50 protein-coding genes and 1 pseudogene (1 of these 51 running past the window's edge) are annotated in these 57,671 nt (G+C 44.2%); 27 read left to right on the forward strand and 24 right to left on the reverse strand.

Annotated features, from left to right (window positions below; all coding sequences use genetic code 11):
* The first annotated feature begins 113 nt into the window (after positions 1 to 113).
* Positions 114 to 1,493 (forward strand): ATP-dependent RNA helicase DbpA, encoded by a 1,380-nt coding sequence (gene dbpA, locus AB4507_RS03960; RefSeq protein WP_017064348.1) that lies wholly within the window; start codon positions 114 to 116, stop codon positions 1,491 to 1,493.
* Positions 1,494 to 1,633: 140 nt separating this feature from the next.
* On the opposite strand, the gene AB4507_RS03965 is transcribed toward dbpA, so the two are convergent.
* The gene (locus AB4507_RS03965; protein ID WP_017064349.1) at positions 1,634 to 1,807 is read right to left on the reverse strand and encodes a hypothetical protein; all 174 of its coding nucleotides are present in this window, start codon (positions 1,805 to 1,807) and stop codon (positions 1,634 to 1,636) included.
* Between the two features lie 303 nt (positions 1,808 to 2,110).
* Here AB4507_RS03965 and AB4507_RS03970 point away from each other — a divergent pair, with 303 nt between their 5' ends.
* Positions 2,111 to 2,947 (forward strand): DUF6279 family lipoprotein, encoded by an 837-nt coding sequence (locus AB4507_RS03970; protein WP_372182255.1) that lies wholly within the window; start codon positions 2,111 to 2,113, stop codon positions 2,945 to 2,947.
* A gap of 72 nt (positions 2,948 to 3,019) precedes the next feature.
* Here the strand turns inward: AB4507_RS03970 and AB4507_RS03975 are convergent, their stop codons facing one another.
* From AB4507_RS03975 to AB4507_RS03985, 3 genes are all read right to left on the reverse strand, one after another.
* Positions 3,020 to 3,643: a PolC-type DNA polymerase III gene (locus tag AB4507_RS03975; protein WP_372182256.1), complete on the reverse strand. Its 624-nt coding sequence runs from the start codon at positions 3,641 to 3,643 to the stop codon at positions 3,020 to 3,022.
* Positions 3,644 to 3,713: 70 nt separating this feature from the next.
* A complete protein-coding gene (locus AB4507_RS03980; protein ID WP_372182257.1) occupies positions 3,714 to 4,115 on the reverse strand; it encodes a PPC domain-containing DNA-binding protein in 402 nt (133 codons plus the stop codon).
* A gap of 133 nt (positions 4,116 to 4,248) precedes the next feature.
* Positions 4,249 to 5,445 (reverse strand): DEAD/DEAH box helicase, encoded by a 1,197-nt coding sequence (locus tag AB4507_RS03985; protein WP_017064352.1) that lies wholly within the window; start codon positions 5,443 to 5,445, stop codon positions 4,249 to 4,251.
* A gap of 400 nt (positions 5,446 to 5,845) precedes the next feature.
* On the opposite strand from AB4507_RS03985, the gene AB4507_RS03990 reads away from it, so the two are divergent.
* Complete coding sequence (locus AB4507_RS03990) at positions 5,846 to 7,501, forward strand: ABC transporter substrate-binding protein (protein ID WP_372138032.1); 1,656 nt, start codon at positions 5,846 to 5,848, stop codon at positions 7,499 to 7,501.
* 197 nt (positions 7,502 to 7,698) lie between these two features.
* A complete protein-coding gene (locus tag AB4507_RS03995) occupies positions 7,699 to 9,159 on the forward strand; it encodes a hypothetical protein (protein WP_372182258.1) in 1,461 nt (486 codons plus the stop codon).
* A gap of 124 nt (positions 9,160 to 9,283) precedes the next feature.
* On the opposite strand, the gene AB4507_RS04000 is transcribed toward AB4507_RS03995, so the two are convergent.
* Positions 9,284 to 10,915 carry an NAD(P)/FAD-dependent oxidoreductase gene (locus AB4507_RS04000; RefSeq protein WP_372128159.1) on the reverse strand — a complete coding sequence of 544 codons (1,632 nt, stop codon included), beginning with the start codon at positions 10,913 to 10,915 and terminating at the stop codon, positions 9,284 to 9,286.
* A 253-nt stretch (positions 10,916 to 11,168) separates the two neighbouring features.
* On the opposite strand from AB4507_RS04000, the gene fdxA reads away from it, so the two are divergent.
* A complete protein-coding gene (gene fdxA, locus AB4507_RS04005; protein WP_017064356.1) occupies positions 11,169 to 11,492 on the forward strand; it encodes a ferredoxin FdxA in 324 nt (107 codons plus the stop codon).
* Between the two features lie 96 nt (positions 11,493 to 11,588).
* On the opposite strand, the gene AB4507_RS04010 is transcribed toward fdxA, so the two are convergent.
* From AB4507_RS04010 to AB4507_RS04020, 3 genes are all read right to left on the reverse strand, one after another.
* Entirely contained in the window at positions 11,589 to 12,323 is a 735-nt protein-coding gene (locus AB4507_RS04010; protein WP_102320729.1) for an RNA methyltransferase, read from the reverse strand.
* Positions 12,324 to 12,498: 175 nt separating this feature from the next.
* Positions 12,499 to 13,551 (reverse strand): aldo/keto reductase, encoded by a 1,053-nt coding sequence (locus tag AB4507_RS04015; RefSeq protein WP_032545660.1) that lies wholly within the window; start codon positions 13,549 to 13,551, stop codon positions 12,499 to 12,501.
* 372 nt (positions 13,552 to 13,923) lie between these two features.
* Positions 13,924 to 14,070, reverse strand: a complete 147-nt coding sequence (locus tag AB4507_RS04020; protein ID WP_017059486.1) for a hypothetical protein — start codon at positions 14,068 to 14,070, stop codon at positions 13,924 to 13,926.
* Positions 14,071 to 14,418: 348 nt separating this feature from the next.
* Here AB4507_RS04020 and pepT point away from each other — a divergent pair, with 348 nt between their 5' ends.
* The 3 genes from pepT to AB4507_RS04035 all read left to right on the forward strand — a co-directional run bounded on the left by pepT (position 14,419) and on the right by AB4507_RS04035 (position 17,174).
* Positions 14,419 to 15,651 carry a peptidase T gene (pepT, locus tag AB4507_RS04025; protein WP_017059487.1) on the forward strand — a complete coding sequence of 411 codons (1,233 nt, stop codon included), beginning with the start codon at positions 14,419 to 14,421 and terminating at the stop codon, positions 15,649 to 15,651.
* A gap of 76 nt (positions 15,652 to 15,727) precedes the next feature.
* Entirely contained in the window at positions 15,728 to 16,195 is a 468-nt protein-coding gene (locus AB4507_RS04030; RefSeq protein WP_372182259.1) for a DM13 domain-containing protein, read from the forward strand.
* A 136-nt stretch (positions 16,196 to 16,331) separates the two neighbouring features.
* Positions 16,332 to 17,174, forward strand: coding sequence for a mechanosensitive ion channel family protein (locus AB4507_RS04035; RefSeq protein WP_372133027.1), 843 nt, complete (start codon positions 16,332 to 16,334; stop codon positions 17,172 to 17,174).
* Between the two features lie 86 nt (positions 17,175 to 17,260).
* On the opposite strand, the gene AB4507_RS04040 is transcribed toward AB4507_RS04035, so the two are convergent.
* Positions 17,261 to 17,704 carry a dCMP deaminase family protein gene (locus tag AB4507_RS04040; RefSeq protein ID WP_017059490.1) on the reverse strand — a complete coding sequence of 148 codons (444 nt, stop codon included), beginning with the start codon at positions 17,702 to 17,704 and terminating at the stop codon, positions 17,261 to 17,263.
* Between the two features lie 259 nt (positions 17,705 to 17,963).
* Between AB4507_RS04040 and AB4507_RS04045 the strand changes: the two genes are divergently transcribed.
* From AB4507_RS04045 to AB4507_RS04055, 3 genes are all read left to right on the forward strand, one after another.
* Positions 17,964 to 19,100 (forward strand): efflux RND transporter periplasmic adaptor subunit, encoded by a 1,137-nt coding sequence (locus AB4507_RS04045; RefSeq protein ID WP_372182260.1) that lies wholly within the window; start codon positions 17,964 to 17,966, stop codon positions 19,098 to 19,100.
* 11 nt (positions 19,101 to 19,111) lie between these two features.
* Positions 19,112 to 22,264, forward strand: coding sequence for an efflux RND transporter permease subunit (locus tag AB4507_RS04050; protein ID WP_372146441.1), 3,153 nt, complete (start codon positions 19,112 to 19,114; stop codon positions 22,262 to 22,264).
* A gap of 334 nt (positions 22,265 to 22,598) precedes the next feature.
* Positions 22,599 to 23,285 carry a MaoC family dehydratase gene (locus AB4507_RS04055; protein WP_372182261.1) on the forward strand — a complete coding sequence of 229 codons (687 nt, stop codon included), beginning with the start codon at positions 22,599 to 22,601 and terminating at the stop codon, positions 23,283 to 23,285.
* 75 nt (positions 23,286 to 23,360) lie between these two features.
* On the opposite strand, the gene AB4507_RS04060 is transcribed toward AB4507_RS04055, so the two are convergent.
* Positions 23,361 to 24,176 carry a phosphate ABC transporter substrate-binding protein gene (locus AB4507_RS04060; RefSeq protein WP_017064361.1) on the reverse strand — a complete coding sequence of 272 codons (816 nt, stop codon included), beginning with the start codon at positions 24,174 to 24,176 and terminating at the stop codon, positions 23,361 to 23,363.
* Between the two features lie 264 nt (positions 24,177 to 24,440).
* Here AB4507_RS04060 and AB4507_RS04065 point away from each other — a divergent pair, with 264 nt between their 5' ends.
* Entirely contained in the window at positions 24,441 to 24,803 is a 363-nt protein-coding gene (locus AB4507_RS04065; RefSeq protein WP_017059495.1) for a DUF3024 domain-containing protein, read from the forward strand.
* Between the two features lie 184 nt (positions 24,804 to 24,987).
* On the opposite strand, the gene AB4507_RS04070 is transcribed toward AB4507_RS04065, so the two are convergent.
* Both AB4507_RS04070 and rnb read right to left on the reverse strand, forming a co-directional pair.
* Complete coding sequence (locus AB4507_RS04070; RefSeq protein WP_017064362.1) at positions 24,988 to 25,818, reverse strand: AraC family transcriptional regulator; 831 nt, start codon at positions 25,816 to 25,818, stop codon at positions 24,988 to 24,990.
* Between the two features lie 188 nt (positions 25,819 to 26,006).
* Positions 26,007 to 28,013 carry an exoribonuclease II gene (gene rnb, locus AB4507_RS04075; RefSeq protein WP_017059497.1) on the reverse strand — a complete coding sequence of 669 codons (2,007 nt, stop codon included), beginning with the start codon at positions 28,011 to 28,013 and terminating at the stop codon, positions 26,007 to 26,009.
* Between the two features lie 309 nt (positions 28,014 to 28,322).
* Between rnb and AB4507_RS04080 the strand changes: the two genes are divergently transcribed.
* Complete coding sequence (locus AB4507_RS04080) at positions 28,323 to 30,392, forward strand: DEAD/DEAH box helicase (RefSeq protein ID WP_080582207.1); 2,070 nt, start codon at positions 28,323 to 28,325, stop codon at positions 30,390 to 30,392.
* Positions 30,393 to 31,135: 743 nt separating this feature from the next.
* Positions 31,136 to 32,329 carry an acetate/propionate family kinase gene (locus tag AB4507_RS04085; protein WP_104216294.1) on the forward strand — a complete coding sequence of 398 codons (1,194 nt, stop codon included), beginning with the start codon at positions 31,136 to 31,138 and terminating at the stop codon, positions 32,327 to 32,329.
* A gap of 447 nt (positions 32,330 to 32,776) precedes the next feature.
* On the opposite strand, the pseudogene AB4507_RS04090 reads toward AB4507_RS04085, so the two are convergent.
* The 3 genes and pseudogenes from AB4507_RS04090 to AB4507_RS04100 form a co-directional block, all read right to left on the reverse strand.
* Positions 32,777 to 33,808, reverse strand: a pseudogene (locus AB4507_RS04090) (IS110 family transposase).
* A gap of 323 nt (positions 33,809 to 34,131) precedes the next feature.
* Complete coding sequence (locus tag AB4507_RS04095; protein ID WP_372090655.1) at positions 34,132 to 34,824, reverse strand: SDR family oxidoreductase; 693 nt, start codon at positions 34,822 to 34,824, stop codon at positions 34,132 to 34,134.
* A 131-nt stretch (positions 34,825 to 34,955) separates the two neighbouring features.
* The gene (locus AB4507_RS04100; protein WP_029235440.1) at positions 34,956 to 36,122 is read right to left on the reverse strand and encodes an MFS transporter; all 1,167 of its coding nucleotides are present in this window, start codon (positions 36,120 to 36,122) and stop codon (positions 34,956 to 34,958) included.
* A 192-nt stretch (positions 36,123 to 36,314) separates the two neighbouring features.
* Between AB4507_RS04100 and AB4507_RS04105 the strand changes: the two genes are divergently transcribed.
* The 4 genes from AB4507_RS04105 to AB4507_RS04120 all read left to right on the forward strand — a co-directional run bounded on the left by AB4507_RS04105 (position 36,315) and on the right by AB4507_RS04120 (position 40,518).
* Positions 36,315 to 37,196, forward strand: coding sequence for a LysR substrate-binding domain-containing protein (locus AB4507_RS04105; protein WP_017062691.1), 882 nt, complete (start codon positions 36,315 to 36,317; stop codon positions 37,194 to 37,196).
* A 115-nt stretch (positions 37,197 to 37,311) separates the two neighbouring features.
* The gene (locus AB4507_RS04110; RefSeq protein WP_102321231.1) at positions 37,312 to 38,409 is read left to right on the forward strand and encodes an alkene reductase; all 1,098 of its coding nucleotides are present in this window, start codon (positions 37,312 to 37,314) and stop codon (positions 38,407 to 38,409) included.
* A gap of 10 nt (positions 38,410 to 38,419) precedes the next feature.
* Positions 38,420 to 39,508, forward strand: a complete 1,089-nt coding sequence (locus AB4507_RS04115) for an alkene reductase (RefSeq protein ID WP_372130014.1) — start codon at positions 38,420 to 38,422, stop codon at positions 39,506 to 39,508.
* A 68-nt stretch (positions 39,509 to 39,576) separates the two neighbouring features.
* Entirely contained in the window at positions 39,577 to 40,518 is a 942-nt protein-coding gene (locus AB4507_RS04120) for a zinc-binding dehydrogenase (protein WP_372182262.1), read from the forward strand.
* Between the two features lie 496 nt (positions 40,519 to 41,014).
* Here the strand turns inward: AB4507_RS04120 and AB4507_RS04125 are convergent, their stop codons facing one another.
* The gene (locus tag AB4507_RS04125; RefSeq protein ID WP_372182263.1) at positions 41,015 to 41,980 is read right to left on the reverse strand and encodes a GlxA family transcriptional regulator; all 966 of its coding nucleotides are present in this window, start codon (positions 41,978 to 41,980) and stop codon (positions 41,015 to 41,017) included.
* A 114-nt stretch (positions 41,981 to 42,094) separates the two neighbouring features.
* On the opposite strand from AB4507_RS04125, the gene AB4507_RS04130 reads away from it, so the two are divergent.
* On the forward strand, positions 42,095 to 42,886 hold the full coding sequence (locus tag AB4507_RS04130) for an MBL fold metallo-hydrolase (protein ID WP_017068423.1): 792 nt from the start codon (positions 42,095 to 42,097) through the stop codon (positions 42,884 to 42,886).
* Positions 42,887 to 43,212: 326 nt separating this feature from the next.
* Here the strand turns inward: AB4507_RS04130 and AB4507_RS04135 are convergent, their stop codons facing one another.
* Positions 43,213 to 43,380, reverse strand: coding sequence for an acetyltransferase (locus tag AB4507_RS04135; RefSeq protein ID WP_372182264.1), 168 nt, complete (start codon positions 43,378 to 43,380; stop codon positions 43,213 to 43,215).
* Between the two features lie 217 nt (positions 43,381 to 43,597).
* Here AB4507_RS04135 and AB4507_RS04140 point away from each other — a divergent pair, with 217 nt between their 5' ends.
* On the forward strand, positions 43,598 to 44,647 hold the full coding sequence (locus AB4507_RS04140; protein ID WP_372182266.1) for a cysteine synthase A: 1,050 nt from the start codon (positions 43,598 to 43,600) through the stop codon (positions 44,645 to 44,647).
* Between the two features lie 96 nt (positions 44,648 to 44,743).
* Here the strand turns inward: AB4507_RS04140 and AB4507_RS04145 are convergent, their stop codons facing one another.
* The gene (locus AB4507_RS04145; RefSeq protein WP_017064371.1) at positions 44,744 to 45,310 is read right to left on the reverse strand and encodes a helix-turn-helix domain-containing protein; all 567 of its coding nucleotides are present in this window, start codon (positions 45,308 to 45,310) and stop codon (positions 44,744 to 44,746) included.
* A gap of 99 nt (positions 45,311 to 45,409) precedes the next feature.
* On the opposite strand from AB4507_RS04145, the gene AB4507_RS04150 reads away from it, so the two are divergent.
* Complete coding sequence (locus AB4507_RS04150; RefSeq protein WP_372182267.1) at positions 45,410 to 46,603, forward strand: benzoate/H(+) symporter BenE family transporter; 1,194 nt, start codon at positions 45,410 to 45,412, stop codon at positions 46,601 to 46,603.
* Positions 46,604 to 46,716: 113 nt separating this feature from the next.
* Here AB4507_RS04150 and AB4507_RS04155 read toward each other — a convergent pair whose 3' ends face one another.
* On the reverse strand, positions 46,717 to 47,700 hold the full coding sequence (locus AB4507_RS04155) for a hypothetical protein (RefSeq protein ID WP_372182268.1): 984 nt from the start codon (positions 47,698 to 47,700) through the stop codon (positions 46,717 to 46,719).
* Positions 47,701 to 48,106: 406 nt separating this feature from the next.
* Between AB4507_RS04155 and AB4507_RS04160 the strand changes: the two genes are divergently transcribed.
* Positions 48,107 to 48,493, forward strand: a complete 387-nt coding sequence (locus AB4507_RS04160) for a hypothetical protein (protein WP_050620552.1) — start codon at positions 48,107 to 48,109, stop codon at positions 48,491 to 48,493.
* Between the two features lie 142 nt (positions 48,494 to 48,635).
* On the opposite strand, the gene AB4507_RS04165 is transcribed toward AB4507_RS04160, so the two are convergent.
* The gene (locus AB4507_RS04165; protein ID WP_050646645.1) at positions 48,636 to 49,574 is read right to left on the reverse strand and encodes a LysR family transcriptional regulator; all 939 of its coding nucleotides are present in this window, start codon (positions 49,572 to 49,574) and stop codon (positions 48,636 to 48,638) included.
* Between the two features lie 268 nt (positions 49,575 to 49,842).
* Between AB4507_RS04165 and AB4507_RS04170 the strand changes: the two genes are divergently transcribed.
* A complete protein-coding gene (locus AB4507_RS04170; RefSeq protein ID WP_372074320.1) occupies positions 49,843 to 50,610 on the forward strand; it encodes a glycine betaine ABC transporter substrate-binding protein in 768 nt (255 codons plus the stop codon).
* A gap of 156 nt (positions 50,611 to 50,766) precedes the next feature.
* On the forward strand, positions 50,767 to 51,792 hold the full coding sequence (locus AB4507_RS04175; RefSeq protein WP_372182269.1) for a zinc-binding alcohol dehydrogenase family protein: 1,026 nt from the start codon (positions 50,767 to 50,769) through the stop codon (positions 51,790 to 51,792).
* A 131-nt stretch (positions 51,793 to 51,923) separates the two neighbouring features.
* Here AB4507_RS04175 and AB4507_RS04180 read toward each other — a convergent pair whose 3' ends face one another.
* Positions 51,924 to 52,535 carry a CIA30 family protein gene (locus tag AB4507_RS04180; protein WP_372182270.1) on the reverse strand — a complete coding sequence of 204 codons (612 nt, stop codon included), beginning with the start codon at positions 52,533 to 52,535 and terminating at the stop codon, positions 51,924 to 51,926.
* Positions 52,536 to 52,576: 41 nt separating this feature from the next.
* Entirely contained in the window at positions 52,577 to 52,843 is a 267-nt protein-coding gene (locus tag AB4507_RS04185) for a DUF3081 domain-containing protein (RefSeq protein ID WP_372182272.1), read from the reverse strand.
* Positions 52,844 to 53,188: 345 nt separating this feature from the next.
* On the opposite strand from AB4507_RS04185, the gene AB4507_RS04190 reads away from it, so the two are divergent.
* On the forward strand, positions 53,189 to 54,169 hold the full coding sequence (locus AB4507_RS04190; protein WP_032545880.1) for a bile acid:sodium symporter family protein: 981 nt from the start codon (positions 53,189 to 53,191) through the stop codon (positions 54,167 to 54,169).
* 71 nt (positions 54,170 to 54,240) lie between these two features.
* Here the strand turns inward: AB4507_RS04190 and AB4507_RS04195 are convergent, their stop codons facing one another.
* Complete coding sequence (locus tag AB4507_RS04195) at positions 54,241 to 54,861, reverse strand: heme-binding beta-barrel domain-containing protein (protein ID WP_017062436.1); 621 nt, start codon at positions 54,859 to 54,861, stop codon at positions 54,241 to 54,243.
* 299 nt (positions 54,862 to 55,160) lie between these two features.
* Between AB4507_RS04195 and AB4507_RS04200 the strand changes: the two genes are divergently transcribed.
* Entirely contained in the window at positions 55,161 to 56,054 is an 894-nt protein-coding gene (locus AB4507_RS04200) for a DMT family transporter (RefSeq protein WP_372182273.1), read from the forward strand.
* A 205-nt stretch (positions 56,055 to 56,259) separates the two neighbouring features.
* Positions 56,260 to 56,679, forward strand: coding sequence for a VOC family protein (locus tag AB4507_RS04205; RefSeq protein WP_017065925.1), 420 nt, complete (start codon positions 56,260 to 56,262; stop codon positions 56,677 to 56,679).
* A 158-nt stretch (positions 56,680 to 56,837) separates the two neighbouring features.
* Here AB4507_RS04205 and AB4507_RS04210 read toward each other — a convergent pair whose 3' ends face one another.
* On the reverse strand, positions 56,838 to 57,671 hold the 3' portion of the coding sequence (locus AB4507_RS04210) for a DMT family transporter (RefSeq protein WP_372090476.1). The gene runs 66 nt beyond the window's last position; only the last 834 of its 900 coding nucleotides appear in the window; its start codon lies beyond the right edge, outside the window; the stop codon is at positions 56,838 to 56,840.

A 57,671-nucleotide genomic window follows, 5' to 3' on the forward strand; every position in this document is an offset into this window, starting at 1 on the left:
GCCTCCTCCTACTCGATTTCGCCTAACATGTTTCTCCAAAACTGTGATTAAGGTGGAATAATTTTCAAAAACACTCATAATGCACTCTGTTTTTCACCAGTTGGATATTTCCATTGAGCACTTCAAAATTCTCTTCAATCGCCCTTAAACCAGAGCTTCTAAACACGTTAGATTCTCTTGGTTATACTGAAATGACGCCTATCCAAGCGTTAAGTCTTCCTACTATCCTAAATGGCAAGGACGTTATCGGTCAGGGTAAAACGGGTTCAGGTAAAACAGCTGCTTTCGGTTTAGGCGTGCTGCAGAACCTACGCGTTAAGCGTTTCCGTGTTCAGTCTTTAGTGTTATGTCCGACTCGTGAGCTTGCAGACCAAGTAGCAAAAGAGATTCGTACTCTTGCTCGTGGTATTCACAACATTAAAGTGCTGACACTATGTGGCGGTATGCCAATGGGCCCACAGATTGGTTCACTAGAGCATGGCGCACACATTCTTGTGGGCACACCTGGTCGTATTCTTGATCACCTAGAGAAAGGCCGCATTGACCTGTCTGAGCTGAACACACTTGTGTTAGATGAAGCGGATCGCATGCTAGAGATGGGTTTCCAAGACGCTTTGGATGCTGTGATTGAAGCGGCGCCAAAAGAACGCCAAACTCTGCTATTCAGTGCGACTTTCCCTAAACAGATCAAATCTGTTGCAGACCGCATTATGCGCAATCCAGAAATGGTGAAGGTTGAATCAACACACGATCACTCAAGCATCCAACAACACTTCTACAAGTTAGAAGGTTCTGAAGCTCGTGATGACGCTCTAGAGTTGCTGTTACTTCATCACCAACCGGAGTCTGCGGTTGTGTTCTGTAACACTAAGAAAGAAGTGCAGAACGTAAACGATGAGCTAAGCCACCGCGGTTTCAGTGTTATCGAACTTCATGGTGACATGGAACAGCGTGAACGTGACCAAGCTTTGGTTCAGTTCTCAAACAAAACCATCTCGATTCTAGTGGCGACAGACGTTGCGGCTCGCGGTCTTGATGTTGATAACCTAGATGCTGTGTTCAACTTTGAATTGTCTCGCGACCCTGAAGTTCACGTACACCGTATTGGTCGTACTGGCCGTGCAGGAAGCAAAGGCGTAGCGATCAGCTTTTTTAGTGAAAAAGAGATGTACCGTGTTGCTCAAATTGATGAGTACATGGACATGCCAATCGAGCCATCTGAACTGCCAGCAAAACCAATTGCTAAGCCGTACTACTCAAACATGGTTACCATCCAAATTGATGGCGGTAAGAAAGCTAAGCTTCGTGCTGGTGATATTCTTGGCGCACTGACGGGCCAAGGCGGCATTGATGGTAAATCAGTAGGTAAGATCAATCTGTTTGCAATGCGTGCTTACGTAGCGGTAGAAAGATCTGTGGCTAAAAAAGCACTGAACAAAATCGAATCAGGTAAAATGAAGGGTCGTCAATTCCGCGCCCGAATCCTGAAGTAATTCGAGACTGAATCCCTTTGCTGCGATATGTCTAATTAACGACATTGCTAATTAATGGCATTGCAGTAAAGGGTGTTCCACAAAATGCCACTTAAGTTTCTTATCTTAGGTTTATCGACCTAGTCCTCTATACCAAAGCATTATTCATCGGGTCTTATCGAATAAAGATCGTTGATATGTTTTCCTTCGCTAAGATACCAAGTCATCGCTTCCTGTCGATTGTGAACCAATATCGTGATTGTGGTTATTGAACCATCATCAAAATAACAAAGCTCATATTCTAAATCGCTTGGATGATCAGGAATAGCGGCCATAGCTTCCCTCCCAAATATCAATCATTTTAAATACGTCAACCCAACTCATTTATAGGGTTCGTATCACGTCAAATGAGTAATAAAATCAAGTCACATCACTGCCATTAATTATTTTTAGTTTAATCATTTGCCTAAATAGCTAGATTAGCAAGTTTGGGTCTCAATTTATCTCAAAGTTCTTACGACCACTGTTTATTAAGACTACTTTTATAAGAGCTAGAATTAGCGTTATAAAAACTGGGCTAACCTTAAAGGGATGAGTTAATCGGTTTGTGGCTTTGTTGAATGTCGTGAGAGGGTAGAATGAGAAAGTGCCGGTGGTTAGTTTTAGTGATCTGTTTTCTATTTACTGGGTGCGGGACCAAGTTCGCCTATAACAATATAGGTTGGTTTGTCGTTAGCTATATAGAAGATTTTGTTTCCCTCTCAAATAGCCAAGAATCAGAGCTTGAAGAGCGATTAGATATATTACAGAAATGGCATAAAGAAACTCAGCTACCTCTGTACATCTCGCAATTAGAAGCGATTCAAAACGTAGATCGGTCGGATATGAATCCCGCTTTTATTGTGGGCCAAAGTGAACAAACGAAAGAGCATATTCGCACAATCGTCAATAAGTTCGCTCCAGATATTTACGCCTTGAGTATGCAGCTTAGCCCTAAGCAAGACAGGGAGTTTTTAAAGAACTTTCGTGAAAAGCAGCAAGACTATTATGAAGAAAGGTTGTCGTTGAACGATGACGATTCGAGAGAGCGATACCGAAACAGAATAGAAGAGCGTGCAGAACGGTGGTTAGGTTCAGTATCGAAAGAACAAAAACAGATTATTTTGGCTTGGTCTAAAGAGTGGGTAAATACCAATAGCAGTTGGCGACAATATCAAAACAACATCTATGAAGAGCTAACGACGCTGATGGCAAAGAAGAGCGACCTACATATTGCTCAGCCAATTATTATGAAGTTGCTTTTAAACAATGAAGCTTATTATCCTGCTGAACTTGAGCCGCAGCTTAACCAAAATATGGAAACATCAGCCAAGTTTTTAGTAGATATCGCCGCGACCAGCAGTAACAAGCAGTGGGCGTATTTTATGAATGAATTAGAAAGCCTCAAAGGAACGTTGAAGTCATTGCAAGAGTAGAGCGTCCCTTTTAAAGGCTAGCGGTTATTGTCGAGCTAGCCTTTCATCCCACTTTAAGGTGAATTTCGGAACCTAACCCCTGTTGCTCATCAGTAGTTTTGGAATCGAACCTTTGGCTGTCTTCGATATTTTCTGCATCAATTGGAAGCTCGGCTGTTGAATACCGTGGTCACTCTGCAGCTCATCGATCATTAATAACCACAACCTTGCTGTCATTTCTGAATCGGCTAACGCTCTGTGGAAAGTACCGTCGTTGTCGATATTTTTGAAACGCACAAGGTCGCCTAGCTTACGAGTTGGTGCGTCTTGGATTAGACGACGAGCTATCAACATTGAGCAAGCGAACTGTCCATTGTAATCGCGACCAATATTATCTAATTCCGCATCAAGAAAGCGCTTATCAAATGAGGCATTGTGAGCGACAAGTTGGCTGTCTTGAATGAAGTCTGCAAACTCATCCATCACTTCACTACAACTGGCCGCTGTGCTTAACATACGGTTACTGATTCCGGTATAACCTTCAATGAATCCACTCACACGAAATCCCGGGTTCATGAGCTGCTGGAAGGTGTCGACGACTTCGCCGTTAACGAGTTTAACCGCACCGATCTCAATCGCTCGGTCGCCCATATTTGGTGATAAGCCTGTGGTCTCGAAATCGAGAACGATAACGGAATCTGCGGAGTTTGGAGCCATCGTGTTTCCTAATTGCTGTTTGGTAGTATCGCTTTGTATGGGGCGTTTGGTGTTGCTATGGGTAAATCAGTTATTTGCTATTGCTGATAGTAAGTTCAGTGTAACCCGTCGAATCGTCATGCTCTCTGTTGAAGGTCAAGGTATCGTAGCGGTGAACAATCAATTCAGCCGTGGTCGCGATAATCCTCCCTTCAAGCAAATGCCCACCAATTACATTGCCATTCTCATCAGCAACGGAGATATGAATATGCTGGTGGTTTGGGGTTAGCGTTGCCATCACCGAGACTATTTCGAACGGAGCTTGAACTAGCTTGGTGTTGTTGGCATTAGCTAAGCGAATATTGAGTTGAGAAACACATCCGACACAAGAAGCGATAGAGCCTGCCGAGATGTTGTGCGCTGTCACTAGCCTCTGGATCTCTAGCTTTAGGTCTTGGCCGCGGGTTAATCTCGTTGCGATAGGAGTGATCATCTTATTGCCTCAACGTTATATGTATTTCAAAGAACAAAACGAAGCCACATAGGGCTTCGTTTTATTTTCATTTTGGCTAACGCGACTTTTCTTTTGGTTAATGCAACTTTGCATTTTCTGTCGCTGAAATTACTTAGTCTTGTTGCTGTTCTCTTTTCTTCTTAGGAACGAAGTTCAATACTGAAATGGGTACTTCTTTGCGTGGTTCGAAACCTTCAACAACGCGACGTTCAATCAAGTGACCAAGACGCTTTTCAATAATGCACAGGTTTTTGAAGTTATCTTTTGATAGGAAAGAGATCGCTTCGCCAGATGCATCAGCACGGCCTGTACGACCAATACGGTGAACATAATCATCTGCTGGGAATGGCATGTCGTAGTTCACTACGCGGCTTAGGTTGTCGATATCGATACCACGAGCAGCAACACCCGTCGCGACTAAGTATTTTAGGCGACCTTTCTTAAAGTCAGCCAAGATTTTTTCACGAATCGCTTGGCTACGTCCACTGTGGAAAGCTTCCGCTTGAATACCACGTTTCTCAAGTTGAGCAACCAACTTAGCCGCGCCGTGCTTGGTTTCGATAAAGATAAGCGCTTGGTCCCAGTTACCTTCGGTAATCATGTGGCTCAATAGTGCTGACTTACGGTCTTTATCTACCGTTACCAACCATTGCTCAATGTTCGCTTTAGACGCATCAGTCTTGGCAATCGAAATCTCTTCCGCTTCACTGATTGCACTTTTCGCTAGTGCACGCACTGGCGTTGAAAGCGTTGCCGAGAACAGCAGGTTTTGGATGTCTTGTGGTAGACGCGCGATGATCTTGTTGATGTCTTCAATGAAACCCATGTCTAGCATGCGGTCAGCTTCATCTAGAACCAGTACTTCCACTTCATCAAAGTGAACGGCACGTTGTCCGTACATGTCGATCAAACGACCTGGTGTTGCCACAAGAATATCCACGCCTTCAATAAGACGATCTTTCTGGTGTTGGTAAGACACGCCACCGTACATCGCTAGTGATGTTAGGTTTAGGAACTTCGCGTACTTAGTGATGTTCTGTTCAACCTGAACTGCCAGCTCACGCGTTGGTGTCAGGATAACTGCGCGGATACGTTTTTTACGCTGCGTTTCACCTTTGCTTAGCATTTCTAAGATAGGGAGAACAAAGCTCGCAGTTTTACCTGTACCTGTTTGTGCTGCAGCAATAAGGTTCTTACCAGAAAGAACAATCGGAATTGCTTTTTCTTGAATAGAGGTTGGCTTTTCATAGCCTTGTTTTGCAACGGCTTTAACAATAGGTGAGCTTAATCCAAGCTTGGAAAATGGCATAAGTTTCTCGGTATGATTTGGCTAAATAGCGATGGAAAGGTTCAACAATCTTATACAAGGATAAGATTAATGGCGGCATTCTACCATGTTGCTTGTGTACCGCTAGTAACATACACACTTTAGTTGGATAATACTGGCTCAATAGCACAACGATAAGGCAGGAATGTAGAGCAAATAGCAAATCCGGTGGAGGATTAATCTCCCACTTATTTTTGTCACTGAATATGCACGATCAGTGATTATTTTGTTTGCTAAAAGAGGTGTTTATAAATTAAGTTGGATCTTGATATTATTTATATCAACAGTTTCATACAGCATATTCCAACTTGAATGAGTAAATAGACCTCCCATTTGGGTTACAGCTATTCTCGTTCCTCTAGACGCTTAATTCGGATATCCATTGAACGACGCTAACTTACGTAGACTTCAGCAGCTTATTGCAAAGTATGAACTAGGTGAAGAGTATCACCTAACGATCGATGACCTAGAACACTCGCTATCGACTTCTCGTCGAAACACTTCGATCATTCTTAAATGCTTATCAGAATATCGCTGGATTTGTTGGATTCCGTCCAAAGGAAGAGGGAAGCTTAGCCAGTTTAGAATTTTGGTCAGCTTTCCCGAAGCATTAGAACAAGTGTTAGCGCTTCAGTTAGAGCAAGGGTGTTTTAACGTTATTCCCCGCCTTCTAGAAAGCTATGGTGATGCTGCAATAAAGGCACTGACGCTAGCGACTGAAAAACATAGTCTGTTCAATCAACAACATGACCATTTGCTGATCACTCAATATCCGTGGGTCGATAACCTTGAGCCAGCAAAAACATACCGAACCGCCGAACATCACATCTTAAGAAGTCTCTACAATACGTTACTCGTCCAAGACCATGAGGGAAATCCCCAAGCGAGCCTCGCGCACCATTGGAAGGTGGAAGGGCGATTTCTGCATTTTTGGTTGAGACCGAATGTGTTATTCCATGACGGTGAAACTTTAACGGCCAAAGATGTTGCTCAATGTTTGTTGCAGCTAAAAAATATCGAAGGGCCAGTACAGTCTTTATTTGATCAGGTCAGTGATGTTCAAGTGGTGGGTGATAAACAACTGACTATTGAGCTGACACACGCAAACCCAATGTTTCTCTATGCTTTGACTAGCCCACACTCGTCTATTTACCGCTGCAAGCGTACTTATTTTTCGAGCGGGCGCAGTGCCTATATCGGAACCGGACCTTTCTCATTAGACGATTGGAGCGAAGAGTGCTTGGTTCTTAAACGTCACCGAGGTTACTTTGCTCAAAATGCCTTGTTAGAACAGATAACGCTCACCGACATAGAAGGTTTGAATGATCACACCCTGAGTTTTAATCAATCTGGCGTAGCAGAAGAAACCACAATCAATGCACTTTCGTATCTTGCGGTTAATCGTAGAGAAAACTCGGGCATAACCCCTGAAGAACTCGACAGGTTGGTATCGTTTATCAAGTCCAGCAGTAAAGAGTTTGATGCTGATATGGTGACGGATGATCTGTCTTTCTCGCCGAGTAAATTAACATCCAGCAATCCCATTCCTATTTTGACGGGCACGGTTGTATTAACACGACCTAGAATGACGATTCCTTTACTTCAAGATATGGCGGACTGGCTGCAACAAACGATTGTAAAAACGGGTGTCGCTATTGAAGTTGTTGAGCTTACCAATATCAGTGACCCTAGCTCCATGAGTGAGTCGGCAGACTTGTTATTTATTGAAGAAGTTATCGAACAGCCAAAAGAGTATGGTCTTTACGATTGGCTACTTGCTTCATCTGGTCTTAGGTTCATTTTCAACAATTCGGAGATGAAGGCGCATTGCGAGAGAGTAAGAGCTGCTGTCAGTGGCGAGGACCCGATGAGCGACTTGAAAGAGATTGAAGGTTCGCTTTATCAACAGAAGTTACTTTGTCCGTTATTTCACGGCAAAGAGAAGGTTTTTAATAGTGTTGAGGTTCATGGGGTAGAGATTAACCAAACCGGTTATAGTGATTTTTATAAGCTTTGGATAGCTTCGAACGAGAAGTAATTAGTCCATTTTTAACCCCATTTCCCTATCTTTTAGTTTCTGTTCAAAATGAAAACATGCACGAATCGGCTATCACCCTTTCGTGTTTCTTTCTAATGCCAATCGCTATTATGGCTGGCTATGACTATCACAGTCATTTCCGGTCATCCCCCCAACGACAATTCCATTTATAATGTATTTCATTAGGATCTAATCGAATGAAACTTAAGCTTATTTCTATCGCACTTATAGCTGTTGGCCTTACGGCTTGTGGCGGAGGAGGCGGTGGTAGCAACACAAGTGCTCCTGATCCTCAAACGAGAACCTTACAAGGTGTCGCCATTGACGGGTATATTTCCGGGGCGACCGCGTTTCTAGATATCAATTATAATGGCGTATTAGATGAAGGTGAGCCTAGCAGTGTCACGGACGATGAGGGCAGCTATGAGCTATCTTTGACGGGCTCTAACTCAGACTGTATGGACTACGCTCCAATCGTAGTGAACGTGCCAGTAGGCGCTATTGATGCAGACAGCCCAAACACACCGATTACTGAACCTTATCAGTTAATCTTTCCGCCAGTCATGACGGTGAGTTCTGAGCAAGAAATTAAGTCGACTACGCCACTGACAACTGTTTTATGGAATCAGATCCAAGCCGACTGGTATAAAGGTGGTTTAAACAGTTGCTCTGCTTTGAAGCAAGCCGTGAACACCCAAAATAGCATTATCCAAAATGTGAAAGAGCATGACTTCCGAATTGCGAACCGATACAACATCGCAGTAGAGGACTTGTATGGTGATTTCGTTAAAGATCAAAATACTGAGCTCTACGATTTAGCGCAGAAGATGATGCCTGCCATTAAAAAGTCGTATCAAGAGACCAAAGAGATTCAAAAAGAGAACCCGACAGCCCAGCAAGCTTATGTTGACTATTACTGGCAGCATTGGGATTACTCCAAGAAGAACGAAATTAATAAGTGGTATAAAGTTAAAACAGTGATGACTGCGGATAAGCTGATTGTCATTGAACATGAAGTTTCAGCTGACTTGCAGACAGAACTGGCGTTAAATAAGCATATTGAGCGTAATAGCCAAAAGAAAAATGGTTTGGAATATGACAAAGAAGCTTGGTTCTCATTGGATAGTGATGGAACGGAATATTCATGTTCGGTGAAAGAGACCATCAAGCAACAGATTTTACCTAACTCACTCGCGACCTTTGGTGTGTTGAACCGTGGTTGGTCTAAACAACCTGATTGGGACAGTTGTTCACGTCAAAATGTCGGTGCTGGATTCATGCAAACCTTGTCGGCAGATCTTGTCGGTGACTACAAAGATCAGTTTACCCAAGTACAAGCGAAATTTAATTTTGAGAATAACGCACCACATCCCGAGTGGGTTAATCTCGGTGATTCATTGGATAGAGTGTCGCGCAGCGACTTTGATGCACTCAACTACCTATCGGTAGATTTTAATGACAACAGTTCATATGGTTCTGACAGCTGGAACCGACATAAGTATGCGTTCATTGAAAATACACCGTTTGATTATACTCAGACGATAACGTCTAAATATTCTCAAGGGAACTGGACTAAAGGTTATTATTACCAGAATGGGACAAGTTTATTTGAGTGTTCAAATGATGGTGTGAATTGGTCAAAAGAGACTTGTAAGTAACGCTGCCGAAGTCGTGACTAAATAATTTTAGATACCTTTATGCAATAAAAAAATCCAGTGTCGACAAGGCACTGGATTTTTAGTTTTGGTTGATCGCTATCTAGCTTTAGTTTATCGAAAGAGCCTAAGCAATCTCAATCTTCTCAGCTTGGTTCTGTTCAACCATAGACAGTGCTAGCGCTTCCGCCGCTTTAATACCGTCGATACCAGCAGACAGGATACCGCCTGCGTAGCCTGCACCTTCACCTGCAGGGAAGAAGCCCTTAAGGTTGATGCTTTGGTAGTCTTTGCCACGTTTGATGCAGACAGGAGAAGACGTACGAGTCTCAACACCTGTTAGTAGACCGTCTGGCGTAGAGAAACCTTTGATCTTCTTCTCGAACGCTGGGATTGCTTCACGAATCGCTTCGATAGCAAAATCAGGCAGCGCTTTTGAAATGTCAGTTAGGTGGATACCTGGTGTGAATGATGGTTTTACTTCACCGATTTCACTTGGATCGCGACCTTTCAGGAAGTCACCGATTTTCTGTGCAGGGGCATCGTAGTTCTCGCCACCTAGAACATAAGCGGCACTTTCTAACTCACGTTGTAAGCGGATACCTGCTAGTGCGTCACCTGGGTAATCACGTTCTGGGTCGATACCCACAACGATGGCACTGTTTGCGTTACGTTCTGCACGAGAGTATTGGCTCATGCCGTTAGTTACTACGCGGCCTTCTTCAGACGTTGCAGCAACCACAGTACCACCTGGGCACATACAGAAGCTGTATACAGTGCGGCCATTCTTACAGTGGTGAACGAGTTTGTAGTCCGCAGCACCTAGGATTGGGTTGCCTGCGTTCTTACCGAAACGAGCTTCATCGATCATCGATTGCTTGTGTTCGATACGGAAACCAACAGAGAAAGGCTTCGCTTCCATGTAAACGCCACGATCGTACAGCATTTCAAACGTGTCACGAGCACTGTGGCCAACAGCCAATACCACGTGACGAGATTTGATCTCTTCACCGTTAGAAAGCGTTAGGCCAGTGATTTGACCATCTTCCATATGAACGTCGTCAACACGAGTGCTGAAACGGATTTCGCCACCAAGTTCAATGATAGAAGCGCGCATCTTTTCGATCATGGTAACCAGTTTAAAGGTACCGATGTGCGGCTTACTTACGTATAGAATTTCTTCTGGTGCACCCGCAGCAACGAACTCTTCAATTACTTTACGGCCGTAGTGCTTTGGATCTTTAACTTGGCTGTACAGCTTACCGTCAGAGAAAGTACCTGCGCCGCCTTCACCAAACTGTACGTTTGATTCTGTGTTCAGCGTACGCTTACGCCAGAAACCAAAGGTATCTTTCGTACGCTCACGAACTTCTTTACCACGCTCAACGATGATTGGGTTGAAACCCATTTGAGCAAGCACTAGGCCAGCGAATAGACCACATGGGCCAAAACCGATAACCACAGGGCGCTCAGTTTGGTTCTCAACCGCTTTAGCAACAAACTTGTACTCCATATCAGGAGTCACTTTTACGTGCGGGTCGCTAATGAATTGTTCTAACAACTCAGCTTCGTTTTCAACGAGAACGTCAAGCGTGTAGATAAGTAAGATCTTTGATTTCTTACGAGCATCGTAGCCACGTTTAAAGATATTAAAAGAGAGTACCTGATCAGAGTTAATACCAAGTTTCGCTTCAATAGCGTCTTGAATAGCAGACTCTTCATGGTCTAGTGGGAGTTTAATTTCGGTTAAACGTATCATTTCGATGTCTCGTTTTTATAGGTGTCTTAGCTAGATCGTTTCTTAATACAGAGTTTGATGGAAACGCTGATGTTCAAAGAAGCGATAAGCTCACAATGGCGCGCATTTTACGAGAAATTGATTTATCTGTCATACTAATTTGGAAACATGGAGCAAATAGACACGATATTAGAGCCGTATGATGTTGAATTTTGCTTTGGGATGAGTATTATCCCCATTCTTCAATTTTGACTAACTTATAGAGCAGAGCATCATGGCATTTGTCGTAGGCGATAATTGTATTCAATGTAAATACACAGACTGTGTGGCAGTGTGCCCCGCAGATGCGTTCCATGAAGGCCCAAATTTCATGGTAATCAACCCAGTCGAATGTATTGATTGTGGCTTGTGTGTACCTGAATGTGATGCTCAAGCAATCTTCCAAGAAGACGAACTGCCAGAAGATCAAAAGATCTTCATCGAAGTGAACGCAGAGCTCGCTGAGATTTGGCCTGTGCAAACGGAAGTAAAAGCACCAATGGATGACGCTGAAAAGTGGAATGGTGTGTGTGATAAGTTGGCAATGCTAGAAAAGTAATTGTTGAAAAGAACTCAAATAAAAAGGCGTACTGATTTAATCAATACGCCTTTTTTAATATCTGAACACTGTCGATTGGCTAGTTAGCTTAGAGGTCTAGCAGTGCTGACGACGCATGTTGTCGAGAATAATGCCTGTCGCCATTGCAACGTTCAAAGACTCTGCGCCACCGAATGCTGGAATCGTAATCTTATCAGTCACGTATTTAGCCGCGTGTTCACGGATGCCGTGAGACTCACTGCCCATCAATAAAATGCCGTTAGCAGTAAACTCAGTCTTATGAACACTTTCGCCTTCTAAGAAAGCACCGTAAACCGGTAGGTTCGCTTGCTCTAAGTAAGCTGGTAAGTCTGTTTGGCTTACGTGTACGCGGCCAAAGCTGCCCATAGTCGCGCTGATCGTTTTAGGGTTGTATGGGTCTGCGCAATCGCTGCTCGCAACGATATGCTTGATGCCGTACCAGTCTGCTACGCGAATAATCGTACCTAGGTTGCCAGGGTCTGAAACGCCATCAAGCGCAATCATCAGTCCTGTTGCTTCTGGTAGTTCAAACGTTGGGATCTCAACAACCGCAATCGCTGCGTTGTTACTGACCAAAGTGCTCGCTTTGGTTAGATCATCCAGCGAGGCTTCAACACAATCAAACTCAATCAGTGAAGCATGATTTTCAGATAAGAAATCAGCGGTAGCAAAGACATTCTTCACCACTAAGTCACTATTGAACAGCTCAAGAACGTTCTTTTCACCTTGAACTAGAAACAGGCCGTGGGCTTTACGTTGTTTCTTTTGACCCAAAGCACGAAGGAGTTTTAATTGGTTTTTTGAAATCATGTTTTTATCCTAGATATAAGCCCGCGCATTATAGAGCAAAGGTTAGCGAACCAAAAGCGTGATAGCTCAATGCGATCCATATAAAAAGCAAAAGCGATCCACTTAAAAAAGAAAAGCGCACTAAATAGCGCGCTCTTATGGGATTTACTTACTTAAGTTAAGCTGAACTGACAGCCTAATACGGAGCAGGGTAGCGCTTAAAGACTGTGTTGATATCAGTCAGGATCTCTTCTGATAACGGTTTACTGAAAGCGGCTACGTTCTCTTTTAGCTGCTCCATGGTCGTTGCACCAATGATAGTGGACGTCACCCCATCAACTTGATTACACCAAGCCAATGCCAGTTGGCTTGGAGTGAACCCGTGAGCATTCGCCACTTCAACATAGCCTTTAACCGCTTCATTGGCAGATTCAGTATCACGAAAAATGCCTTTACGTTGCATGTAAGTCCAACGGCTGCCTTCCGGTCTTGCGCCATCGATGTACTTTCCACTCAACATGCCTGCAGCTAAAGGTGACCATGGCAGGTAAGCGACATCTTCATGCACACAGTTCTCAATCAGATATGGCCAGTCTTTTGCGTGCAGCAAGCTAAATTCATTCTGAATCGAAACCATACGTGGCAAATCGTGTTTCTCGCTCAGCTTGAGGTATGTGTTAATGCCCCAAGTAGAATCATCTGAAAGCCCGACATGGCGAATTTTCCCCGCCTTAATGCAGCTTGCCAGTGCTTGTAGGATTTCCAACATCTCAGCTTCATGCTGCTTTCGGTCAATATCACTGAATCGAATGTGATTCGGGAAATGCTTACCAAAGTGAGGCGTTGTACGATTTGGCCAATGAAGTTGGTAAAGGTCGATATAGTCTGTTTGTAGGCGTTTTAATGATGCGTCAACGGCTGCGATCACCGCTTCACCCGTTATCGGGCCGCCATCTCGAACCCAAGGAAGCCCTGGCCCGGCAATTTTGCTCGCAATGATCAACTCTTGTCGACGCTGTGGGTTACGCGATAACCAGTTACCAATGATCGCTTCTGTTTTTCCGTAGGTATCTGGAGAAGGTGGAACCGCGTACATCTCTGCAGTATCGATAAAGTTAATACCTTGGCTTAATGCGTATTCGATCTGTTGGTCGGCTTGCTGCTGCGTATTTTGTAGCCCCCAAGTCATGCTGCCAAGACAGATACGGGAAACGGGAATTTGACTACTTCCTAGCTTTGAATATTCCATTGAATTCGGGGTTCCTGTGGTTAGGTTCTCTGGTACTCGCATTATAGTTTTGAAAAGAGGGCGAGTGAGGAATGAAAACGAATATGAATTATTAGCACAAAATGACACGACAAGGTATGGCATCGGGGAGTTTAGTGAGTCATTTCTCAGCGCTGCAAGCTAGTGTGTGCAATGCGTGAAAATACATTCGCGAGAAACTATGAGCCAATTGGTGATCGAGAAGTGAAGAACAACAAGCAATGAGCGAAGGTTTAATGTTCAGCTTGTTTGGGAGTGGGGGAGAGGAGAACAGATCAAAAATAAAAAAAGCTCTACCGGATAGAGCGTAGAGCTTTTTTATAGGGGTCTTAATAGTGCTAGGTATTCATTGAGTTACGAGGTCGCGTTTGTGTCTAATCCACCCTGGATCTGCGCCTGTCTTAGAGCTTCCTGCCTTTGAACTTCTTTCTCAGTTAATACTGGTCGAAGCGTTTCCTCAGAGGCTTGAGGAGAGAAAATGAAATATTTATTAATCGTCATAACTGTGTCTCCGTGTAACGTATGACAGATTCTGCATCAAGGATAAATTGTGATCATCATCCACTTTGTACTTTTGTTAGGCTGAGAGCGGAGGGCGTAGAATGCGTACAAAGCGATCTCTTATCATCCGTATGCAATGTTGAACTGACGAAACCCTCTGTTTTCAAGTATAGGAAGCGCATCTAATTTCGCACAATAATGATTTAGAGCAATTACATACATGGTCAGGGGCGTAAGATGAAAACCCTCGCTACTGACTCTGTGCTCGTATTTATTTAACGATGTATCACTTATCGACATAATAATTAAGTCAGTAAATCAATTACTTAATCCATGGTGAGATGAATTATGGAAAAGCTTGTAGAACGTTTTCTGAATTACGTTACTTTTGATACCAAATCCGATCCTTCTAATCAGCAATGCCCAAGTTCACCGGGTCAAATTACCTTTGCTGAAGCCTTAAAGTTAGAATTGGTGGCATTAGACTTAGTTGATGTGTCTTTAGATGACAATGGATACTTGATGGCGAAACTGCCGTCGAATGTCGATTACGATGTGCCTGCGATTGGCTTTGTGGCGCACATGGATACCGCTCCTGACGCATCAGGCGCCAACGTGAAACCACAAGTGATTAAAGATTACCGAGGTGGAACGATTGAATTAGGGGAAAGTGGCGAGAGTTTGAACCCAAGCCAGTATCCAGATCTTGATTCTTTACATGGTCACGACCTGATTACGACTGACGGCACAACTCTGCTTGGTGCCGACAACAAAGCGGGCATCGCTGAAATCATCAGTGCAATTGCTTACCTGAAAGCGAATCCAGACATCAAACACGGCGACATCTGCATTGGTTTCACGCCGGATGAAGAGATTGGTCGCGGTGCGAACCTGTTTGACGTTGAAAAATTTGGCGCCGAGTGGGCGTACACCATTGATGGTGGCCCAGTAGGGGAGTTGGAATTTGAGAACTTCAATGCCACGAGCGCCGATGTTATCTGTCATGGCGTGAACGTTCACCCGGGCACCGCAAAAGATAAAATGGTGAACTCGATGAACATTGCAGCGCAATTCCAATTGATGATGCCTGCGCAAGAAACACCAGAGTGCACAGAAGGTTATGAAGGCTTCTACCACCTGAAATCGGCGGAAATGGGTGTGGCTCGCTCTGAACTGGGATACATCATCCGTGATTTTGAACGTGAGGGTGTAGAAGCGCGTAAAGCATTCATGCAGCAGAAAGTCGATGAGCTGAATGAGCGCCTTGAGAAAGGCCGTGTTGAGCTGGTGCTAACCGATAGCTACTTCAACATGAAAGAGATGGTTGAACCGCATCAACATATTATTGAATTGGCCAAGCAGGCGATGATTGAGTGCAATGTCGAGCCAATGGTTAAACCAATCCGAGGTGGTACAGACGGTGCTCGCTTATCTTTCATGGGGCTACCATGTCCGAATATCTTTACTGGCGGTTACAACTTCCACGGTATTCATGAGTTCATTACCATTCAAGGCATGGAGCAAGCGGTAAAAGTAATTGTCGAATTGTCTCAACGTACGGCAACTCATTACCAAAAATAGAACATTAGAGCGTTATATCTCTTTGTATTTTTGAGAGTATTCAATAATACTCTCTTTAAGTATAAGGGAGTACGCGATGAAAAAGTTAGTTTTACTTTGCACCCACTTAGCCGTGGGTGCTGTTGGTATTGGGCTTGGTGTTTATGCGCTACCTATTTTGATTGAGCCTGATTCTCCTTCCTCAAGTTCCGTCGAAGCGATCAGTCAGCAGGCTATCTACACAGGTGAGTTTACCAAAGACCGAGAAGACAGTGATTTCTTGCATTGGGGAGAAGGCATCGTCTCTGTATCTGAAAGTGCGATTGCTTTTGAGGGCGAACTGGCGCCGGGGCCAGACTACAAGATCTACCTCTCGCCTAAGTTTATTGAAACCGAACAAGCTTTTAATGACAGTAAGAACGAGTTACTCAGAGTTGGAGATGTGAAAACATTCGACCGTTTTATGGTTGAGCTGCCTGAAGATATTGATCTTAATCGATTTAATACCGTTGTGATTTGGTGTGAAACTTTTGGCCAATTTATTACTTCTGCCCAGATAAAATGATAGCCTTAGCTAGGCTGGTACCAGAATGAACACGAGCGCTCCGGAGTTGAGCGCTTTTTCATAGCTCTGATATTAGCGGCTTTCTTGTAAAGCTAATCGTTGTAAAGCTAACTGTTGTAATGCTAAGGATTAAGTAATGGAAAAAGTGTGGCAAGTAATAGATTTCCTACTCGCTCATAAGTTTATTTTTAGTGCGTTGATTATCACTATTATTTTGATCATTCGCCGAATCACCTTGTCTCAAATAAGAGGTGATGTTGCTTTCCTTAGCGAAGACCAACGTAACTGGATGTCACGAACCAAAAACGGCACATTCGCGATTATTGTTGTGACGTTATTTGTGTTGTGGAAATCCGAAATCAGTGAGTTTGCACTGTCTGTCACGGCCATTGCTGTTGCGATAGTAGTGGCTTCAAAAGAGATCATTTTGTGTTTCACCGGTTCTATTCAGCGTGCGAGTTCTCGCTCATTTAGAATCGGCGACTGGATCGAAGTGGGTAAAATAAGCGGTGAGGTGATTGAGCACAATTTGATGGCGACTGTGATTCAAGAAATCGATTTGTATCATGGGCAATATCACTTCACTGGTAAGACAGCCACGCTGCCTAATAGTATGTTCTTCACCTATCCGGTAAAGAACCTCAACTTTATGAAGCGCTATGTTTATCATAACTTTTTTGTGACGGTGAAAGACTTTGTAAACCTATACCCTATGGTGCCGGGTCTTATTGTGAAAATTGAAGAGCATTGCGAAGAGTTTATCGATGTTGCTCGCCGTTACAACGGTGTGATCGAAAAGCACGCTGGTGTTGACCTTCCGGGTTCTGAGCCTCACATCCATATCACAAGCAGTTCGACAGGTGAGCAAGAAGTCCATTTTATGATTTTCTGTCCAACCGAGAAGGCGGTTCATCTAGAGCAAGAGATTCGTAAAGATTTCATGGAAGCATACGCTGAAGCATTTCCTGTCAGTGCTTAATCCTGCAGTCCGCTGAGCCCCAAACAAAAGAAAGCCGAGAGCGATAATATCGACTCTCGGCTTTTTTGTTCTAACTATCTGTTCGTTTAATCTAGGTCAGCCAGTGGCAACCAATCGACTTTTACGCCTGCTTGTTCAAACATATCTTGGCTCACTTTGATTTTGTCTCCCCAGCGAGAAAGAAAGTCTTCACTTTGCTCTGGGCAGTGAACCGCAGAAATACCGGTTTGGATGATTTTCGCTGCACAGTTCGGACAAGGGAAGTGGGTTACCCATATTTCACAACTGTCCAAATCACGCTTAGCGAATAGAATCGCATTTTCTTCAGCGTGAAGTGTCTTTAGGTACTTCATCTCTCTGTCATCAGTATCCGCACTATCAGACACGCCATGTGGGTAGCCATTAAAGCCAACGGAAACAATACGGTTGTGCTTAGTGATTACGGCGCCGACTTGAGTTGAAGGATCTTTACTCCAAGAACCGACCAATTCCGCCATTTGATAGAAACGTTTAGCCCATTTTGAAATCATGAGAATTCCTTAACAATTAAATGTGAATGCTTATCTGTCTGACAATACATTATGTTAGACAATATCCATAGAGAACAAAAGCTGAGAGATTGATTTACTTAGGAATTGTAGCGTGTTTGTAATCACTTTATAAGCACTTGGTTTCAATTAACATATTGATACACTTTGGCCAGTTATAATTGATATTCCTCGGACAATGGTAACAGAGGTGTTACGTAAATTTTATGCTGTTCAAATACTAATAAGTGACGGTATAACCATGCGTAAAAAGTTGATCCTTACTGCTCTTGCAAGCTCTCTTATTCTTGCTGGGTGTGGGCAAGATGCTCAAAATGCCAAGCAAGCACCTTTACCTCTCGTAGCTGTACAGGATGTTAGCGTTGTTTCTCACCAGCAAAGTAAGTCGTATATCGGTCGTATAGAAGCCGTTGAAGACACGGCTATTACAGCGCAGGTTTCTGGCTACCTACAAAGCCGTCATTTTAATGAAGGCCAAATGGTTGAAAAGGGTCAATTGCTTTATTCGATTGAACCTTCTTCGTTTGAAGCCGAAGTAGCAAGCGCAAAAGCGTCTGTTGCTCAAGCGAACGCGAACCTTAAAAAAGCTGAGCTTGATTTTAATCGTGGTAAAAACCTACTTCCGAAAGGCAGTATCTCTCAATCTGAATTCGATGCATTAACCGCAAACTTGTTAGGTTCTCAAGCACAGCTTGAAGCAAGCCAAGCACAGCTTAATGCTGCGAATGTTCAGCTTTCTCATACCAAAATCATCGCGCCTTTCTCTGGCCGTATTAGCGATACCAAAGTGAGCACGGGTGATCTGGTTTCGCCGTCTTCAGGTGTACTGACGACTTTGGTTAGCCTAGACCCAATCCACGCATCGTTCAGCATCAGTGAGCGAGAGCGTATTGAGCTGGGTATGGACCGCATCGAAGGCGATGGCAGCAGCGACTCTGCAGGTGTTGAAGTTCAGATCATGCTTGAGAACGGTGAAGCGTTCGAACATCTAGGTCAGCTTGACTTCTTGGGCAACCGTATCAACCTTAATACTGGTACGATCGCGATGCGTGCGATTGCTGATAACCCGAATCAGCAACTACTTCCAGGCCAACACGTTCGCGTTGATCTACGTGAAAAACAACCTATTGATGTTGTGACTATTCCTCGTCGTGCAGTGCAAACCGACCTCGAAGGCGACTTCGTGATGGTATTAGTTGAAGGAGAAGCCGAACCCGTTGCTGAGCGCAGAAACATCGAAATGGGTCGTCAGGTTGAAGGTAGTGTGATTGTTCATTCCGGTCTGGAGAAGAATGACACAGTGATCACTCAAGGCTTACAGCGTGTTCGCAATGGTATGTCTGTTCGCATTCAAGCTTCTGTTGAACAAGCTGAGTAAGGGGCGTAGTTATGTTGAGTCGTTTCTTTATTCAAAGGCCTAAGTTTGCCCTTGTCATATCCATAATCTTAACGCTGGCGGGTGCGATTTCTCTCGCTATCTTGCCAGTGGCGGAATATCCAAAAATCAGCCCGCCTTCTGTAAGTGTTACCGCATTCTACACAGGTGCAAGTGCTGAAGTAGTAGAACAGGCGATAGCCGACCCCATAGAAACGTCGGTTAACGGCGTTGAAGATATGATCTACATGTCTTCTAAAAGCGCTAACGATGGTTCATACAACCTTAATGTGACCTTTGATGTTGGTACTGACCCAGATATGGCTCAGGTCAACGTTCAGAACCGAGTTGCTCAAATCGAATCGAAGCTTCCGCAAGAAGTTCGAATGGTGGGTGTCACCGTTAAAAAGCGTTCACCAGACCTTTTGATGGTATTGAACTTCTATTCGCCAAACGGTGAGTACGACGATCAATTCTTGATCAACTACGTTAACCTAAACATTAAAGACCAACTGGCTCGTGTGAAGGGCATCAGTGAAGTTAACGTGTTGGGTGGTGGTGAATACGCGATGCGTGTTTGGTTAGATCCTGAGAAAATGGCTAACCTCAATATCACCACTTCAGACGTGAATCGCGCGTTGGCAGAGCAGAACGTTCAAGTTGCTGCAGGCCGTATTGGTGCTGCACCTTATAACAACGCACAAGAAGTGCAGTTCAACTTGGTAACAAAAGGCCGATTAGAAACAGCTGATGAGTTTGAAAATGTTGTTCTTCGTGCAACTCAAGACGGTTCAACGGTTTACTTAAAAGACATTGCACGTGTTGAGCTTGGTAAAAAGTTCTACGACGGTAATGGTAAATACCGTGGTCAAGATGCGTCGATCGTAACGCTGTCACTTCAATCAGACGCTAACGCGCTGGAAAGTGGCAAAGCTGTGATGGCGATGCTGGAAAACTTAAGCAAGAACTTCCCAGAAGGCGTGGCGTATGAAGCAAGTTACGACACTACACTGTTTGTTGCTGAGTCGATCAAAGGGGTAGTAAAGACCTTAATCGAAGCCATCTTGCTGGTTATTGCGGTAACGTACCTGTTCTTGGGTAGTGCGCGTGCAACCTTGATTCCTGTAGTTGCGATTCCGGTATCTTTGATTGGTACGTTTGCCATCATGCAGATGACGGGTTTCACCATCAACACGGTAACCCTGTTTGGTTTGATACTAGCGATTGGTATCGTAGTAGATGATGCGATCTTGGTTATCGAGAACGTTGATACCACAATGGCTAAAGACCCAACCATTTCACCGCGTAAAGCCACGCTTATTGCGATGAAAGAAGTAACGGGGCCGATCATTACGTCGACCTTGGTTCTACTTGCGGTATTCATCCCTGTTGCAATGCTTCCTGGTATTACTGGCATCATGTACCGTCAGTTCGCTCTGACTATCTGTATCGCGGTTGTTATCTCTTCAATTAACGCATTAACGCTATCACCTGCATTGTGTTCACTGGTTCTTAAGCAGGGTGGTGGTAACACGGCGCGTTGGTACCAAGCATTTAACCGTGGTCTAGAGTCTGTTACTAACAAATACGGTCAAGTGGCTGGCTTCTTAGTTAAGAAAGGCGTTCTGCTGTTCACTTTCTTCTTTGTGGCTTTGGCGGCTGTGACTTATTTTGCGAAGACAACGTCTACGGCGTTTGTACCTCAAGAAGATAAAGGCATTTTGCTGGTTAACGTTCAGCTTCCTGACGCGGCATCCTTGTCTCGAACCGAAGAAGTGACTAAGCAGCTGCTTGAAATGGTTGAACAAGAGCCGGGTGTTGATGGCGTAACACTGGTTAACGGCTACGCATTTATGACGGGCGCTTCTGCGTCGAATGGTGCGTCAATGTTCATCAAGCTTCACGATTGGGACATGCGTAATGCACTGGATGGTCAACACTCTGCTCAGGCTATCTCACAGCGTATTAATGGTCGTGCTGCGACTGAACTTCCTCAAGCTGTCGTGTTTGCGATGGGGCCTCCAGCAGTACCGGGTATGGGTGCAGCGTCTGGTTTTGAATTCGTTCTTGAAGATACGCTAGGCCGAAGCCGAACTGATCTAGCGATGGTTATGAATGACGTGATTGCAGAGGCCGCTAAACAGCCCGAGATTTCACATACATTCAGTACCTTCCGTGCCAATGTACCGCACTACTATGTCGACATTGACCGTGAGAAAGCGCAGCAATTAGGTATTCCGTTGTCGGAAATTTTCCAAACACTACAAGGTAACCTTGGTTCGTTGTACGTGAACGACTTCACCATGTTTGGTAAGAACTTCCGCGTAACCATGCAAGCTGACAGTGAACACCGTAGCAGCATGGACGACCTACAACGATTCCACGTTCGTTCGTCTAATGGCGAGATGATCCCGTTAAGCACATTGGTGACTTACGATCAGATCTTCGAACCAGATGTAGCATGGCGTTACAACATGTACCGCAGTGCCGTGATTCAAGGTCAACCTGCAGAAGGTTACTCAAGTGGTGATGCGATTGCGGCAATGGAACGCGTAGCTGCAGAAGTATTGCCTCAGGGGTATCAGTACGAATGGACAGGCATGGCTTACCAAGAAGTACTAGCAGGTAACCAAGCGATCTTTGCTTTCGCACTGGCTCTGATCTTCATCTACCTGTTTATGGTGGCTCAATACGAGAGTTGGACAATTCCGATTGCGATTATCCTCGTGGTACCTGTCGCAACCTTAGGCTCCTTCTTGGCATTGAATCTAACGGGCACTCCGCTGAACCTTTATGCACAAATAGGTTTGGTTCTCTTGATAGCCTTGGCCGCGAAGAACGCAATCTTGATTGTGGAATTCGCAAAGGTAGAGCGTGAAGAGAAAGACGCACCGATTGAAGATGCGGCGGTGAAGGGCGGTACTTTACGTTTCCGTGCTGTGAACATGACGTCTTGGTCGTTCATCTTAGGTATCTTCCCGCTTATCTTTGCTGCGGGCGCAGGTCACGTGAGTCAGAACTCTTTGGGTATTTCACTGATCGGCGGCCTGTTATGTGTGTTACTGGCGGGTACGTTCCTAATCCCTGGCTTCTACGCATTCGTGCAACGTAAGCGTGAGAAAGCACACGGTGGTAATACCAAGCTGGTTCCGCTTGATGACGAATAGGGGATTGAGTGTCTTGTAAGATTCGTCTCTTACAAGACCAACCCTCGGAAAACTAATTCCTTGTAAAAACTAAGGTTTAGCATTGCGCTAAGCCTTTTTTTATTCCACTTATGAATAAAAACGCCTTTTATATAAACAAATGTTTGTCATGTGATAGAGCTAACACTCTAATTTGGGTTTTGTAATAAAATGATGTTTTATTGGTAAGTATATGTTTAATATGATTTTAACAAGGTTCAGCTAACGGTTGTATGCTCGAAAACATTTGCACAATAGTGTGAAGTGTTTCAAAATTACGAAGTTATATTGAAATTTTTTGTGCATTGAGGTTCTTATGAAAGTCATTGATTTATTTAAACACCGAGGCGATAGCATGTCTTCGCAACACTCAGAGTTTATGCAATGGATGTCTCCAGCTCTTAGAGATTACTGGGGCGACTTTCTTAATCGTACGCAAAATAGCCATTTCTTTGCGTGGGTTCGTGATCACCACAAACCTGCTGTCAATGAAGATGCACCAGAGATGCCGGTGGAACAGCCGATCGTACTTAAGCCAGAAGCACAACTTGTGTTTGATGAGCTTAATCAACAGATCGGTGAAGTCATCCATACTGGCGACTGGATCAATGTAAGTCAAGACCGTATTAACCAGTTCGGCCTTGTTACTGAAGATATGCAGTGGATTCACACTGAGCCTGAAAAAGCGGAAACAGCCTCTCCGTTCAAAACAACCATCGCACATGGTTTTTTAACTTTATCTCTGCTTCCTCGATTGACTGACAGTGTTGACCCTGACAAGTCTCAATTCCCAACAGCGAAGATGGTCGTAAACATTGGTCTTAACCAAGTACGTTTCCCATACCCTGTTAAATCGGGCAGTAATGTTCGTGCTAAAAGTACGCTAACAAAAGTAACGCCAATTAAGAAAGGCCTAGAGATTGAACGCGAAATTCGCGTCGAAATCGAAGGTATTCGTCGTCCTGGCGCTGTGATCGTTTCAGTGATTCAACTTCACTTCTAAACGAACCATATAGATTCCAAAAAAAGAGAGAGCTTAATGCTCTCTCTTTTTTTTCATAAGATAAAACTCACTCACTTATTTAATGCGAGTGTAGCCGTACTCTTCGATAAGGTCTTGCCCTTGCTTTGACTTCACGAACTTGATGAAGTCTTTGCTCTCGTCAGAAACTGAGTCTGTCTTGTGCAGCAACAAGAATGGGCGAGCCAATTCATAGCTGTGGTTAGCAATGTTCTTAGATGTTGGCTCTACGCCTTCAAATGTAATTGCTTTAATCGAACGGTCGATTGAACCAACAGAGATAAAACCAATCGCGTGTGGGTTATGGTTAACAATCGTTTTAACCATGCTGTTGCTGTTTACAACCAAGTTATTTGGGTTGATGTCAGACACTAGACGGTCATTAATGATCTTCGTTAAACCAAGCAAGCTTTCGAAGCTATAGCGTGAGCCAGAAGACGCTTCGCGAGTGACAACTGCGATAGGCTGATCTGCGCCACCCACAGCTTTCCAGTTCGTGATTTTGCCTTTGTAGATATCGAACAGCTGCTCACGTGTAACGTTGCTTACAGCGTTTGAGCGGTTAGTTACTACAGCTAGGCCGTCAAAGGCAATTGGAAATACCTTCAACTTCTCGTCTTGTTCGCGGTCGGTTAAATAACGCGAGCTCATACCGATGTCAGAGACACCTTTATTAACCATGGTAATACCTGCTGTAGAACCAATGCCCTGAACCGCAATATAGTTATCAGGGTGAGTCTTGTTGTACTCCTCAGCTAATACATCCATCACTCGTGATACTGAAGTGGAGCCCGAAATAGTGGTTTCTTGTGCTAAAGCAGCATGAGAAGACAGGGCTAAGGATAAAAGAGAGGCAAGCGCGACTCGTAACATAAACAACTCCTAGTTAATAACATTTGTCGCATATGATAGGTCGGTTATATGACACTTTTGTGAAATTCCATACTCTCGATGTATAGCTGTTCGCTTGATGAGTCGTTGCTTTCTGGGTTTCCGAAAGCAAGATTCGTTTCTGGGAGCAGGGCAGGTATTTTGATTACGCTTGTTCGCTAAAATGTTTGTTGAGTCCTAAGCTAAGTAGAGGAATTCACTACTTAGAAGTTTCTATGAAGTTTCTATGAAGTTACAAGGGGTGTTATGTCCGTCATTCATATCGAGCTGAATCGTCTTTTAATTGGGGCCGAGAGGCTCTGTACATCTCGAAATCGAAGTTTACCTGTCGAGCTAGGCAAATCCCTATATGAAGAGTGTGAGGGTGGTGTGCTGTTTTCTCAGGCGCATTATCTACTCGACTCATCTCACAGTGATTATACAAACGAGATCGTCTGCGTGACTTTTGATGAGTCGCTGTCTTGTTGGTTAGTGATGGTGCCGCTTGAAGGGGATGTCGAAACCGACTCTGTGAATTGGGGGCCGTATCCGTACCTTCCTAAATCGAAGGATCTTGATGCTATTTTGGCGGAAATAGAAAAAGACCCTAAATCGTACTTCTGGTCATAGTCACTCTGTTTTCACGTTTGCTGGTGGCCTGCTCGCAAAGCTGAATCAATGAGTATCAAAACTCAACCACGGAATCCCAAAGCCAAATCATCTCATCCCACACCCAAGTGGCTTAATATTGAAGCCACTTGGTTTACACCAGTTCCCAACTAAGACGTCCACATCAATCTATCGCTTTGTTTCTTTAAACTTGCGGCTTTACGCTCTGCAGTTGTGCTTGTGCCACTAGCGATCGGAAGTCTTTTGGTGTTTTTCCGTGATACGTTTTAAAGGCCGTGCTGAAGTGAGCGGCACTTTTAAAGCCTGACTCATACGCGATTTGAGTGATCGACTTATCCGATGTTCTTAGCTGAGTGGCTGCATGAGCAATACGTTTTATCTTTAATAAGTTTGAGAACGACAGATCTTCAGCCGATAAGCGACGTTTAAGCGTAGCCGGTGACATTCCCATGTAACTGGCGAGCGTATCCAAAGAGATATTGTTTTCAATGTTTTGCTCGATGTAATGAATGACTCTTTGGGTCACGGTTAACCTTGAAGCTCGAGCAATAATAGCCAATAGAGCTGGGTACTGTTCCACCATCAAAGACAGCAAACTTAAGCCTAATTGAGTGAGTGCGTAGTCATTCTGAGAAGAAGAGTTGGCCAGTGACATGATGAGATCTTTCAACTGACAGAGCTCAGTATCCGTTTGATTGAACTTAATGTACTTGTCTGGGATTCGAGCGGACTCTAAATCGCTGAACTGATTAATGAACTTTTGAAAGATAGCCAAATCAAAATCTAAGCAGGTTGCGCTGAATTCGCCATTTTCAGTGTTAACCGTGATGTCTTTAATCTGACCAGAATTGTAAAGGGTGAAATCTCCCGCTTGCAACGAGGCTTGAGTACCATTGGGCAACACAAAAGAAATGCTGCCTTTCGACACTATAAAGATACCGTTTTTAGAGGCAGGATAACGTTCTCGTCTCCTGGGAATGAAGTTTCTGAACTGAGTAACTGTGATTGATGACATAGTGAGCTTCTTTGACGTTGTAAATTGATTGCTTATTGATTGTTTTTTTTAAGTATTGTTTAAGCATGAGACATTTACAAAAAAGGCGCTAATAATTAGCGCCTTTAGAAGTGAACCTTTGAAGCTTTTGACCTTGATAGCTTTGACCTTGAAAGCCGAAACCTTGAAAGCTGTAGCTGTTAACGCCTTTAAGCTTCGGTTTCGTTTGTCGTTTCAGGCTCGCTAGGCAAGTCCGCAAATACTTGAGTAGGTTTTGCTACTAAGTTACGGTTTTCCTGATTAACTTCAGAGAGAACTACTTCTAAAACGTCTCCCAGTTTGTATACCATTTCTTTATCGATAGATACAGTACCCATATCACCGTTGCACTCTATTCTTTCTTTATTATTAAGAATGAGAGATCCAGGGATAAATGCAGCAGCACCATTTTCAAGTAAACGTACACGCATACCTGCACGGTTAATATCGAAAATCTCAGCTTGGAAACGAGTTTCTTCTGCTGGAGCATTGGCTAGAGTGCGAGCATACAACCAATCGCCAACATTACGCTCAGCCATGCCGTGGTGACGGCGGTGCAGGGCAAGTTCATCACCGATAGTTTCATCTGGTGTTTGAATTGGCGCTTTACCTAAGATGTGTGCTTTAAGCATACGGTGGTTAATCATGTCGCCATATTTACGAATTGGAGAAGTCCAAGTTGCGTAAATATCTAATCCCATCGCGTAGTGCGGTGCAGGCTCATTGCTGATCTCGCTATACGCTTGGAATTTACGAATACGGTTGTCGTAGTAGCTGTTATCTAAAGAACCTAACCAACGACGTAGAGTAGCAAAACCTTCTAGAGAAATGATTTGCTCTTCAGTGAACGGCGTTTCCGCTTGCGGGTTTACCAGTTCAAGAACGTCGGAGATTTTCTCAGCCTTGAAACCAGAATGGCAGTTAAACACACCTTGGTTGAAGCTCTCTTTTAGTACTCGGCCCGCACAGATGTTCGCGCTGATCATTGATTCTTCAACCAGCTTGTTTGCGCTACGACGCATGTCAGCGTGGATAGCGACAACATCGTTATCTTCGCTCAGTTCAAAGCGGTAGTCAGGGCGATCTGGGAACACAACAGCGTTTGCTGAGCGCCATGCTGAACGTGCTTGAGCAAATTGGTGAAGATCAGAAACAATTGCAGCAATCTCTTCTGATGGTTGCCATTTCTCTGATGCACCTGTTTCTAGCCAGTCTGATACGTTGTCGTAAGCAAGACGAGCATGAGATTTGATGTTTGCAGCGAAGAAGTTAATGTCATCACCGATAACGCCATCTTTAGATACCGTTACTGTGCAGCAAAGTGCAGGACGAACTTCGTTCTCGATCAGTGAACATAGGTTGTCAGCAAGATCACGAGGCAACATTGGGATGTTGCGACCAGGAAGGTAGATAGTGAAACCGCGCTCGCGTGCCACTTTATCCATCGCATCATCTGGAGAGATGTAAGCCGTTGGATCAGCAATTGCGATAGTCAGTTCAAAATCACCGTTCTCTTTCTTCTTCGCGTAAAGCGCGTCATCCATATCTTTTGTGCTTTCGCCATCGATAGTCACAAAAGGGACGTGCGTCATGTCTACACGTTCAAGATCGGCGTCATCGTTGATTAGCCAGTTGTCGATGCCTTCAGGCTCGCTGTTTGGTAGATCGTTTTGTGCCAGCGTTACCCACCAAGGTGCAATCTTGTCGTCAGCGTCTGTGATTTTCTCAGAGATCTGAGCCAAGAAACCATTGTCACCTTTTAATGGGTGTTGAACGATATGAGCAACAACCCAGTCACCTTCTTTAAGCGTTTCAGGGTTTAGACCCTTCATTGCTTTCGCTTTAAGTTGCAGTTTTTTGAGCTGCGGGTGATCAGGAACAACGTTCAATCGGCCTTTGAAAAGCTTAACTCGTGCAATAAAGCGAGTAAGACCTTGTTCAACCAATTCCTCAGGCTCTGCTACTTCGCGCTCTTTCTCTGTGCGAATGATGGCAATCACCTTGTCACCGTGCACACATTTCTTCATGTACGGAGGCGGGATAAAGAAGCTTGTTTTGCTATCAACTTCGAGAAAACCAAAACCTTTTTCAGTGGCTTTGATGGTACCTTCCTTTTTAGGGAGGGTTTCTTGGATTTGCTGCTTGAGCTGAGCGAGTAGAGGATTATCTTGAAACATTTTGACTTTTATCTATCGAGGACAATTGAGCACACTATAATCATTGCGAGGCTTGATTACTACTTAAAGGCGAAGTGAGCGTTAATTAATTGCCCTCTTATTTAACTAGGTCAATTTGCTAGGAGATGGGTGCTGTGACGAGATATTCATCAAGTTTTGACGATATGATAACCAGTATTGATGTAAAAGCGAAAAATATGTGATGTATTTCAATTTTTTCTGGATTTTTTTATGCATTTAGGGAATAATCCGCCTCCCTTAGACGTCCCTAATGGCTTGAAGTGTTTTATTACTGCTTCGTAACTCTGAATGGAATCAGTATCTGATTGGATCAGTATTGGAATTGATAGAGCTCCCGGGACCTTTTGTTTACTTATATATAGTGGGATCCCAATGTCCGAATCTGTAATTCAATTTAATGAATTAGCCCTAAACGATAACATTCTTTCAGCTCTTGATAGCATGGGTTTCGTTTCTCCGACTCCAATCCAAGCAGCAGCTATTCCTCTTCTTCTTGAAGGCCGTGACGCACTAGGTAAAGCACAGACTGGTACTGGTAAAACAGCAGCATTCTCTCTGCCTTTACTTAACAAAATCAACCTGAACCAACACAAACCACAAGCAATCATCATGGCTCCTACTCGTGAGCTAGCGATTCAAGTTGCTGCGGAAATCAAAAACCTTGGCCGTGATATCAAAGGTCTTAAAGTTATTGAAATCTACGGTGGTGCTTCAATTGTTGACCAAATGCGTGCTCTAAGCCGCGGTGCTCACATTGTTGTTGGTACTCCAGGTCGTGTTAAAGACTTACTAACTCGTGACCGTCTACACCTAGATGAAGCACACACATTTGTTCTTGATGAAGCAGATGAAATGCTGAAAATGGGCTTCGTAGATGACGTTACTTGGATCCTAGAGCAAGCTCCAGAATCTGCACAACGTGTACTTTTCTCTGCAACTATGCCTCCAATGGTTAAGACTATTGTTGACCGTTACCTACGTAACCCGGCTAAAGTTGACGTTGCTGGTACTAACCACACAGTTGATAAAGTAGCGCAGAACTTCTGGGTTGTTAAAGGCGTAGAAAAAGACGAAGCAATGTCTCGTCTTCTAGAAACCGAAGAAACTGACGCGTCAATCGTATTCGTACGTACTCGTCAAGACACTGAGCGTCTAGCTGATTGGCTATCTGCACGTGGCTTCAAAGCTGCTGCACTGCACGGTGATATTCCTCAGTCTCTACGTGAGCGTACTGTTGATCACATCAAACAAGGTGTTATCGACATCCTAGTTGCAACTGACGTTGTAGCTCGTGGTCTTGATGTTCCACGTATCACTCACGTATTCAACTACGACATCCCATTCGATGTTGAATCTTACATCCACCGTATTGGTCGTACTGGCCGTGCTGGACGTAAAGGTAAAGCGATCCTACTAGTTCGCACTAACCAAATTCGCATGCTTCGCACAATCGAGCGCGTAACTAAGTCTCAAATGGAAGAAATTCAACTTCCTCTACGTGACCAAGTTGCTGCTGCACGTGTTGCTAAGCTTGGCGCTGAACTTGAAACTGAGAAAGAAAGCAAAGCACTAGAAAACTTTGCAGGTCTTATCTCTACTCTTCAAGAGTCTCTAGAAGTTGATGCTGCTACTCTAGCTGCAATGCTTCTTAAGCGTCAGCAAGGTAAGAGCCCACTATTCTACGTTGGCGAAGACCCAATGATCGCTGCTATTGAGCGTGATAAGAACCGTCGCAAAGAGCGTCGTGAAGATCGTGACAACGGCCGTGACGGTGGTGGTCGCAACTTCAATACTCAAGATTGGGATACTTACCAACTACAAGTTGGCCGTGAGCAAGGCGTTCAGGTTAAAGACATCGTTGGCGCACTAGCAAACGAACTTGGCCTAACTAAAGGTTCTATCGGTGCTATCAAGCTAGACCAAGGTTCTACTTACGTTCAACTGCCAAAAGCAATGAACTCTGAAACTGCTGGTAAGCTAAGCAAACTTCGCATTCGTCAAAAAGAAGCTGGCGCTGTAGTTGTTGATTTCAATGACTTCCGTGAGCCTCGTCGTGGCGGCGGCGGTCGTGATGGCAACCGTGGTGGCAACCGTGGCGGTCGTGATGGTGGCGGCTACCGTGGTAACCGTGAAGGCGGCAACCGCGAAGGTGGTAACCGTGAAGGCGGTCGTGGTGGATACCGTGGCAACCGTGATGGTGCTCGCGATGGTAACTCTGCTGGCGGACGTGATGGCGAACGTCGTTTCGACCGTAACCGTGGTGGCGATCACCGTGGTAACTTCCGTGGCGAACGTGGCCATGGTAACGGCAATGGCGGTGGTAACCGTGGTCGTCGTCCAGAGCGCAACGAAGGTTAATCAACCTGTCGCTTAGACGCTTTAGGTCTAGACACTGAATTTAAAAGCCGAGCGTAATGCTCGGCTTTTTTGTGCCTGTTATTTGAACTTAAGCTTTGGTTGGCTCGATATTCGTAGCTAACTTACTTTAATCAAGCTTCGTTCCTGTAACTATGCTTCGTCCATGAAACTAAGCATCGCGCCTAGAACGAATGTTAGTGCCAAAACTTAGTTGTATCGCGTTCTAAGCCTATACCAAAAGAACGTGCTACAAGATGCTGAAACAAAGAGTGAAGGCTATCTAAGCGTCGTTACAGTGCATCTATTCGTAGAGTTGTGCTCGAAGGCAATCAAAATAAGATCAGATCACTATTCTCAACTTCAGTGAGCTTTTTGATGCAAACACTGAGCAATTGAGAAATCGAGCAAAAAGTTATCGGTAATGATAAGCAGACGACAGGGAAGGGTGGTTGTTTTTCAAGCGGATCACCTGCATTTGTTCAAGTCGCTTTAATTAACTGAATCAAGTTAAAAATAACGTGAGCACTCGTTTGCGTCACCTGTTCATTAATTTTCTTATTCAACTATTTTTTAATTCCGCTCTCGAAATAAATAATTTAATGACCAAGATCAACTTAATTGTGTTCATTTAGTGATTTTTTCAAAACAAAAGTTGAAAGATTCAAAAATTATTGAATAATGGACTTAACTAAAATTGAAGTAAACACTTCATCCAATTCGTACTGAAACAGGATCCATATCCAATGTCTAATTCGTTTGTTCTGGTTATTAACTCGGGTAGTTCATCCCTAAAATTTGCTGTAATCGATTCTGTTTCTGGTGAAGCAGTATTAAGTGGCCTAGGGGAGTGTTTTGGTCTTGAAGATGCTCGTATGAGCTGGAAATTCCAAGGCGAGAAAACTGAAATTGCCATTCAAGGTGAAGATAACCACCACAAAATTGCCATTGGCAAATTGGTTGGCCTGATGGAAGACCTAGGCTTCACGGCTGATATCGTGGCTATCGGTCACCGTATCGTACACGGCGGTGAGAAGTTCACTCAAACGGTTCGCATTACTGAAGAAGTAACGAACGAAATTGAAAGCCTATCTGACCTAGCTCCACTTCATAACCCAGCAGGTGCTATCGGTATCCGTGCTGCAATTGAAGCTTTCCCTTCTCTACCTCAGTTCGCTGTATTTGATACTGCTTTCCACCAAACAATGCCTCAACGTGCATTCACTGGTGCAATCGCAAAAGAGCTATACACAGACTTCGGCGTACGTCGCTACGGTTTCCACGGCACTAGCCACTACTTCGTTAGCCGTGAAGCTGCGAAGATGGTTAACAAGCCAATCGAAAAATCGAGCTTCATCTCTGTTCACCTAGGTAACGGCGCATCTGTATGTGCTATTAAAGATGGTAACAGTGTTGATACTTCTATGGGCTTCACACCACTTTCAGGCCTAATGATGGGCACACGTTGTGGTGACCTAGACCCTGGCATCATCGAATACCTACTTAAGAAAGGCTGGTCACAAGAGCAAGTATTTAACTCTCTAAACAAGGAGTCTGGCTTCCTTGGCGTGTCTGGTCTTACGAGCGATGCTCGTGGCATCTTAGAAGCAATGGAAGAGGGCCATGAAGGCGCTAAGCTTGCGTTTGAGGTGTTTACTTACCGCGTATCAAAATACATTGCTTCTTACCTTGCAACGCTAGATTCTTTAGACGGCATCATCTTCACTGGTGGTATCGGTGAGAACTCTCTACCAATTCGTCGTGAAATCCTAAACAACCTTAAGATTCTAGGTTTCGTTGAAGATGTAGCAGGTAACGAATCTGCTCGCTTTGGTGCTGAAGGCATCATCGGTAAGTCTGAAATGCTAAACGCATTAGCAATGGTTATCCCAACCAATGAAGAATTCGTGATTGCTCAACAGTCGGTAGAACTACTGTAATTTACTTTAAAAACAGATGGTTAAAAGCGAGCTTAGTGCTCGCTTTTTTTGTGCTCATATGTTGGATAGACCATCGCAAAGCACGCGAATGCCGAGCACTCATCGCTCCCTACATTGACTGCTGCAATTCACTTTTTAGCTCCAAACTAGTGAGGTTAGTGTTGGCTTGTTTATGCCCAGACTTTTCTAAGCGCGATCATTGCTTGCCCCATTTCATATATGGAATCCACGTATTTACAAAGTGATTTTGGCAATAAAAGTTAAGATGCGGTCGTATATTCGGCTTCTTATTGAAGGAGCTACCCTCTAGCCTTTGATGTTTTGCGCACCTACTGTCCTTATCGCGCTAGCAGCTTTTTACAGCATGACAGAATGGCCAGGTTCTCAGTAGGTTGGTCTTACCTTTTATGCATCATCATTTTGTAAAATTTAAAAATTTGGTAGTGATTAATGAGTGAGTAATACTGGTTTATATTCAGTCTCATACCGAAGCATTGCCCACGCAGTACGTACCACTTTGTTAGCCAGTGCAATGCAGGCCTTCTTGATGCCGATACGATCTATGATGCTCCTCAACCAAGCGTCCTTCTGAGTCTTCGGTTTTTCGGGTAGTCGCCCAACGTATGACATTGCGCCAAGATAAAGAAGCGAGCGTAGCTCCTTCACACCACCGCATTTATCGATCCCAATCATAAAAACTTTGCCTCCTGAACTGTGCTGTTTAGGTGTAAGACCAACAAATGCTGAAGCTTGTCTTCCATTCTTGAACTGCTTTCCATCACCAAGAGTTGTATAGAGCATCGCAGCAGTTTTTTCACCAACCCCTTCAATGCCCATTAATCGTTGGCACGGCTCTATCTGACGGGTTAAAGCATTTTTCTCTTTTTCGAATGCGATGAGTTTTGCTTTAAGTTCTTTATATTGCTCCCAAAGCATCGACAGAACGGATACGACATTGGAGGGTATTGGTGTATCGCCATCAAGCACGGTTTGAACCGACGCTTTTAAGCCTTTTTCACCTCTAGGGTTTGCTATCCCGTAGCCCAAAATTGTCCCTCTAATGTGAAGAGCTAGGGAAACAACACTACGAGATAAGAATCTACGGCTAGTTTCTAAAGAATGCATAGCTTGTTGTTCCAATGACTTTGGACGACTGTACTTGATACCAATTTGTATAGCGGCGTTAGCGATGGCGAGAGCATCATTATGATCCGTTTTATGACCTTCTAGGTATCCTTTCACCTTCTTAGGGTTAATGATTCGGACTTCATGCCCAAGTTTTTCTGCTAATTGCCCCTAGTAATGGCAACCGCAACAACCTTCCATGGCGACAATCGAAGGCTTAGCCTTTGCCAAGAACTCTTTCATCTTCTGGCGACTCAGAGGTTTATTGGACATTAGCTCACCATGAATGCTGATATGGCAGGCTTGAAGAACATTTTTTGCTAAGTCGATAGCGATAACATTTTTAGTCAACATATTGGAACCCTCGGTTTTTTCTCACACTCCTAAGTCTAGATTGCTAAGGAGGGAGTGGATTCCATACATCACGTTAAAGTATTTACTCATTCCAGAGTAAGATCGCAGTCGTTCCTTAGGATATGTAATGTGACCAGCCATAGATGCAGGCAATATCAATTTATAGGATCTCATCGTCATCCCAATCCCAGTCAATTTGGGAAATGTCACGGGAGACTTTGTGTAAATACCACCCGAGCAAAGCGACAATAGAAAGGATTAAAACTATAAAGGTTAAAAGCATATCCTACCCTTAGAGTTTGTATGAGACGTAACTACTAGGCTTACCATGGCAATTGAGTGCCATCGTAGACAAAAAATGAACCTGAATGCTTAAGTTTTAAATTGTCGATAACATTAAGCATGCCTGTAACACTCTCTTTTACTGTTACCTTGCCTTCCTTTCCGCCCATATCGGTTTGTACCCAACCAGGATGAATTGCCATAGTCTTCACGCCCTCATCGGACAGTTCACAGGCCAGAGATTTAATTATTTGGTTGAGAGCGGCTTTTGATGCGCGATAACTGTATCGACCACCAGAGCGGTTGTCATCGATGCTAGCGAGTATCGAGGTCATCCCGATGATGGTTCTATCTTCGCCAGCAAGAATATTATTAAGTAAAGCTTGCGTGATTAACATGGGCGCAATGGTGTTGACCTTTAATACATTTATCCACTCTTTTTGCCCCATGTTGCCTAGGCTTTCACATTCATCTCCGCTCACTCCTGCGTTATGAATAAGTACATCAATAGGTTGCTCTTTAAACACCTCAGTTAAAGCGAGAATATCTGTTTCATGACTAACATCTAGAGCATAAGGGCGAATGGTTGAATACTGTTGTGCTAACAGGGTTAACTCATGCGCTGAATCAATATCGCGACAGCAAGCGATGACCTTGTAATGTCGCTGTGCATATTGCTTTGCAAGCTCTAATCCTAAGCCACGATTAGCTCCAGTAATAAAAACGGTTTTCATTGAGTGCCTCTTATCAGTTTCAATCTTGTCTAATACCAATCAATATAAGTTGCGAAAAGCTGGCCAATGCTGCTGCATTGACCAGCTCTAAGGGTAAAAGTCGTGTTTATTTCATTAATACATTTTTACCATTAACTTTCTGCACGCTTATCAAGACGGCCACTAAAGCGGGTCAAAGCAAGCGCTATCAGTACAACTACTGCACCTACCCAAGGTGTATGCATTAAGCCTGCTTCAGCGACAACCATCCCTCCGCCCCATGAACCAAGTGCAATACCAACGTTAAAGGCGGCAATGTTTAAACCGGAAGCAACATCCACTGCATCTGGTGTATATTTTTCAGCAAGTTTCACTACATATACTTGTAAACCTGGAACATTACCGAATGCAAATGCCCCCCAAACTAAAATCGTGGCTACCGCGGCAATAGGATTAACGGCGGTAAAATTGAACACGATAAGCACAGCTGCAAGACCAGTAAAAATAATGCTAAGGGCTTTTATTGGGCCCATTTTATCGGCCATTTTTCCGCCCCAAATATTACCAATCGCAACTGAGACTCCATAAACCAACATAATTAAACTAATTGCATTCGCACTAAAGCCAGTTTCTTGCTGCAAAATAGGAGCAAGGAAAGTGAATGCTGTAAAAGTGCCGCCATAACCCAGTGCAGTAATCGCATAAACCAGTAATAATCTAGGTTGAGTTAATACCTTAAGCTGCGATGAAAGCTTAGCTGCAGCAGGTTGTTTTAAGTTATTTGGTACTAAGAAAGCACTACCAATTAATGCGATTAAACCTAATAGCGCAACAACTAAGAAGGTTGATTGCCAGCCAAAGGTTTGACCTATGTATGTCCCAAGCGGCACGCCTGTGACTAACGCCACGGTTAAACCAGTGAACATAATCGCAATGGCGCTGGCGGCTTTTTCTTTTGGTACCAGACCGGTAGCAATGGTTGAACCAATGGAGAAAAATACACCATGGGCTAAACCTGTCAAAATACGAGCGATAATCAGGGTGTTATATCCAGGTGCTTGCCATGCAACTAAGTTACCGACAACAAACAGTGACATGACGGTAATCAATACGTGTTTACGATTCCACTTTCCTGTTAAAGCCGTTAAAACCGGGGCGCCAATGGCAACACCAAGTGCATAAAGGCTAACCAGCAAGCCTGCTGAAGGCAGTGATATATTTAGGTCGGAAGCCATGGTCGGGAGTAGCCCCACGATCACAAACTCCGTTGTTCCTATAGCAAAGGCGCTGAGCGTCAATGCAAGAAGTGCTAAAGGCATAATATTTACTCTCTGTTGTTTGAAAATGACCAGCAATAGCCGATGTATTGGTCGCTATGCCGTCGCGTTGTTAATTGATGGGGGGCATTTTGCATTAAAGATGTTTTGTGAAAAACAGAGGTTTTTACAAATGATATTTGTTATAAATGCAATAAAGCTGATGGGCGATTGGATAAAGTTGAGGGAAATAGCATGCGAACAAAATCTGATGATTTAGCCATTTTACTAGCTGTAGTCGATACAGGAGGTTTTTCAGCGGCAGCAGAGAGCCTAGATATCCAAGTCGCGCGAGTATCCAGAGCGGTCAGTAAAGTGGAGAGTCAACTTGGGGTCACTATTCTAAACCGAACCACTAGACGTATTGAATTAACCGATGAAGGACGCCAGTTCATTGACTCTGTGCGGGTGGGATTAATGCAATTACAGCAGGCGGAAGAAGATATTATTTCCCGTGGGGAATTGCCCAAAGGCCGTTTACGTGTCGACGCGGCTAGTCCGTTTGTGTTTCATCAACTGGTGCCATTGGTGCAGTCATTTAATCAAGCCTATCCCGATATTGAGCTAGAAATAACCTCCAATGAAGGCATTGTGGATTTACTAGAAAAGAAAACCGATTTAGCAATTCGGATTGGTACGTTGAGCGATTCTACGCTACATGCTCGGTCGCTGGGTCGAAGCCCCTTGTATATTGTGGCTTCACCAGAATATATCTCAAAACGCGGGCTCCCCACTAAAAGCAGCGATCTTGCTCAGCATAATCTCATTGGATTTGTCGCCCCCAAAATTTTGAATGACTGGCCTTTAAAAGGTTTTACCCAACTAGACGCTTTGATGTCATCAAGTAATGGCGAAACCATTCGACAAATTGTGTTGGCAGGAAATGGCATTGCATGTCTATCAGGGTTTATGGTGAATAAAGATATTGCCGAAGGACGTTTAATCTCGCTGTTGGAGAGCGAAAAAATCAGTCATCCACGAAGAGAACAAGTCAACGCTGTGTATTATAAGACTTCTTCTGTGGCCAAGCGGATCTCCGCTTTTATTGATTTTATTAAGCCAAAGCTAACCCTGTAACCCGCTTAAACAAGCTGATTGTTGCAATTTATACAAATATTATTTGCCTTTATTGCTATAAATGATTGGTGACTCATTTGCTAGTATGCCCTTATCAAATGAAGAGGGCTCAACTATGTCACTATCACTATTTAAACCATTCACATTGGGTGGACTCACACTCAAAAACCGCATTGTCATGCCACCGATGACGCGTTCAAGAGCCAGTCAGCCTGGTGATGTCGCAAATGACATGATGGCAACCTATTACGCTCAGCGTGCCAGTGCAGGATTGATTGTGTCTGAAGGTACGCAAATTTCAGCGACGGCAAAAGGCTATGCATGGACCCCAGGTATTTACACACCTGAGCAGATCGCAGGCTGGCGTAAAGTAACTCAAGCAGTGCATGCAGAAAATGGCGCAATTTTCGCTCAGCTCTGGCATGTGGGCAGAGTCACTCACACAGATAACATCGGTGGTGAGCAACCGATTTCTTCATCAGCGTTAAAAGCGGAAAACGTAAAAGTATTCGTTGATAATGGCAGTGATGAACCAGGTTTTGTTGATGTCGTGCAGCCTAGAGCAATGACAAAAGCAGATATTCAACAAGTCATTGCAGATTATCGTCAAGCGGCATTGAATGCGATTGAAGCAGGTTTTGATGGCATTGAACTGCATGCGGCGAATGGTTATTTGATCAACCAATTCATTGACTCCGAAGCTAACAACCGCAGTGATGAATACGGCGGTAGCCTGGAAAATCGTCTTCGTTTTCTTGATGAAGTCGTTGCAGCAATGGTGGACGCAATTGGCGCTAACCGCGTTGGTGTGCGCTTGGCACCTTTAACAACCTTAAATGGTACTGTTGATGCTAACCCTATTGAGACTTATACCGCTGCCGCAGCGTTACTCAATAAACATCATATCGTGTACCTACATATTGCTGAAGTCGATTGGGATGATGCACCAGATACACCCGTCTCATTCAAACGTGCAATGCGCAATGCTTTTCAAGGCGTGCTGATCTACGCAGGTCGTTATAATGCGGAAAAAGCAAAGCAAGCTATTGATGACGGACTGGCTGATATGATCGGCTTTGGTCGACCTTTTGTGGCGAATCCCGATCTTCCTGAACGTCTACTTCACGGCTACCCATTGGCAGAGCATGATCCAAACACCTTGTTTGGTGGTGGTGAGAAAGGTCTGATTGATTATCCAACGTATAAAGCTTAAGGGGGTAAGTATGTTTAAGGTATTTAAAGGTCACGGACTTGAGACTAGAAACCGTATCGCGATGGCGCCGATGACTCGTTCACGCACGTCTCAACCTGGTGATGTACCAAACGAGATGATGGCAACCTACTACCGTCAGCGTGCCAGTGCTGGACTCATTGTATCAGAGGGCACCCCGATCTCAGCGGCTGCACGAGGTTATTCGATGACTCCGGGCATTTATACCCCAGAGCACATCGAAGGCTGGAAAAAAACCACCCAAGCTGTGCATCAAGAAGGCGGGAAAATATTTACTCAACTTTGGCATGTGGGGCGACGCAGTCATTCTGATATTTCAGGTACTAAGCCGTTAGCCCCATCAGCGATTAAAATCCCAGATCAAGTATTTGGCCCACTAGCTGAAGGTGGCTTTGGGATGATTGAAACTGAAACGCCACGGGAGATGACGCTGCAAGACATTAAGAGCACGATTGCGGATTTTGTACAAGCGGGCAAAAACGCCATTGAAGCTGGTTTTGATGGCGTGGAAATTCATGCTGCGCATGGTTACTTGTTTGATACCTTTTTACGCTTAGAAAGCAACCAAAGAAGTGATCAATATGGTGGCAGCCAAGAGAATCGTATGCGCTTTCTGGTTGATACCTTACAAGCACTTACTGACGAAATTGGTGGGGAAAGAGTTGCGGTTCGTCTGTCTCCTCATATCGGAGAGGGTTTTGCTGGGGATGATGTTGAAATTGTTCCGCTAACGTTAGCATTGCTGGAAAAACTACAACCGATGAACCTTGCGTATGTGCATTTTTCAGAAAACATATCACGCTATGTAGAGGTACCTGAAGAGTTTCGCCAACAAGTTCGCCGAATATACTCAAACCCAATCATGGTTGCTGGAAAGCTGACCAAGCAATCAGCGCAACAGTTACTCGACAAGCAGTATGCTGATTTCGTTGCCTTTGGTACCCCTTTTGTAACGAACCCAGATTTAGTCGCCCGTTTGGCCAATGATAACCCACTGGCCGAGTTTGATGCTGACGCAAGACTCACCTTGTATGGTGGCGGAGCCGAAGGCTACATCGATTATCCTACTTATCAGGCATAGCAAAACTAGGCATCAAGGACTAACCACTCCTTGGTGCCTTCTCCTTTCTTTAAGCAAACGAGAATGCGATGGAACCCTATCAAATTTGGCAATATCAAACAGAGACACACAGTGTTATTTTAGGTAAGGCTGAAATACCAGCTTTAGATGACAATGAAATCTTAGTACAAAACAAAGCGATTGGTATAAACCCTGTCGATTGGAAATTTATTAAAGCCAATCCTCTAAATTGGCCGAATGGTCATGTTCCTGGTGTTGATGGTGCAGGCGTCATCGTACACGTAGGCTCTAAAGTTGACACCAGTCTCATTGGGCGTCGAGTGGCGTATCATGGCTCACTAAATCGCCATGGTAGCTATGCTGAATATACCGTTTTGAATGCTGAGCGGGTGATGACGCTGCCAGAGAGCCTATCGTTTGAACTTGCTGCTGCACTGCCTTGTCCGATGCTTACTGCGTGGCAAGCATTTGAAAAAATTCCATTAACCCGGCAAAGAGAAGTGCTTGTCGTTGGTTTTGGCGCGGTGAATAATTTATTATCCCAGTTCCTTCTCGATGCGGGTTATATCGTTGATGTTGTCTCAGCGAGTCTGAGCGAAGAGCGAGCCCAAAAGCTAGGTATTCGCCAAGTTTATCGAGAACAATCTCAAATCGACATGCAATACTTCGCCATTTTTGATGCCGTGAGTGGCGAAAATGCCGCCCATTTAGTACCACTGTTAAGAGCGAATGGACATATTGTCTGCATTCAAGATCGTATTGCTAAACCCATTGACCCGCCATTTACTCGCACTATTTCTTACCACGAAATAGCCCTTGGCGCGTTACATGATTTTGGTGATAAACAAGATTGGCATGCATTAATGCAAAATGGTGAAGCGCTGCTTGAGCGTATTGAAAATGGGAGTGTTGAAGTTAGTATTCCTGTCACTTTTAAATTCGAGCAGATGCTTGATGCGTTGAAACACAGTGAAACCACAAAACGAAAAACCGTGATTACATTGAGTTAGACTGCGCAATTTATCCTTTTGCTGGGAGTCACATAGCGCTTACTTCCTACACTTTGCTTGGATAGTTGTTCTAATTGCTGATATTGAGTAAGACTCATCTTTGCAACGTCGTTTAAAATTGTGGTCTAAATAATTTTGACCACACTCTTACTAGCAGATGCGATACTAATAGCAATCCAACCAACGAAGAATTCGTGATTGCTCAACAGTCGGTAGAGCTACTGTAATTTACTTTAAAAACAGATGGTTAAAAGCGAGCTTAGTGCTCGCTTTTTTTGTGCTCATATGTTGGATAGACCATCGCTAAGTGGCCTTATAGCGAGATAGTCAAAACTCATTCTATTGATTTCGGCAAATCATTTTGTAGCTTCAAACTAGTGATGTTAGGGCTGGCTTGTGATGCCCTAAAAACGCCTAGAATTGAACTTGCAAGGTTTCAGATACAAAAAGTAATAGATGCGACGATCTAGCCCCATCGCCCTCAATGAAATTAAGACTATTGCTTGAATGTAGTGCGCCACTGAATCGGCGATACATGAAAAGCCGATTTAAAGTGCTTTCTGAATACACTGTCAGAGCCAAAACCCGCTTGCTCTGCAACTTGAGGTATCGATAGTTTCGTGGTTTCTAATAGACGTTGGCTAAGCACCAAACGTCGGTTTTGCAGCCATTCACCAAATGTACAGCCATAGGTGGATTTAAACTGGCGTGTGAAGGTACGTTTACTCATCGCACAGCGCTCAGCGACTTCATCTAGTGAGTGACACTGATTAAGGCTCTGCTCCACCAGCTCAATCACAAGGCTAATACTTGTCTCTGTAAGAGGTTTTATGTTGACTGGTGCTGGTATGTATTGCTGCTGTCCACCAGTACGAGATGGCGCAGTCACCATCTTACGTGCGAGATCATTCGCAAGCTCACTACCACACAAACGGCGCACTATATGTAGACAACAATCGAGTGAAGCAGCTACTCCAGCAGAGGTAATGATAGTCTCATGTTCAACAAATAGAGGGTTTGGGTCAAAATCCACCTTAGGAAATTGCTGCTGAAATTGTTCGGAAAACGCCCAATGGCTTGTGGCACGTTTTCCATCGAGAACGCCAGCACATGCAAGTACATAAGACCCGAGGCAGAGTCCTACTAGTAGCTTACCTTTCCCATGATGCTCTATTAGCGCCTCTATAAGTCGCTCACTTGGCTCTGGCAGGTCATTTGGCCAGCTTGGAACAATCACAATATCCGCCTCTTTAATAGCGCTCAAATCTCTATCGATCACCACACCAAATCCAGAGCTTGTTTCAAACTGCAAGCTGTTTTCGCAACAGATCCTCAAGTCAAACCGAACCGGCTGACCGAAAAAGATATCTTGAAACACCAGACAAGGCACAGAGAGATGAAAAGCACTGATGCCTTCAAAGGCTACCATCGTAATTTTAATTAGCTCGGTTAATTTGTTCACAAGTGTCTCGATTTGCGCGAATGTTGACTTTCAAGACAGTATCACAAGAAACTAGAAAGAAGCATACTAAATCTCATAGAGAACATGGCTTGTTAGTGAGTTTAGAGAGGCATTATGAAGATCCACCACCTACGTAGCGCAACATTTATTATTGAATCTGGCGAAAAATTTATCCTTATTGATCCTATGTTGGGGAAAAAAGGCTCTATGCCTCCGTTTTCAGTCATTAAGGCTAAGGCCGCGAAAAATCCAACCGTTGAGATGCCAAGTAATGCCGATGAGCTACTAAACAAGGTTACTCATACCTTAATTACTCACAGTCAAACACTTGGTATCAAGGCATTACAACATGGAGATCACCTAGATCCGGCAGGTGAGACGTTTTTAACAAGTCGTAATATCCCAGTTGCGACACCAGCCAAAGATAAGGCTTACCTAGAAAAATATGACTTAACGGTAAATTGGGGAATTGAAGACTGGCAAACTATCGACTTTCTAGACGGAAAGCTCACCGCGGTTCCGGCTTTGCACGGCCATGGATGGATTCACAAGGTAATGGCTAATGGTGTTGGATTTTTCTTGGAGCTCCCCAATGAGCCTTCTATTTACATTAGCGGTGATACAGTTCTAACCGATGATGTAAAACGAGCGTTGACTGAGTTGAAACCTGATATCACAGTAGTCGCGGCAGGTCGTGCTCGTATGGACGTTGGTCAACCGTTATTGATGTCTATTGATGAGGTCATGGAGTTTATTCGCCTTTCCCCTAATAAGGTGGTTGCGAACCATATGGAGGCACTCAATCACTGTGCAGTGACTCGACCAATTCTTAAAGAAGCAATTGATAAAAACGGTTTGTCAGATAAAGTCCTTATTCCTGCTGATGGTGAGACCTTGGAGTTTTAGATACCTGAACTAATCCGGTGACTCCCGATTTAAGTAAATAGTCTAAATGATTTCTGTCCAAACCCGTGTTAATAGGTGCGATTATAATAGCTTGCCAACCAACGAAGAATTCGTGATTGCTCAACAGTCGGTAGAACTTCTGTAATCTGAACTGAAGTCTAAGCAAGAAAAAGACAATCAAAAGCGAGCCCAAGTGGCTCGCTTTTTGTGTCTAGTAAAGATGCGTCTGGATGTTTTAACAGGGGGATAGCCTACAAGGCGATCGTGAAACAGTTTTAGAACAGAGCTTAAATTGCGACTCATCGGGTGCTCTGGAAGCGCTAAGGTTATTTAGTCCCTGAGCGGTAGTTTGGATCTGTCCAGCATCGAGGTAACTCTTCCCCTGACATAAACATCAGTTCGGACTTTTTAAACATCTCAGTGTCTTGCTGTTCTTCGCCTGCTTGAAACCGACCTTCGATACTGTCTTGAAATAAGTTGGTTAATTTGGTCATTTCAGTTACATCAACGAGGTCACCGGTTTTTTCTCGTTTAGAAACATTTTTTTGCCCTCAATCTAATCGGTCACCCCAAATTATAATTGCTATTCGGAAAATGAGAGTCTTTTCAATTCCGGCACTTCTTGACTAAGCAGACCCCAGAGCTACGCTTATGATCATCGACAACCCAATCGATGAACAAACTTATCCTCAACAAATAAATGGAGTCGCGATGTCATCTGCCCATATTGCAAACAATCTCAGTGAACTGATTGGCGATACCGATCTTGTTAGAATCAACAGTCTTTCAGAGATATCAGGTTGTGAGATTCTTATTAAGTGCGAACACCAGAACCCGGGTGGTTCGATTAAAGATAGAGCGGCACTTCAGTTGGTTATGGATGCAATAGAAGCCGGTAAGCTTAAGCCGGGAATGACAATCGTTGAAGGTACTGCTGGTAATACGGGAATAGGACTTGCTCTGGTCGCTAAATCCCTTGGTTACAAAATGTTGGTGGTGATGCCAAAAGGGCAGGCACAAGAGAAAGAGCGCATGATCTCGCTTTATAATGCTGAACTGTTATTGGTCGACCCTTGTCCTTTTGCAAACCCTGAACATTTTTACCACACGGCTAAACGGATCGGTGTCGAAAATGAAGATTATTGGTGGGCAGATCAGTTCGAAAATCTCAGTAATTATCGAGCGCACTATTTAAATACTGGACCGGAAATATGGCAGCAAACCCAAGGGAATATTGATGCTCTGGTTTCTGTGGTGGGGACGGGCGGAACCATTGCCGGAAACTCACACTATCTATCTGAGCAGAAACCTAATCTCGAAACTTGGTTAGTTGACCCAAATGGGTCCGGCATTTATTCGTTTCTACGTAATGGACACTATCAATCAACGGGAAGTTCGTTCACGGAAGGCATAGGGATCATGCGAACGGTTGAAAATTTCAGGCAGGCAAAAATCAATCGTGCAATCACGCTTCCCGATCAGGATTTGGTGACGATATCCCGCCTTGTTGCGGAACATGACGGTATTCTTCTAGGAAGCAGTTCGTCGTTGAACGTAGCAGGTGCGCTATACGCTGCGGCTAGAATGGGGAAAGGGAAAACCATCGTTACATTTAGCTGTGACCTTGCTGAGCGCTCGTATTCGAAGCTGCACAACGAAACGTTTCTGAAAGAAAAAGAGATACAGCTTAATAAAGAAAACCTCTCTCAACTATGGGCTCGTTATCAAGCCGAAGATGGCAGCATGGTCGTCAACGTATAGTCGCTTTAAGTTAGTAACAGCCAGTGGTCTGCCAGCTCTTTCGTTAGCGCTGAACATCCGGTTAGAGCTAAACATCCGTTAGCACCAAATCCGGCACTATTGCTTGTTATTAGGGTAGTGAATCACATTATGAAATACGGCGTTTCCTTCACCGATATTTTTGTAGGCATGGGTCTGGTTGGCATTGAAGCGAACGGCTTGTCCTGCGCGTAACGTATGCCACTCATCATCAAACATCACGGCCATCTCTCCTGAAATGCATAAGATGTGCTCAGTGACGCCTGCGTTATGTGGGGCGGATTCATGCTGGTAATCGGGTGCTAGGGTGAGTTCGAATATTTCAAATCCTAGTGCTTCCTCAAAAGGAAACAACAAACTGACGAAAAAGCCAATGTTGTATTCCTCATGTCTTAGTTCGTTTGCATCTCTGAATAAACTCGTCAGTTCACTGTTTGGGCTAGCCGCGATAAAATTCGAAAGTGACACCTCGAACCCAGAAGCTATCTGCCAAAGCTTAGCGACTGTCGGGCTGGATTCTCCACGTTCAATTTGTCCTAGCATTGCTTTGCTCACGCCAGTTTCTTTCGCTGTTTTGTCTAAGCTCCAGCCTTTTTCTTGGCGAAGGCGTTTCAAGTTAACGCCAACTTTAATTTCTGTTTGCATATTTTCTCTACAAGTTTTTTACAAATAAGTTGTGCGCTATAGCGCACGGGTGCTAAGTTCAGTCTATGGACGTTATAACGCACACAGGAGTAAATTAACATGACTAAGCTAAAATTTTCTCACGTCAGTACCGGCTTTATCGCTGTTTTCATTGGTTATGCGAGCGCCGCGGCGATTATTTTCCAAGCGGCAATGAGTGCTGGAGCAACCGAAGAACAAGTGGCGTCATGGTTTTGGGCGTTGGGAATTGGCATGGGGATGACCACAATACTGCTCTCGTTTCATTACAAGAAGCCTGTGGTTACAGCGTGGTCGACGCCTGGAGCGGCGTTGTTAATCACATCTCTTGAAGGGCTGACAATGAATCAGGCAGTAGCCGTGTTTTTGTTCAGTTCGATGTTGATCACGTTGGTTGGATTGGCGGGGATATTTGAGAAAGTCCTAAAACAGATCCCAACATCGATTGCCTCAGCGATGCTCGCGGGGATTCTATTGCAATTCGGTTTGGGTTTGTTCACGTCGCTAATGGAAGAGGCACAAGTCGTAGCGGTCATGCTCGCTGTATTTATTCTGGCGAAAGCGCGGTTAGGAAATTTACTGATCCCAAGCATTTTCATCATCGCATTGGTCATGTGTGTGGGTTTTGGCAAACTCGATGTTAGTCAGGTGACTATGGGATTAACGACCCCAGTGTTCATTTCGCCCGATTTTGAGTTCTTTTCGTTGTTCAGTGTCGGTATCCCACTGTTTATAGTGACGATGGCTTCACAGAACTTACCGGGATTTGCGGTTCTAAAAGCGAACGGATACCAAGTCGATTCATCGAAGATCATTACCACCACCGGGGTGACAGGTTTGATCTTCGGACCGTTTGGTGGCTTTGCGTATAACCTTGCAGCGATTACGGGCGCTATTTGCATGGGCCCTAATGCGGATAGTAATCCAAAGACACGTTATATCGCGGGGATTTGTATGGGCGGGTTTTACTTGTTAGCTGGCGTGATGGGGATGTCATTTGTGTCGCTGTTTAGCGCCGTGCCCTCCGCGATTGTCATTGCGGTTGCTGGCTTAGCGGTGATGCCCACCTTGATGAATTGTTTAGCTGTTTCGATGGAAGACAACCACTATCGAGAGCCTGCGCTGCTTACTTTCTTATTCACTGCTTCTGGTACTAATTTACTGGGAATCGGCAGTGCATTTTGGGGTTTGTGCATCGGGTTGTTTTGTTGCTGGTTACACAATTACAAAGCTAGGTCACGTGGATCAAGCGAGGCTTCGCAAACTTTGCCGTAATCAAACGACTCAAGATTATGATCAGGTTCGCTGTGAATTAGAAACACCAGCAAGTTGTTTGAGTAGTAAGCCCAGTCATACTTGTGACTGGGCTTGCTTACAAAGGAATAAAGCTACTTAACTTCGTATCTCAGTAGCACTTCATTATCGAGAACGACATTTGTCGACCAGATAAAGCTTGCGCCAGCACCACTGAATTTTTCGATAAAGTTCATGTACGCTTTTTTATTGTTCACGCCAATATCGTCTTCTGAATATACCGATGCTTGAGGCCAAGATGTTGAATCGAACTCTTGGTTCATCCAGTTGGTTGGTGTTTCCCAATGAGCGGCGTAGGCATCTTGACCGTGGTCAGTTCCTTCTGTGGTGCAACTTTCAGAAAGACGCTTCCCGTCCACTTCACTCAAACAAGTCAGGTCATAAATCGGTGAGGTATAAAAGGTTTGTGCTTGCCAGTCTGGTCCTGTCACGGTTCCGTCACTAAAGCTCGCGATAAAGCCACCATCACCAGCGTGGTATGCCTTTCCGCGGTTATCTTCGCTACCAAGACCTAGGTTTTCTTCCCAATCAATCACTTTCACCGCTATCGTGTAAGGCTTCTTCACCTTAAATTTGACGATGTTTGAGTTAAACGGTGTGAAAGGAACAGTGTCTACCGCGATTAACTTGCCGTTGATATAAAGTTCGAAATAGTTATCGGCAAAAATATAGCCTGTTATTTCTTCTCCGTCTTGATCCACTATCGCTACAGGTACAGAGCTTTGATCGACTTCGGCTAGGCTGCTTGGCGTGGTGTTTGAGCACTCTTCATAAAGATCAAAGGCTTTTGGCCCTGTCGCAAAGTTGTTCTTGGCTGGAACCGTCCAAACCTTTCCTTCGGAGTCCGTAATTTCCCCGACGCCCGCCACTCGGCTGCGTCCGTTTGCACACTCAAAGAGATTCGATTCAACAGTGGTCGCCACACCTTGAGTAATACTCGCTGAGCCTTGGTAATCACTGATGTTGCTGACCGAAGGCGTATCTGATGATGGTGAGCAGCCTGTTGCGAGCAAAGCAACCGATGAAAGGGTAAGGGCTTGATATTTTGTGATGATCATTGACTGGGTATCCGAGACGGGTGATTTAAATAAGCGTGGTTCAAAATAAGCCAAGTGCAAGTAAGTTAATTGAAAACAAAGCGATTTCCAACAAATCCGAGCTAAGTAGTCAAGTAAGCCGTGAACTCAAAGCTGATAGCTGGAACGACGAAACTAAGCTATGACCCAAATATTTGTGAGGTGCCACGCTTGTTATCTGATAAGGCATATATTACCCGTACAAATGTAAACAAGCGTAAAGCTGAGTAAGCATGGGTAAAACAGCGCTTTTATCGAATGATCACATCAGCTTGCGCGGAGCTTGCAAAAATACTCAGCCCGAAGCGGTTTCAGGTTGTGATTGAGATAGTATTTTGCTACAAAACGCGCATAATCTCGCTATACAATATTTAAAGAAGATATTCCTATGACTACGTTTCAATACTACTTTCACCAATTGCCTTGCTTCGACTGTAAAAAAACGACAGTAAGTACTGATCTTGGTTGGTTAACGCCTGCGATGAAAGACGATGCTATCGCACAAGTGACAGCGACACTTGCACAAGGCGAGGTTACACCCGATCTTTCAGCAGACGTGGTTTGTACGAAAGAAGAAGCTCGCGAGTACTTACTGCTTAATTTCTTTGGTTATTCAGAAGAAGAGCTAGCAAGCGGAATCGAAGCGGATGATGAAAAAGAAGTGGCAGACGAAATCGCAGAGCTAGTAGAAGAAGGTAAAGACACTATCACCTTCGAACATGAGATTGCTCTTCAGTGCTGTGCAGACTGCGATGTTGAAGACGAGTCAAACTAAGCTTTTGTATTAAGAGTATTAAACTAAGTACTCTTATTAAGGTTCATCATGAGGCTATGATGTTCTAATGATGAAAGGCGTTAGCGAATTGAAGTTCGCTAACGCCTTTTTTGTCTCTCTGTTTCTTATCTTTAAGCGGCGTTCAATCTAAAGATGTTGTGCTTTCTATAATGCCTTGTTTGCTCAGTTGCGAAAGGATCTCTGCGGTCTTCTCTCTGAATAAATCTCTCAGTAGACGCACAGTAGGGGTGATGGATTGGCGACTTGGACACACTAACCAGAGCTCGGTAGGGGTCGGCTTAAATTCAGGCATAACTTTAACCACTTCGCCTGAAAGCAGATGAGGTGACATGTCTAAACAAGATTTTATTGCCACCCCTTTACCCGCGATACACCAACGTCTTACAAGGTCTGCGTCGTTCGAAGCGCGATTTCCTTTTAGTTTCACTTTATGGTCTTGAGTACCATCGTTAAACACCCACTCGTCTTGCAACATGTCATGGAGTTGGTAAAGCAAACCATTGTGTTGTGCTAAGTCACTCGGGTGTTTTGGTGTGCCCATTTCAGCCAAGTATTCAGGAGCCGCACACAATATCCTCGGCACATCGCATATCTTGAAACCATACATGTTCGCATCGGTCGGGGAGCCGTAACGCAGCGCCATATCGACGGAATCTCGGTAGAAGTCGATATTGCTATCGCTGATGCTAGTGCGAAGCGTCGCCTTTGGGTATTCAAGTAAGAACTCATCTAACCAAGGTGTGATTAGGTTGCGTCCTAGATCCGATGAAAGCGCTATTCGAATTTCACCATCAAGAATACCGAGCTCTTCGCGCATGTTGAGCTTTGCTTGCTCCAACATCTTTAAGGCTTGTTCGCATTCCGGTAAATAACGTTCGCCTGCAGAAGAGAGCCTTAGGTGGCGCGTGGTTCTTACAAATAACTCCGCACCGAGTGCTGCTTCAACACGTTTTACTGCTGCACTTGCTGTGGCAGTGCGCATATCTAGGTTGGTGGCTGCAGCGGTGATACTGCGAAACTCCGCCACTTTCAAAATGACCTGTAAGTCTTCAAGAAGCATATTATCTACCTGTATTGAATTATGTTCTAAACATGGCGTTGGGATATTTCCCCATCACAATCTGCAAATGGGTTATCTCTACTTATCGCTTCTAAGTTAGCTTCAAATACTTAATTGTCAAAAATAATTTGATAATAATTCAAATATGAGGCTGTTTTTCATTAGTAATTTTCTCACTATCATTTCCCCATATCGACAACGTAGCGCAGTACACATCGTATGGACGAAACCTACGATCTAGGGGGATAAGATGACTAAGAAAATCACAATGGGTGTAACGGATTTGTCGTTCCACCGTACGACCGCATCATTGGTTGCCAATGTATTGAAATCCATGGGTTTTGAGGTAGAGCGTATTTTCTCTCCACATCAGGAGAACTTTGAAAAGCTGAAAGCAGGCCAAGTGGATATGCTTTCTTCTGCGTGGTTGCCATCAAGTCACGGTATCTACAAAGCGGGCGTTGAAGAAGTTGAGCCACTTATCGAGCTTGGGCTTCATTATGAACCTTATGCTTTGTGGGGCGTACCAGACTATGTGCCTGAAGAGGCGGTTTCTGAAGTCTCTGATTTATTAAAAGCTGAAGTGATCGAGAAAATGAACTCGACCATTCAAGGCATCAACCCCGGCGCTGGTATCACACGCTTCTCTATCCAGATGATGAAAGATTATGGCCTGAGCGATGCCGGCTACGAGTTCTTTCCTGGCAGTGAAGACGATTGTTTCAGTGCCTTTGAAAGTGCAGTCGCAAACAAAGAGTGGGTGGTAGTGCCACTGTGGAAACCTCAGTTTTTGCACTATCGTTACGATATTCGTGAGCTCAAAGAGCCAAAAGGCCTACTCGGAATAGTGGACAGAGCAGTGCTTCTTTTAAGAGACGACAAGAAGCATCTGTTCAGCGAACAACAGATTCAGAAGTTGGATTCCCTATGCTTCTCGAATGACATCATCGCAGAGCTGGATTACAAAGTTTGCCGTGAAGGTAAACCACAAGATCAAGTCACACATGATTGGTTGATTGAGAAAGGCCTGATTTAGCCTTTAAGCCGTTGGCAATGCAGTGAGACGTCTGCGTTACTCAGATAACGGCAATACCACTATCAAAAATTATTTGAGAATTATTCAAATATTAGGCGGTTTATCTAGAGTGAGAATTGACTAAGATTAACTCGTCTAATTCAAGGAGAAAGCACAATGTCAGTACCATCAAAAATGAAAGCTATCGGATTTACTCAATCACTTGCGATTACAGAGCAAGACAGTTTATTTGAGTTTGAAACGAGTCTGCCAGAACTAAAAAATAATGACTTGCTGGTGAAAGTGAGTGCGACTTCTATCAACCCTGCTGACGCAAAAATTCGTATTCGTAATGCTAAAGATAAAACTCTTGAGCTGCCAAAAGTGCTGGGCTACGACGCTGTCGGTGAAGTTGTTGGCAAAGGTGCTGACGTTGAAGGTTTCGAAGTCGGTGACCGTGTGTACTATGCGGGTGACGTAACACGTATGGGTGCTAACGCAGAATACCAAGCTGTGGACTACCGTATTACCGCTAAAGCGCCTAAGAGCCTTTCTGATGAGGCTGCAGCCGTTATGCCACTAGCGACGCTTACGGCATGGGAAGCGTTGTTTGACCGCTTGCGTGTTCGTCCTGAAGAGAAAAAGTCTATCCTGATCATTGGTGGAGCGGGCGGCGTTGGTTCAATTACGATTCAACTGGCTAAGCAACTCACCAACCTAAATGTTATCGCAACAGCTTCAAGACCTGAAACGGAGCAGTGGGTAAGAGATATGGGAGCGGACTATGTGGTGAACCACCGTAATCTTGTTGAGTCAGTGAGAGAGCAAGGCATTCAACATGTCGACTACATTTTCAATGTTGCAGACACAAAAGGGCACTGGGATGCGATGGTTGAATTGATCGCACCGCAAGGCATGATCAGTTCGATTGTTGAATTTGATGGTGGCATTGACTTGTCAGCGCTGCAAGGCAAATCAGCAGGCTTTGTTTGGGAGCTGATGTTTACACGTTCACTGTTTAACACCGAAGATATCCAGAAGCAGCAAGACATCCTATTCCAAGCCGCGAATCTGATTGATGCGGGCCGTATTAAATCGACGCTAACCTCGACCCTAAATGGCTTTAGTGTGGAAACACTTAAAGATGCACACCAACGTATTGAAAGCAGTGCCTCGATTGGTAAAACAGCTATCAAATACTAATTGCTGATGTTTTAATCCGCCGTTGTTTTGAATTGTTGACGGTTTAAATAGAAGAAGCCCCTGATATCTGATTGCTAGTCAAAAGGTTTCAGGGGCTTTTGTTTGTTTTCAGTTTAGTCAGTTTAGTCAGTTTAGTCAGCTTCTGGTGATGTGATAGGTTGCGATGTTTTGAAGTGAAACTGTATTAGGTCTAGCTCAAAAGGCGAGGGCTCTTTGTCCGCAATCAAAAAACCGATTTGTTTGATGTCTCGTGCCTTAAGTTCCGGCGCATCGCTCAGTAGCCGACCTCTGAACACAGCTTGAAAATCATTGAAGTGGAACACCTTGTTAAGCCGCACTCCCTTTATCGTAACGAAATCGTGTTTGTATTGAACTCGATTACCATCTTTCGATGTTGTGAGCCTCAGTTGGTAGGTGCGACCATCACCAACGAAAACTAGCTCTGCGCTATCTATTTCATGGGCTGGTGATTCAATGGAGCGCTTTACAGAACTGAAACCACCATTGTTTTCTAACGATAGCTCGCCCCTAAATCGACTCATATCATCAAGATAAATGAGCCCGCCCGTTGAGATGCCACCCATTACATCGTCGTTGGTCGCTGTCCAATTCTTGTGTTCGTTCGGTTGTATAAAATCAATCATACCTATGCCTGCTACAGATACTTGAGACCATAAAAAGGAGAGGCTGAGTACTAGCCAAAAAGGGTGTCTTCGCTTAAGCAATGAAGCCGTTTCGTTCATGATTGTCTCCGTTAGCCGTTAGCCGTTAGTCTGTTCGCGTTTTATGGAGAAGGTTCAGTGGCAAGCATACCCATACAATGCTCAATAAATTCAGAGTAATTTGAAGCGTTGTCGTACTCAATTTTTAGCGAACCGTGAAACATCAGCGTCACCGTGACGTCTTTATAGCTTAGCCAACAGGTGTAACCATCGTAATCGTGCCAAGCCGTCACTTCGCCAACTAGATATTTGTTGTCCCGTTGCTCACCGGAAGAGCGAATAAACTCAAATACTCTGAGAAATTCAATAATGGTGATTCTGTTGTCCATGTGTTACTCCCGCTGCGTCATCTTTGAGAATAGGCTGATCTTTGGTGTTTAGATTGCCTACGTCTTTCTTTCATATCCTTACGGCTTACCTCTGTGCCCCGATCACTGAAAGGGTCTTACCTTCTCGATAAACCGCTGTTTTCTAATATTTCATCATCATTCCATACATCTGTTCAATCCAGAGCGAAGCGTGCGTAACAAACTCGAAAAACAACGTTAACCCTCAAGATAAAGACGAGCTTAATTTGCGTTTATGGTGGTTAATTAAAATTAGAGTCGATAGGATAAATAGCATCGGAGCCTTGTTATTGGCTGAAATGGAATCTACAGAAAGTGCGTGTCAACATGATAGAAAAACTGAAAAAGGAATGGTTTCTTGTAGGGATGGTGGTGGCTATGGTCGTTGCTGTTTTTACGCCGGATTGGGGCAAATCGGGTGGGGTACTTCATCTCGATACGGTGACTGTTCTCGGCATCGCTTTGGTGTTTTTCTTACACGGTTTGGGTTTGTCTCCCAAAGCCATTCTTGAGGGGCTTTCGAATTGGAAGCTGCATGTTTTTGTACAAAGCGCGACATTCTTAGTTTACCCACTGCTTTGGGTGATATTCGGGCAAGGCTTTGTCGCTTATATGCCAGCAGCTCTGGCCTTTGGTTTCTGTTACCTCTTCGTATTACCGAGTACGATTTCGTCTTCGGTCGCGATGACGGTGATTGGAAAAGGAAACCTACCGGGTGCGATATTCAATGCATCACTTTCTAGTATTTTAGGCGTGTTCATTACGCCTCTACTGATCCAGCTCTTTATGGGGTTGGAAGGTGCAGAGCTAAACCTGATGGAATCGGTGATCTCTATATCTAAAATGCTGCTATTGCCAATGATTGTCGGCCAGTTGATGCGCCCGTTACTTTTTGAATGGACTCAGAAACACAAGTCAGTGGTCAATAAGTTAGATAAATACGTGATACTTCTGATCGTCTACAGTGCTTTCTGTGACTCTATTGAACACGGTATTTGGAGCGACTTTTCACCAATGCTGTTGTTGCTGTCAGCGGTGATTTGTTTAGTGGTATTGATGGTGATGGTACACGGCATTCAATGGAGTGCCCGAAAGGTTGGATTCAATCATCAAGATGAAGTCGCGGCAGTATTCTGTGGTACTAAGAAGACCTTAGCGGCAGGTATTCCTATGGCTAAGGTGATCTTTGCTCACAACCCTAATCTAGGGATGATATTACTACCAATCATGCTTTATCACCCGATTCAGATCTTTTACTGTGCAGTGCTAGCCAACCGTTACGCCAAGGTTGATACACAATCTAGTTAAACTTGTTTGTTGTTACAAGTACAAAAGAAAAACGCCTTTCACTTCGCTGTGAAAGGCGTTTGTATTTGAATCTACTTCACTTTAATTAGAGTGCTTGAATCTGTATGAGCAAATGCGTTGTCGTAGATCTCTAAGCCTGTTGTTTGAGAGTACGTCAGCGTATCGTCTGAAATGCTAATGTTCATCGTGAAGCCCGTGGTGGTTGCGTTGTCCGTCATGTATTCGGACTCAGCGATGCCACGCTTAGACGCAACTAACGTCATTGTATCGCCAGCAGGGCCTTCTGCGGTGACACATGTGGTGCGTGGTACGCAGTAAGAGTTGTAGACGACCTGATTTTTTTGGTCGTAGATGAAGTAGCCACGTTGATCGTGGAACTTAGAGTCGTCGGCCTTTCTGAATACTTCTTGTTTGTAGTACAGAGCAACCAGATATTGATCGCTGGCATTGGTTGCATCTGCCGCAACCTCAAACGTCATTACTTCATAGAATGGTGTAACCGCGGGACCACCTGCACCCACTTCTGTGCCTTCTTGGCCTGGAGAAATATCAACGCCGCCAGTTTCGACTGATTTCCATGTGCCGACTAACTTTGCGAGTGGACCAAAATCCATACCATTGATTGTGTTGTGGTCGGCTACTGCTGGAGCCGAGATTACCGCTGCGATACCAAGTGCTAATAATTTTTTCACTTTAACTTCCTTTTTTGTAATTATCTGACCACATTAAAAGTAAGGTTATTGTGAAGCCAATTTATTAACCCAGATCAGTGTTCTTGGTTAATATGAAAGCGATTTGTAACTTGATGTATCAGTCAATAAGAGAATATTAATGCGGCTAAATATTGAACGAATAGCTGTGATTTGTTCATCGAGGTTTAATTCAAAATTGCATTAGTCTGAGCCTTATTAATTTTGCTATTACACATTTCAAATTCTCATGTATGATGTGCGCCCATAATTGTATGACAAATGTGTAATCTTACTTCTGTATGAATAAAGCTGTTAACCACGCCATTTTGCTTTTGGTGCTCGCAAACCTACTTGCGTCTTTTTCAGACGTATCATTGAAGATACTGAATGGCGAAGTCCCTACGTTCCAGTACGTGTTTATCCGTCAGCTATTGAGCGTGATCTTGTTGCTTCCATTTTGGTTAAAGTTACCGAGAGAGACGCGTATGAAAGGCGGTTGCCGAATCAACTTCTTAAGGGCTCAATTTATCTTAGTGGGGAGTGGCTGCGCGATGATCGCCATTACACACCTTACTTTGGCGACAGCAAACGCGATGTTCTACGTTGGACCAATCCTTATGCTGCCTTTGTCGATCGTGCTGTTGAAAGAAAGGCCGACATCTTCAAAAGTGAGCGCGACCCTGATTGGTTTTGTGGGCGTATTAATCGTGTTACGCCCTGAACAATTTCATTGGGCGGCGATTGCTGGGCTAGGCAGTGCGCTTGCGATGGGCGTGGGTAATATCTTGATTAAACGCTTGAATGCAGAGCAACACATCATCTCAACTCTGTTCTGGACCAGCATTATGACTCTGCCACTTGCACTGGCATTAGCGCTGCCAACTTGGTCTGCGCTCGAATGGCGTCATGTTGGTTGGATCATGGCAATCAACTTGTTCGTACTTGGATACCATGCGCTTGTGGTGGTGGCTTACAAAAAAGCACCGGCCAACCAGATTGCGCTCGCCGAATATTCTGGGTTGGTGTTCGTAACATTGTTTGGTGTTATGTGGTTCGATGAGATTCCAGACATCCTGACGCTGGTGGGCATTAGTCTCATCGTTATTCCAATGATGCCGATTAAATGGAAGAAGGTTTTCAAGTGGAGAGACCGAGCCGCTTTAGAAGTTGAGGTTACTCCGCCTAAACCATAGCGGCTTGTCTCTCAGTCATTCTGGATTCCAAATAAACCACATCAGGGAAGGTCGTCTAAACTTAGGGTTTGTATCGCTTCAAAATACGACAATTTGGGCTCTAAAAACGTTCTCGAAATAAATGCAAATTAGTGCTTTACCTCAACTTAACTTGAGGTATTAGGATATGCAACGTTGCTTACGAGAATACTTTAAGGAGAGATGAATGATCCAACTTGAACATGTGAATTTAGTCGTCAAGGACATCCCTGAAATGCTGACTTTCTATAAAGCGGCGTTTCCACACTGGTACGTTCGTGATGAAGGAAAAGGCGAATGGTCAGGCAAGCCACGTAACTGGCTGCATTTTGGCGACGAGTACCAATACATCGCATTGAGTGATCACGGTGAGGGTGAAAACAGAGATTTGGCAGGGCACTCTGTTGGCCTCGCGCACTTCGCTTATGTGACCAATAATATCGAAAGCGTCACTCAACGTCTTATCGATGCGGGTTTCCCGATTGCTAAACCTGGCGCTGAAGAACCTTATCGAAAAAATGTCTATTTTGTGGATCCGGCAGGTTTTGAAATCGAGTTTGTTGAGTATTTGAGTGATGATCCCAAGTTACGAAATGCCACAAGTTAATCACGTAATACGCCGCTTTATTAAAGTTGGTTAGCGGCATGAAAACACGTTAGAGAACATTTATAGAAAAGGGCATTGTGGAATAATCCGCAATGCCCTTTTTAGGTCTATGTAATAGCTGATTATTTAGCTGATGTTTAGCTCAGTTGTTGGGTTGTTTATTTAGCCTTAAAAGGCACCAACAGTTGTTTGCCAAACACATTAATCAGCGCGCCAGTCACAATCAGGCCACCGCCTAGATAAGTCCAAACCGATGGAATTTCATTAAAGATCCACACGCCTAACAGTGCCGAGAAGACAATCTGGACGTATGAGTAAGCCGAAGCTTTACCCGCCGCTTGAGTCTGCATCGCTTTGGTCAAACCGTATTGGCCTATCTGAGTGAAAATACCGACTAACACGAGCATCACGGTTAAGAATAGACTTGGCCATACAAAGTCGTTCCAGATAAGAGCTGTTGAGATTGGTAGCGCAACCAATGGGAAGTAGAAGATGATGACTGAGCTATCTTCCGTTTGGCTCAGCTTTCTCACAATCACATAAGCAATTGAGCTACCAAATGCGCCACATAACGCCACCATAATGCTAAATAGCGGTAACTCGCTGCTCGCGCCACTGTTCATACTTGGTTGTACCATCACTAATAGCCCAGCTAGGCAGAACGCAATGCAGATCATGGTCGATTTTTGGACGCGTTCTTTCAGAAATAACACGCCAAGTAGGGCGGTAAATACAGGATGAACGTATTGTAGAATGGTCGCTTCGGCTAATGGCAAAGTGGTCACAGCGTAGTAAACACACATCAAGGCTGCTGTACCAACTGCGCCTCGAACAAACAACAAAGGTTTGTTATTTCCCCAGATCGAAATGCCTTTTCGCTTAACGTCGATATAACTGATGATCAAAGACACCAAAGCCCTTGCTGCAACAATTTCGAATACAGGTATGCCGTAGTTGCTGATGTATTTCACACACGCAGACATCAGTGCGAA

Origin of the sequence: Vibrio sp. 10N.222.54.A3, from assembly GCF_041474095.1 — a bacterium.
GTDB classification, from domain to species: Bacteria; Pseudomonadota; Gammaproteobacteria; order Enterobacterales; family Vibrionaceae; genus Vibrio; species Vibrio crassostreae_C.

Bases quoted from the DNA above. Each gene is read 5' to 3' on its own strand.
- AB4507_RS03965 (WP_017064349.1), bottom strand. From the start codon at position 1,807: ATGGCCGCTATTCCTGATCATCCAAGCGATTTAGAATATGAGCTTTGT.
- AB4507_RS03970 (WP_372182255.1), top strand. From the start codon at position 2,111: ATGAGAAAGTGCCGGTGGTTAGTTTTAGTGATCTGTTTTCTATTTACT.
- AB4507_RS03975 (WP_372182256.1), bottom strand. From the start codon at position 3,643: ATGGCTCCAAACTCCGCAGATTCCGTTATCGTTCTCGATTTCGAGACC.
- AB4507_RS03980 (WP_372182257.1), bottom strand. From the start codon at position 4,115: ATGATCACTCCTATCGCAACGAGATTAACCCGCGGCCAAGACCTAAAG.
- AB4507_RS03985 (WP_017064352.1), bottom strand. From the start codon at position 5,445: ATGCCATTTTCCAAGCTTGGATTAAGCTCACCTATTGTTAAAGCCGTT.
- AB4507_RS03995 (WP_372182258.1), top strand. From the start codon at position 7,699: ATGAAACTTAAGCTTATTTCTATCGCACTTATAGCTGTTGGCCTTACG.
- AB4507_RS04000 (WP_372128159.1), bottom strand. From the start codon at position 10,915: ATGATACGTTTAACCGAAATTAAACTCCCACTAGACCATGAAGAGTCT.
- fdxA (WP_017064356.1), top strand. From the start codon at position 11,169: ATGGCATTTGTCGTAGGCGATAATTGTATTCAATGTAAATACACAGAC.
- AB4507_RS04010 (WP_102320729.1), bottom strand. From the start codon at position 12,323: ATGATTTCAAAAAACCAATTAAAACTCCTTCGTGCTTTGGGTCAAAAG.
- AB4507_RS04015 (WP_032545660.1), bottom strand. From the start codon at position 13,551: ATGGAATATTCAAAGCTAGGAAGTAGTCAAATTCCCGTTTCCCGTATC.
- AB4507_RS04020 (WP_017059486.1), bottom strand. From the start codon at position 14,070: ATGACGATTAATAAATATTTCATTTTCTCTCCTCAAGCCTCTGAGGAA.
- pepT (WP_017059487.1), top strand. From the start codon at position 14,419: ATGGAAAAGCTTGTAGAACGTTTTCTGAATTACGTTACTTTTGATACC.
- AB4507_RS04030 (WP_372182259.1), top strand. From the start codon at position 15,728: ATGAAAAAGTTAGTTTTACTTTGCACCCACTTAGCCGTGGGTGCTGTT.
- AB4507_RS04035 (WP_372133027.1), top strand. From the start codon at position 16,332: ATGGAAAAAGTGTGGCAAGTAATAGATTTCCTACTCGCTCATAAGTTT.
- AB4507_RS04040 (WP_017059490.1), bottom strand. From the start codon at position 17,704: ATGATTTCAAAATGGGCTAAACGTTTCTATCAAATGGCGGAATTGGTC.
- AB4507_RS04045 (WP_372182260.1), top strand. From the start codon at position 17,964: ATGCGTAAAAAGTTGATCCTTACTGCTCTTGCAAGCTCTCTTATTCTT.
- AB4507_RS04050 (WP_372146441.1), top strand. From the start codon at position 19,112: ATGTTGAGTCGTTTCTTTATTCAAAGGCCTAAGTTTGCCCTTGTCATA.
- AB4507_RS04055 (WP_372182261.1), top strand. From the start codon at position 22,599: ATGAAAGTCATTGATTTATTTAAACACCGAGGCGATAGCATGTCTTCG.
- AB4507_RS04060 (WP_017064361.1), bottom strand. From the start codon at position 24,176: ATGTTACGAGTCGCGCTTGCCTCTCTTTTATCCTTAGCCCTGTCTTCT.
- AB4507_RS04065 (WP_017059495.1), top strand. From the start codon at position 24,441: ATGTCCGTCATTCATATCGAGCTGAATCGTCTTTTAATTGGGGCCGAG.
- AB4507_RS04070 (WP_017064362.1), bottom strand. From the start codon at position 25,818: ATGTCATCAATCACAGTTACTCAGTTCAGAAACTTCATTCCCAGGAGA.
- rnb (WP_017059497.1), bottom strand. From the start codon at position 28,013: ATGTTTCAAGATAATCCTCTACTCGCTCAGCTCAAGCAGCAAATCCAA.
- AB4507_RS04080 (WP_080582207.1), top strand. From the start codon at position 28,323: ATGGAATCAGTATCTGATTGGATCAGTATTGGAATTGATAGAGCTCCC.
- AB4507_RS04085 (WP_104216294.1), top strand. From the start codon at position 31,136: ATGTCTAATTCGTTTGTTCTGGTTATTAACTCGGGTAGTTCATCCCTA.
- AB4507_RS04095 (WP_372090655.1), bottom strand. From the start codon at position 34,824: ATGAAAACCGTTTTTATTACTGGAGCTAATCGTGGCTTAGGATTAGAG.
- AB4507_RS04100 (WP_029235440.1), bottom strand. From the start codon at position 36,122: ATGCCTTTAGCACTTCTTGCATTGACGCTCAGCGCCTTTGCTATAGGA.
- AB4507_RS04105 (WP_017062691.1), top strand. From the start codon at position 36,315: ATGCGAACAAAATCTGATGATTTAGCCATTTTACTAGCTGTAGTCGAT.
- AB4507_RS04110 (WP_102321231.1), top strand. From the start codon at position 37,312: ATGTCACTATCACTATTTAAACCATTCACATTGGGTGGACTCACACTC.
- AB4507_RS04115 (WP_372130014.1), top strand. From the start codon at position 38,420: ATGTTTAAGGTATTTAAAGGTCACGGACTTGAGACTAGAAACCGTATC.
- AB4507_RS04120 (WP_372182262.1), top strand. From the start codon at position 39,577: ATGGAACCCTATCAAATTTGGCAATATCAAACAGAGACACACAGTGTT.
- AB4507_RS04130 (WP_017068423.1), top strand. From the start codon at position 42,095: ATGAAGATCCACCACCTACGTAGCGCAACATTTATTATTGAATCTGGC.
- AB4507_RS04135 (WP_372182264.1), bottom strand. From the start codon at position 43,380: ATGACCAAATTAACCAACTTATTTCAAGACAGTATCGAAGGTCGGTTT.
- AB4507_RS04140 (WP_372182266.1), top strand. From the start codon at position 43,598: ATGTCATCTGCCCATATTGCAAACAATCTCAGTGAACTGATTGGCGAT.
- AB4507_RS04145 (WP_017064371.1), bottom strand. From the start codon at position 45,310: ATGCAAACAGAAATTAAAGTTGGCGTTAACTTGAAACGCCTTCGCCAA.
- AB4507_RS04150 (WP_372182267.1), top strand. From the start codon at position 45,410: ATGACTAAGCTAAAATTTTCTCACGTCAGTACCGGCTTTATCGCTGTT.
- AB4507_RS04155 (WP_372182268.1), bottom strand. From the start codon at position 47,700: ATGATCATCACAAAATATCAAGCCCTTACCCTTTCATCGGTTGCTTTG.
- AB4507_RS04160 (WP_050620552.1), top strand. From the start codon at position 48,107: ATGACTACGTTTCAATACTACTTTCACCAATTGCCTTGCTTCGACTGT.
- AB4507_RS04165 (WP_050646645.1), bottom strand. From the start codon at position 49,574: ATGCTTCTTGAAGACTTACAGGTCATTTTGAAAGTGGCGGAGTTTCGC.
- AB4507_RS04170 (WP_372074320.1), top strand. From the start codon at position 49,843: ATGGGTGTAACGGATTTGTCGTTCCACCGTACGACCGCATCATTGGTT.
- AB4507_RS04175 (WP_372182269.1), top strand. From the start codon at position 50,767: ATGTCAGTACCATCAAAAATGAAAGCTATCGGATTTACTCAATCACTT.
- AB4507_RS04180 (WP_372182270.1), bottom strand. From the start codon at position 52,535: ATGAACGAAACGGCTTCATTGCTTAAGCGAAGACACCCTTTTTGGCTA.
- AB4507_RS04185 (WP_372182272.1), bottom strand. From the start codon at position 52,843: ATGGACAACAGAATCACCATTATTGAATTTCTCAGAGTATTTGAGTTT.
- AB4507_RS04190 (WP_032545880.1), top strand. From the start codon at position 53,189: ATGATAGAAAAACTGAAAAAGGAATGGTTTCTTGTAGGGATGGTGGTG.
- AB4507_RS04200 (WP_372182273.1), top strand. From the start codon at position 55,161: ATGAATAAAGCTGTTAACCACGCCATTTTGCTTTTGGTGCTCGCAAAC.
- AB4507_RS04205 (WP_017065925.1), top strand. From the start codon at position 56,260: ATGATCCAACTTGAACATGTGAATTTAGTCGTCAAGGACATCCCTGAA.